Genomic DNA, 50645 nt, shown 5'->3' on the forward strand with positions numbered 1-50645 from the left:
AGACGACTGAACGCCGTGCCACGGGTCAACACGGCCCAGAAGCCCAGTGCAAAAGCCAAGAGATGAATCGCGGCGAGAAACCAGTGAACCAGCATCGACGAACTCCTTTGAGAAAGCCCTGGAAAACGCCAGTCAGTAGTAGTCGAAAAAAACCGGTTTCGCCCGCACACGATCGTGGGGTTGGAAAGCTTCGCACTGGAAGCCGGGAGACAAAAAGCGCAATTCACCAAATCGCAGGCAAAAAAAATCCCAAGCAGCTGATGGAAGCTTGGGATTTAAAAATGCATAAACCGTGGTGGTGAACGCGGGGCAGATGTTACTGAACTTCACGATCAGCAACAACATTTTTTTGATAACCGGTCGGTTAAAAATACCGGTAACCCCTTCAATATCCACACTTTTTCGACGGATCCAAAAAAAGAACAGAACGCAATATCAACAGATCGTGTTATTTCGAAACACGCTAAGCGCTTGGGTAACGGAACAGATGCAGTGTCGAGAGGTGCGCTGAGGTGGGGGTTTTGAAAAAACTTTGCAAAAGTTTTGCAAATCGCAGACAACAAAAAAGGGCCCACCTTTCGGTGAGCCCTTCTAGACCGCCCAGCAGAGCGGATTTTGTTTGGTAGGCGCGATTGGACTCGAACCAACGACCCCCACCATGTCAAGGTGACTTCGGAATTATCGTAAGCTCCTGATTTGCAACGAAAACACTGCCAAAGCATCAGGGTAAAAAACCGCCATTATCCCCTATAAGAATCAACAACTTAGCGCTGTATTTTCCTACAGTATTCCAACCTTCTCCGGCGTTCTGCCACCTGAAAAACCAATCCCCCTGCTACGCTGGTTTCGTCCACGGAGGAAACCAAATGCCAAACTCTGACCTGCTCCCTTCCTTGCTCTTCAAGATCAACGAAAACCAGCTCGCCCTCGAAGCCGCCATCATGGAGCTGTCCAACTGGGTCGAGCAGCGTGGATCGGCAGATGTCGCTGAGAACATCCGCGGCGCACTCTGGACGATCGACAAGAACGAGGAGTTCATCAAAATGACCCTGGCGGTTTTAATGGCGCCCGACTGACAGCTCGTCGCCTTCCCCTCGCCCGCTCGTCACGTCTCGATTACTGTACATGCATACAGCATCTGTACAGCGAATCTCCCTCCATGAATTTCGACCAAGCAAAATCTCTCCGGCTCCAGCAATGGCGCGCGACTCTCGACGACCAAGACTTTCGCATGCAAAACCCGGAGGCACATCGGGAAACGCTTCATCAAATGGCTGGTGCCCTACATACAGAGGGACTGATCGATCAGCTTGAGCAATTCGATATGAACGAGATGGCAGACGCCGCCTACTGGCATTCTGTAGAAGAGCTGCAAAACTCGCCGGGCCAGTACCGCGGAGCGTCGACCTACGATGTCGTGCAGGTCGACACCGGTAGGCTGCTTGGCAATATCAGCCGTTCCATCTTCAACTTCGAAAGCGACGAACCACGCGGCGCCTCGTTTCCCTACGACGGCAAGGTTTACTCTGGCGCGGACGGAGTGCGGCTGACCTTGGGGCTTTCCCGAAAGATCGGGACAATCTCGGGCCTGTTTCTGGAACTGAATGGGCGCCGGTACCAGCTCGTTGAAACCGAGCGGGTTGTTCGCGGGGTTGATTACAAGCCAATGGATGATCCAGACGCTTACCGCGCTCTGGTTGATGCGGCTCAAATCGCCAAAGAAGAGCGAGACCTACGCGCTTTTGAAAAGGTGCGACCTCACATTGAGTCGGCGGCCTTCTGCATGTGCCCTGCCTGCCTCGATCAGTTTGGCGCCCGGGAAGACTGCCCAACCTGCTCCGGAAAAGGTTTTGTGACGAAGCCCGCGCCCGCGGGTCTACGCTGAAGAAACCATGCGAGGATCGGGCAATGTGCGGACGACTATCCCAGTACAGCGGCATTCATGACTTCGTGGCGGCGCTGAGCATGCCGAACGCGCTCATAAACTCAACCGGCGAGCAGCCTTTCGAGCGTTACAACGCCGCGCCGACCGCCCAGCTCGCCCTTTTTCACCAGGAAGGCCAATTCCTGCACGCCGACATGGTTCGGTGGGGATGGCGACCGCACTGGGCAAAAGACCGCGCCGCGCCAATCAATGCTCGCGTTGAGAAAGTCGCCTACGGCCCATTCTTCCGCGCGATCTGGCCGCACCGAGCGATCATCGCGATCAATAACTGGTTCGAGTGGGTCGACGAAGGCGGGCCGAAAAAGCAGCCCTATTTGATCAGGCACCGGGACCAGTCACCAATCCTGTGTGCCGCCATCGGCCAATATCCGAACGAAGAGCACGACCCGGGCGAGCACGACGGCTTTGTGATCATTACAGCCGACAGCGCCGGGGGAATGGTCGATATCCACGACCGGCGGCCGGTGGCGTTATCGCCTGAACTCGCACGGGAATGGTTGGATCCGGCCACGCCGAAAGAACGCGCCGAACAGATGGTGCTGCACCAGGGCGAACCGACAGAGGTTTTCGAGTGGTTCAAGGTTGATCGGGCCGTGGGGAATGTCCGGAATCAGGGCCCGGATCTGATTAAACCCATCGATTGATCAACTGTGCGTCAGCGTTTTCAGGCGCTCCACCAAAGCGGCTTCGAAAATGATGTACAGCCTTTCAGCATCGCCGGCGCGCAAAGCCCCGCCGGTTTCCAGTCCAAGCACGAAGCCATCCGCCCGTGCTCCCGCCTTCACAGCGATGATCATCGAATCGGCCCGGACAATCTGCGCCAGCAGCCGATCGGCCTCTCTTTGCATCTTCTCGCTCAGCACCACGCCTTCCACATCAGCCACCTATTACCTTCACTACGACATCCAATAAATGACAGAAAGAACGACTGAAACCCAGATAATCGTCATCACAATTGAGTAACCAGCCAGTTGCTTGTCCATGTGCCCGCATCATCCAGATCGAACATAAATGATGGTTTACCGGTGTTCACCTCGCAACGATAGCGACGAGCCATCACTCAGCGCACGCACGTAGGCCTGGCAAGCCTGCAGCGCAATCAGCCCCCGGTCGCCTTCGTCGGTGATGGCGATAATTCGTTGAGCATGCGCTGGGTCAAGTCGGGCTCGTACGGCTGCATGATCCAAGCCGCCGGTGCCGGCGGTGCCAGGCACCCCGCAGCCTTTGGCGGCGTCGGTTGCGTCAAGGAGGACTGACAGGCGCAAATCAGAAGTGGCAAGGCGATCGCGCAGGCGATCTTGATCACGTTGAGCATCGGTCATTTTCCTGAAGTGAGTTTGCTCGCTGGTCGCCAGCTGCTGCTCGAGCGCCAAACGCTTGTCCTGCTCGGCCTGCTGCGCGTTCGCCGCGGCCTGAGTCAGTTTATTGAGGGTTTCGGCGTGCTGCTGGGCTTGCTCGGCCAACTGCTTGCCATAGCGCCAGTCCTGAAACTGCCAGGCGCTGCCGGCGCCGACCAGCACCAGCGCCAGCGCGCCCACCGTTTTCCACGGCACGACCATCACGGCACATCCCGGAAGAACACGTGCCCGCCCAACTTGAGCGTCTGCTTGGCCTTCGCCGCCCAGGCCGGCGCTTTGATGCTGGTGGCGTAGTAGTGAGTGGCGCCGCCGGTGGGATCCGACACCTTGCCGTCGATCACCTGATCAGCAGCAATTCGGCACTGAGCCAGCTCACGGAATGGGATCTCTTTCACGCCGATCAGGAATTGATAGTTCGGGTCGGTCTTGTTCCAGCAGCTGAATTGGTACGGCTTCTGGCACACGCCGGCGTAGCCCTCGCCCCACCACGAATTGGTTTTTCCATCGAAAACACGGTTGCGGATTGTCCAGGCCACGGCGATCTGGCCGGCAGTTCCTTCGCCGCGGGCCTCGCCCCACAGCGTGCGGGCGAGTATGTCACGGTCTTTTTCGGTTACAGGCATCACTTTTCTCCAGGCAAAAAAATACCCGCTCGATGGCGGGTTGCGGTCTGACGCGGCGATCAACTCAAGACTGGGTTGCTCGGGCCACGGTGGTTTCTTCGTTGTACGGCTCAGGCTGCTCTGGCCACACCGGTGCCGTCGGCCAGACAGGCAGCCCAGTCACGCGGCCCAACAGAACGCGGTATTTCTTCCAGGCCGCCAGCGACGCTACCCGCAGCGGCTTCTCGTCGACCTCCTCGGGCAGCGCGTAATCACCAGCGATCGCATCATTTATTGCGTCGACCCGGCTTTGCAGCGCAGTGACTTGGGCGGTTGCAAGCCGCGTTCTGGAGTTGAGAATCGCCGTGGTGTCGCGCAGGAGTTCCTGCTCGGCGATGCCATCAATCAGGGACTGTGGAATTTCTTCGACGAAGGTTTCGCCCTCCAGCAGTTCCATTTCTGGGTTGATCGCCCGCCAGCCAGTGGGGGTAATTGCGTAAGGCATATCATCACCTGTCGAAGTAGTAGCCGAGCGAGTAGCAGTTGGCGCTTCCGCCACCGGCTGCGCTGTAAGTAATGGTGCCGTCTGAGGCGATCGGACAGCGACCATTGAAAATGGCACCCGGCGGCACGAATACCATCCATCCGGACGCGATCGGCGTGCCCGCATCAGAGGGGGTAAATTTCACCGAGACGGTTCCGACGTTTTGCCAAGCCGCCTCCAACGTGTGCGCCGTAACCGGTGCGATGGTGCGCGTATTGAATGCCGCGACCGAGGTCCCACCGCTGAGCAGGCGGAATGTGGTGCTTTCCGGATTGGCCACCGTGTACATGATCGAGCTGTCGGCCAGGCGATGGGCAAACTGATAAGCACCCGCTGCGTTGGTGTTGATCAGAATCGAACCGATGTACCGGCGAGAGTTGTCATTTGTTTTCTGATGCGCCTGGTTGTAATACCGCGCCGGCGCGGCGGTGGTGGACTGCTCAATAGCACCAGCATCGGTAAGGTAAAGGTGGATGAAAGTGTTGACCGCCCCCACCGTCATCGGGCTGATCGTTCCGCCAGCGTAGGTAACAACCTTGGCCACTGACGGCACGTACGCGCTACCCGGGCGGATTGCGATACTCGTTCCTGACACCCAGACCAGACTTAGACCTTCGATAAAGCCCAGCGCGCCGCCGATCCCGCCCTGTTCTCGAGAGAGTGACGTAGTGAGCCCGGACAGAGAGGTAATGTCGGAGTTCTGCCCTTTGCCGGCCTTGCTGAATTGCAATTTCGCCAAGGCAGCGAGAACGGTGTCGGTCGCAACAACAGCAGATGCCACGCTCGGCAGCGTGAATCCAGTCAGGGTTGCAGCCCTTACTCGCGCGTCGGTGAAATACTTGTTGATTGAGCCCTCGGGCAGGCCATCGGTGTCGGTCAGAGCGGCGAGCTGCGTACCGAACTGATTGACCAGCGCGCGAAGTGCATCAGCAGAATCCTTTACGTACCCCTGCATTGGCGCCAGCGCGTAAGCCCCAGATGTGTTGGTTGCGCCTTGGTACGGCGGCGCAATCGACATTGCCGTGTCGCTGGCGATGTTGATTACTTCGTACCAGCCGCCGTCAGGGCCGCGGAACGCGTCACCGACTCGGCTGTTGGCAATAAATGCGGTACCGGCGCCGATCACCGCATTGGAATTTTGGACGACAGAAACCGTCCCGGTTTTGTACCAGGGCATCGAAGTTCTCCAGAAGAAGTTGGGCTCAGGCCAGCAATTTGGCGCAGAGAAATGGCCGGTGGCCCTGATCGGTCCAGGCGGTCGTAGCCAGGCTGTACATCATGATTCGACCGCCTGCATAGTCGACGCCCAAAGCGCAGCCTCCACCGGTTGCGTCGTTGTGGCAGTTCATCGCAAATGGGTTCAAGGAAATGTATTCGCCTACCCCCAAGGCCTTATTGATCGACCAGATGTACCGGCGCCCCACTACAAGCACCTCACTCCCGACGTACGTCCAGTTGCCGGCGGCGAACGTCACAACCACGGCCGGTGCGCCGCTGTCATAAATCAGCGTTCCGGCGCCGTCCCATAGCCTCATCCCGTAGGCAGCAGTCCCCATGGAAGCCCACGCGGCGACGAAATACTGCCCGCTAAGCGTCGAGTCCACGTTTGATGCCTTCATGGTGAAACCAGTCCAATTACCTGGCCCGCCTGTGAACCAGACCGATATCGGCACCTGAATGGCGCCAGTCTGATTTGGTCGGATGAAAACAATCGGTGGGTCTTGGCTTGTGACAGCCCTGGCAAAAACGCCGGATGCGTTGGTGGTTCCGGAGTAACTTCCCTTCGTCAAAACGCACAATCGTGGAGATTCGGAATCGATCTGAACGACCGAGTTGTCATTAATGCTCTGGAATCCGTAGTTCATGCTGCATACCTGATTGCGTAACCCTTCGCGACAACCCTGGATCCGATAGTCGAACCTGTAGCCGATGGATTTCTGAATCTAACAACAACCTGCCCCACCGATACCGTCACGTAGGGATAAGATTTGCTGTTACCTGATCCGTCGGTTTCTGAAGATTGCACGTCCTGCACCCTCGTCGGGATGATCATGAACACGCAGTTGGCTGGATTGAATCCCGGGATATTGAGCGTGTAGCTGGGCGTGGTACCGCTGAAATCAATCACGCCCTGCCACAACACCTGGTAGGTGAAGCTGTTGGTGTCCATTCCTAAATTGCCGTTCTCGTCCCAGACTCTCGCTGCATAAGTCATGCGTCCAGATCTCCAAGTTGCACGCGCTTAACCCCGTTCTGGTCAAACACCTTGATTGCGCGATTGGTCATTGTGAGACGGCCTCCACCAGGAGCCGGACCGTTGAACTCTAGATTTCCAGCCTTATCGAGCCTCCAGCCTTGGACCCCAGTGATGTAGTTGTCCGATTGCAGGTATTGGCCGATCTTCAGCATCGTGATGCTGCCGTCCTGAATGAAGGCCGAATTCATGAACACCTGCCCGCCCTGCACCGCAAACGGCACCGAGATCGCACCGCCGGCGATGGTGTTGACGATGGCGAACCGGTCAGCACTGACCAAAAACTGGCTCTGCAGCCCTGCCGGGCCATTTTCAATGCCAAGGCCAATCCCGGCCGCTATGTACTGCCCAGTTCCAGAGTTGTACTGCATCTTCACAGACCAGCTCGCCGATACCCTTCCGTTCACGTCATTTACGATCGACGTGTTCTGCTGGATGGCGGTTTGCTGATCTCCGACGGTGGTACTGAGCTGGCTCAATTGCTGAGCAGTTGCCTGCTGGTTCGTGACCACTACTTCTTCAAGAAGCGTGACGTTTGCCGAGTTTTCGGCCACCGCTGCAGTCAGTTCGGTCTGGCGTCGGGCTGAGGCTTCGTTTTCGGAAGCACGAACCTTTGATTCGGCTGCGATCGCCGCAGTGCTAGACCATCCCTTAAAGGCGTCCGCCAGTTCGCCCTCGCCATTGTCATCTCGCGAAGCCGCGCGAAGCGCCTGAAACGCCGTCGCCTGCGCTGTGACCACGCCGTCGAGTTCGGTAATCTCGGCAGTGTTGGTGGCCACCTGCTGGGCAAGCCCGTTGGCAGTTTCCACGGTCTGGCCCACATCGAGCCAATAGAGCGGATTGGGTGGCGGGGTGTTCGCTGGGACCGGACCGGTGGCTTGATAGATCCGTTTGCCCTGCACCACCAGGTCGTACTCTTCGTAGGTATCGTCCGGGTTGTAACCCTTCAATCCGTCGAGCGCATCGATCTGTTCCTGCAAGCCTGGGATTTTGTCGATTTCGTCGACAATATCCTGTCCCAACTCTGTGCGACCAATCTTCCCAGCCAGAGCTGCGAGGTAAGCCGAAACATCGTTCGAGGTCTGGGCCGGGACATAAAGGAAGGAGCTTTTCCCGTAGGCGTTCGATGAGCGGATGAAGTAGTAGTAGTTGGTCCAGAACCCCAGCCCGTTGTGGGTGAAGGTCAGGCCCTGCCCCAGATACTCGGCATCAGCAGCCGTTGCTGTTGGCGAAGTGCTGAAGAAGTATTCGTAGGTGCCTCCATTTAGGCCGTTTTGCGAGTTGCTCGGTATCAGCACGATGCTGTCGATCGAGGACTGCACCACGCAGCTTTCTGGAATGGGCGGCCCGTTGATGCTGACGGTGATCGTCGCCTCGCCGGAGCGCGCCATCGGCCCAACCGCTGCCACGCTCATTGTGTAGTTGCCTGACGGCAGGCCGTTGATGGCGATTTCCGTCGAGGTGGCCGGAACGTTGTGCGACTGCACCGCGTTCGCGCCCTGACGAACGATGACGATGTATTCCTTGACGATGCCCGTAGGTGGTAGCCACGAAAGCACGCCCTGAGTCACCTCGGCGGTAGTGTCCTGCGTCCAAGTGACCGCACTGGGGGTGCCGAGACCACCGGCCGGCAGATTGATGAAGCCGATCGGGTTGTACGGCTGGCCCACGGCATCATCGAAGATCGCCGCCTCGTACTGTTTGACCTGGACAGTGCAGCCCTCACTGTCGCCCATGGACCAGTCCGAAACGATGAACTCGCCCAGGATGTTCAGCGACGGAAGGTTTACCCGCACCACGCGCCCCGGCCGGCAGTTGTAGCCGGCGAAGTTCATCGGAATGCTGATCGCACCGCCAGCGCGGCGCCGGCGCAACTCCATGTTCGCCAGGCGCTGGGCCTGATACGGATCGGTGACGTAGGAGTAGGTCAGCGTTTCTGCCGCCTCACCGCCGTCCTCAACGATCCACTGAGCAACACTGACCTCCGGGTAGTCGGTTTCCGTCCACGATTGCGACGGATCAATGAACGTACCCCGGACGGTGTTGATAGCCGAGTCGTTGGTCGGCTCGGTGCTGCCGGTGACTGTGCCGATCACCATGTCCTCGGTGATCTCGAAGTCATACGGGCCGTAGTAAGCACCCGCCTGAAGCATCCAGCGACCACCAACACGAATCAGATGGCCACCGCAGGCCGCTTCAAGCTTCTGCAGCACACCCGTGCGCTGCTCGTCCGCACCGATCACGCAACCGCTGCGATAGCGCTGGCTGGTCGAGCCATCGGCATTGGTCAGCGCTTCGTCGCACACGTTAGCGGCACTGGCGAAGGTTTCGAACACGATCTCGTCGTCCGGCACGCCGCAACGCGCGCGCAGGAACCACAGCAAGTGCAGCGCGGTATTGGCGCTATAAACAGCGGTACCGGTGCGCGGGTCGTAAACGTCGTTGCGGCCGCGCACTACGAAACGGGTATCCGGGATGCCTGACGGGAATTTCTCTGCGCTGTACTGCAGCGAAACTCGAACGAATGACAGGCCCCGGCCGATCTGGCTGTCCTTCCAGTCTGGGCAGTTGGCCTTCAGGAAAGCGTTCACCTGAGTCGGGTTGACCACCAGCTCATAAGTCGCCTGCGCGCCGTAGCTGCCAATTTCTTCCTCGCCAAGGTAGATGTTTTCAAGCGCGGTGATCGGGCCCTCGCACAACACGTACACCAGGTGCAGCCACTCGCCCTCACCCTGCGCGCCCGCCTGCTCCTGCGCCCAGACCAGCACGCCGCCGGTGGAAACGCGGCCAAGGATGAAGCGAACCGGTGCCTTCGACGATCGCACGGTTTGCGCCGACGGCTCGTTGTCGCGCAGTGGCGACTTGGTGTTGAGCTTTTCCTGCTGTTCCGATGCGTAGAAGGCCAGCGCCGCGCCAGCTACCGCGCCCCATGGGCCACCTTGGGCAAAACCAACAACCGCACCGACTACAACCGAGGCAAGTTTTCTGACGCCGCCGCTCATTCAACCCTCCACGCGGCCAGTGGCTCGCATACGACACGGGCTGCGCCGTCGTCGGTTGTTGCCCAATAATCGCCAGCCCAGAAAACAGCCATGCTTCGGCCGCCGGGCGCGTCGTACAGCACCACGTCACCGCGCTGGATGAACGTCAGCGGCACCCTTGCAAAATGGGTATCCCACGCCGCCTCAAGGCTGCCGTGCTGCTTTTTCAGCTGCCGCTTGGCGCCGGTTTCCGTGGTGTACTTGCCGCGATAGTTCTCGGCCGGATCGACGCCACAAATCGCCGCCGTGCAGTCAGCAGCGAATAGGCAGCAGTCAAATTCGCCCCATGAAAAAGGCCGCTCTTGGGCGGCCTTGATCACGTCGTTCAGACGGGTTGTCCAGTCTCGGTAGCGCATGGCTAACTTCCATAGGTGAATGTCGGTGCGTCCTTCTTCGAGCCCCAATAAATGGGCCACTCGGACATCTGAGCGATGGCATAGAAGAACCGGTCGCCGTCGTGGCGCGCGCGGTGGTTTTCGTCGGTGAAGCGTTCGGTACCGGTGCGGCTCCACTCGGCCATCCGGTCAACCACGGGCACAGTGATGCTGTTCCCGTCCTGACCGTTGCCGGCGAACGAGAACTTGGCTGCATCCATCCGGCCGGAAAACAGGATGTCCGCCGCGTAGTTGCCAGCCTCGTCGAACACCACGAACAGAACCTTGGCCATCCGGCCGCGGCACCCGCGCACATTCGTCTCGGAGAGGATGTAGGCATCCAGGCCGCTAAGGGTCAGCTCCACCGACATCGGCGAGCCGGAGTTGTCGCTTTCCTGCGACTGGCTGACCTGGCCGAAGTTGCCAACGCCCTGATAGGTGATGCCGTCGACCACCAGGTCACCGGTGCCGGTGTGAGCGAAGACCATGCCGTCGACGAAGTCGAGCTGCACGGCGTACACCGGCATGAACCGTCCGGTGGCAATGATGTTCACCAAGTTCTGGCTGAACGGGAATGCTGAGGGCATCAGAAGGCCTCCCTGAATTGATAGCTGCCGTTCGACACCACAGGGCGCACGGACATGGACCAGGTGTCAGAGGTCATCCGCATTTCCGAGTAGGGGTTGAGGTACTCGACGGCGGTACCGGCCGTGAGCGTCTTGCGGATCCGCTTGTTGAGCAGCACAGTCACTCTGCCCTGCGCATTTGCTGATGCAGGATCTGTGACTTCGAACATCTCGCCGGCGATGGTGATGTAGTCGCCAGCGCTGAAAGCCGGGGCGTTCGCCGTTGCGCCGCCGATGACCATCGACCGCGCCTGAGCGTTACCGGTGACCACCGTCAGTGCGCCGACGCTGTTCGTCCGGCGCCTGGTGAACGCCGGCAGGTTGAAGGTACCCATCATGCCGTCCAGTCGCCCAAGGAACGCCGACAGCTCGCGCTCCTGGCCCCTCGTCAATAACCCGAAGGTCAGCGTGCACTGCCAGTAAGCACCCGGGTAGCCGATGATTTGCTGAGCGTTAGAGAGGGTCGAAGTGAACGCTCTGCTGTTGTTGACGATGCCCCACGTCATTTCTGACGGGCGCAACGAAGCCGGCCACGTGAGAGCCATGCGGTACTCCTTAAAGGCTTATCGCCGCGCGATCAGCTGGCGGATGGTTCCGTTTTGTTTCAGGTCGCGCACGACCAGCTCGTATCCGCCCTTCGCCCCCTGCATTGCAGCCTCCTTGACCATGTTGACGGTGGCGTCATCTGGCGTGCCTTGAAAGCTGAAGATTTGCTGGATGACCGGGGCAGCGGGAGACGCCGAGGAGATCGGCACGACATTGGACTTCGTGGTTACGGCAGCCGATCCGACGTAGCCGCCATCCGCGTACCCTTTGGAGTTCGCGTTCATGCGCTCGAGGAATTCCCGAGCGCCTGGCTGGCTGACCACATCCTTGCGCACCACGAACTCACCGCCGTGTACCACACCCTTCGGCTCAAACTTGCCGCCGTCACCGGTGTAACCACCGTCGGAAAAGCCGTACTTCGAGCTGTACCCGGCCGCCGATGCTCCCAGGCTCGACGATGTCGCCGCAGCAGATCCGGCAGCAAAACCGTTGCCGGCAGCAGATGCACCAGCACCCGCCAGCCCGCTGAACAGCGTGCCGAAGATGCCCACCGCCGCCTGACGCACCTGGATGCGGATCAGGTCGGCGATGATGCCGTCCGCCAGATCCTTGAACGACAGCTTCCCGGTCTTCACGAACTGGATGATGCCGTCTTCCATGTTGCTGAAGGCGTTGGTGAACAGGTTGCGGGTTTGGCCGGCAACGTCGCGGGCCTGCTCGGAGTAGGTTTGAAACGCCGACGAGGCGCCGAGCGACCAGTCCGACTGGGCTTTGTCGACGTCCGAGTAATACTGCTGCTGCATCGCGAGGCGAGTTTGCAGCGCCGAACGCAGGGCTTCAGTTTCCTGGCTGTACAGGCTGTCGCTGATTCGCCCCTCGTTGTGCTGCTGCTCCAGTGCATCCAGTTGAGACTGGTACTGCTGCTGGATATTGAGCTGTTCCTGCAGGCGCTGCCGCTGCTGATCCCCCATTCCCATGCCGGCCAGATTATTGTCCAGCCCGGTCTGGGCCTTCGCCAACTGGCTCGCAAGGTTGGTCTGGAATGCGGCGAGCTTTTGCGTCTCGTCGGTCGCGATCTTGCGCAGCGCGTTTTCCTTTTCGAGCGCTGCGTTCTTCTTCAGTTGAGCGGTGATCAGCTCCTGGTTGGCCAACAACGATTTTTGATCAGCCGTCAGGGTCTGCTTGCCCTTGATGTCAGCGAGTTCCTGCTCCCACTTCACAAGGGCCTGGCCGGCGGCGCCGAGCTTGTCGACCTCACCTTTCTGCACCCCGATCAGCGAGTTCTGCTGTTGCAGCACGGCATATTGCTGGCGGGCTTGGTCGAGCGCCTTCATGCCGGCGTCTTCGGTATAAGCCTTCGGCTTTTTCTCCTCGGACTCCTTGTAGATGGAGTTCTCGCGAATCGCTTTTAGTGCTGCGGCCTCCTGCTCAGCGGTGATGGTATAGCCTGCTGTGCGAGCGGCGTTGATGCGTTTTTCCTCATCCTCAAGCGCCTTGTTCATTTTCTGGCGCTTGGTGAAGTTCTGCTCAAGGCTCTTTTCAAAAGCCTCGTAAGCCACTTGCCCATCACGCTGAACTTGGGCTGTACGGGCGGCATCGTCAGCAGCCTTCTGCTCAGCCTTCGACTTCTTGTCGTAGGCATCGAGCTCGGCCTGCAGCGAAGCGATCCGCTCTCTGGTGTTGTCGTCCTCATAACCAGTATCAAGGGTAGATTTCAGGTAATTGATCTTCTGCTGAATCGCCTTTACGTCCGGACCGCTGTTCGACTCGCGCCCGATACCGAGGATTGCATCCCAGCCACTCTTTGCGGCGCCAGCAAGATCGTTCCATGCCTTTTCGAGAGAGCCCAAGTTTGACTTCATAGTTGCTGCTCGCTCACCCAAAGCCTTGGCGTAAGCTTCCTGAGCGATGGCTGCAGCGGCCTCCTTCTCGCCCATCTCCTGCGCCGCTCGGACCTGCTCATATACCGAAGCGGTCAAGAAGTTGTACTTGTTGTTGAGTTCAGCGACTGCCTTCACCGGGTCGTCCGCCAACCGCACAAACTCTGCGATGGTTTCTGACACTGCCTTCCCGGTCGCCTTCTCGTAGGCGATGGCGGAAGTTGCGATTTGCTCGAAGCTGGAACTGGCGATCTTCCCTGTGCCGGCGAGCTGCGCAAGCGCCGCGGCAGCATCCGCCGTAGTGCCGACGGTTCCACTGACGCGCTTGGCCATTTCAGACAGCGCGAGCGTCGTGGTGCCGGCAGCATTACCGGTTGTTACGAGGGAAAGGCGGTAGGCATCCTGCTCTTTCGAGCCTTGGTAGTAGGCCAGACCGAGCACACCAACCGCTGCCGCAGCCACGGTGAAAGGATTGACCAGGCCGAGGACATAGCCGCCCAGCGCTTTTGCTGCCGGCCCGACACCCCCGAACATATCTTTAAGCTGCCCACCTTGCTGTAGGAAAACGGTGAGTGGCGCCTGACCGCCCTGCAGCGATACGGCGATATCAGTGAACTGCGCAGGAACTCCTCGCAATGCGGCAGCTGTTGCCTTCGCCGTCATGCCGGTTTTGCCAAGATCCGAGTTAAATCGCCCGAGATCTGCTCGCGTGGTATTGATCTTCGTTTGATATTCGGAAAAGGTATCCGCGTCGATCAAGCCAAGCTTCCGGTTTTTGGCCAGTTCCTTCTCTTGCTTGTCCAGTTCGCCCAGCTTTCGGGTGACAGGATCAATACTGCCCAGCAGCTCTTCCAACTGCTCTTTTTGCGTTTTGACCTTCCTGCCTGTTGTTTCGGAGGACTGACCAACGCTGTCGATTCCGTCGGCCAACTTGTCCATCACCGGCTTGGCACGAAGGCCTGCCCCCTCGAGCGCCTCAAGTGCCTTTCGAGTGTCGGCAGCCTTTTGCTCGGCGTCCCGACTATCGATTTCCAGAACGAGGCGGGATGTCTGAGCCATTGTCTTTCTCCAGGCGCAAAAAAACCCGCCGGAGCGGGTTATTCATTGGGTGCTGATTCAGCTGTTCGCATTGAGACAGACTCGATATGCCTCATTGCGGAATTCTTTTACTGCTTCTTCCTTCATGGTGTCTGTGATCATGACTTGCTTTTCGTAAGCCTTGAGAACGACGCCTCTGGCGAATTTGCTGCCATCACCAATTTTGTCGAGCGAGTCCTCGAGCAGCTCACCTTTTTGGCGAGCAGTCATTGCCTCACCGGCCAAGGCAGAAATTTTCTTGCAGGAGCTTTCGGCGGCCTGCGCCGACATTGAAAAAAGCGCAGTTACAGCAATGAATGCGGCGAATATCGTTCTCATAAGTCCTCGCTATTTCGCGTACTTGTAAGGCTCGGGTGCAGTAAGAAGCGGCTCCGCTTTATCCCACATGCCGCGGTACCCGCGAACCGAATACGAGTAGCCTGGCTTCAGATCAAGCAATAGCCCGCGCAGATCACCGCCGGCGCATGCGGCATTGTTCTTGATACTCAGCTGCACAGGGCCAGGCTTGTGGTAAAGCTTCACCGATTTTCCGCTACTTGTTTCAGCAGCAAGCCTTTCGTTCAAGAACACCTGCATGCCGGCACCTAAGCAGCTCAAAGCGCCAGCGTCTTGTGTGAAAACAATACGCGCATCATCTGCTGTGCTTGGCTTACCGAAAGCGAAAACATCCTCTGCTGGGACCTGAGAGGCCTTTTCTGGCGCGACTCTAGTTGTTTCGCAGCCCGCAAGCAGTAGGAATGCAACACCAAATGCTATTTGTCTTTTCAAAGACACCCCCTCCCTGTTTGAAGGAGGAATCTAGCACCAACGGGAGGGCCTCGACAAAATCACTCTTCGTCGCCAGCCAAACACACCGCATCCAGAGCAAACATTACATCGTCAACCTCATCGCGCGGCAGCGGCGACGGATGCGATTCCAGCCAATCGGAAATTTCCCGCGCCGACAGTGGCAAAGGGAACGCCCCGGCCATGCCGGCGATGTACCGGCGACCGCGAGACACGTTCCTGTAGAGGTTGAGCAGGTAGGCCGTGATCGGATCGTTCTCCGGCTCATCCGGTACCGGCAGCTTCAGGCGCGCGTAGACCGCGCGGCGCTTCTCGCTTTCCCCGCCCCACTCCTGCTCCCACTCGAAGCGGCAGACGGCTTTCCCACCGACTCAGCTCGCTCTTCGGCGGAGTCATTGGCTGCAGCAGCACCCTCACGCAGGACGAAGACGAAGAACTCGATGTTGGTCTCCAGCAGCTCGGCGGCGATCGCCGGGCTGTACTTGATCGGATTGCCCTCGGCGTCCAGTACCCCATCCCAGTCCTTCACGATGAAGCTTGCCAGCAGCATCGAGTGGTTCTGGTGCTCGGTCTTCTCGCCGGCGACCACGCCCACCTGGCCCTCTTCAAACCGCGCATCGTTGCGCTGAATGCGGCGGCGCATGCGCTCCAGCGCGACCTGATACTCAGGGTTGTCGATGCCGGCCAGCAGCACCTTGGTGTCCTTGTCGAAGTTCGCCCAGCGCTCGCCGGTGACTGCCGGCTTCTTTTTGCCCAGTTGCAGAGCCATGGTAATTCCTCAACGCCGCGCCAATAAAAGGGCCGCCCCGGCCGGCGTGAATGCCGGGGTAGCCAAAGGTCGAGCAGGTTTATGCAGTGACGGTGATCGCCGCCGCGCTGGTTTTGGAGACATCCGACACGCTGGTGGCGGTGATCGTCGCGGATCCAGCGGAGACGCCGGTGACCAGGCCAGAAGAGCTGACGGTGGCAACGCTCGGCGCCGAACTGGACCAAGTGACGTTTTGCGCGGCTTCGGCCGGCAATGCCGACGCAGTGAGCTGGCGAGTCGCAGCAACCGCAATCGACGCTGTCGTAGGCGCCACCGAGACACTGGCCACCGGCACGAACGGAACGCGGGTGATGGTCGGGCTGACCTTGGCAACGGTGTAGTTCAGCGTCACCTCGATCAGGTCGCGCTTGCCACCATTCGGAAGTTCGCCGTCCACTTCCACTGCCGGGAAGTTGAAGGTGTACTTGTTGCCCAGGCTGTCGGTGATCGGGAATACGACGCCGATTGGCGCGCGGGTGAATGTGTTCTTCCAGATCTCCCACGCCCGCTTCGACCAAGCGAGCGTGATGCTGCCGGTGATCGCCGCCTCGGTAGCAATGTGTGCACCCGGGCCGAGACTGTCAGAGCCGAGGCAGCGCTGCGTTTGCAGGCTGTTGTCGAGGTTGACGGTCATGGCCGAGACGCAGGCCACACCTTCCAGCGACTGACCATTCACCAGGATCGTGCCGACGTTGTTGTTCGACAGGAACGGGGTGGTGGTCGGTGCGTTCGGCGAGACGACGATCGGGGTCTCGCTGTCGGCGTAGTCCAGGCACGCCATGTTGAAAGTGGAGGTAATCTTGCCGTCAGATGGGATGTCGAGCGCGAAGGTCGAGACGTGCGCCCCCTTGAACACTCCGTAGACGCCGACGTCGTCGTAACCCTTGGCGATGCTGAAGGTATGGCGGGTGTCACCGACGCTCAGCACGTTGCTCGTCCAGTTACCGTAGAACGCGGCCTCCAGCAGCTGATCGAACGAGCCAAACGAGAACTCCGCCGTCAGGTCGCCGCCGATATCGATGCTGGTGGCCACCGAGCCTTGGCTTAGACGGGTATCGGTGATCTCGTCACTGACTTGGGTGTTGACGGTCGGGGTCAGCGCATTGCCGGTCAGGCGCAGCGTGTCCCAGGTACCGGTCGGGGTAACGCCGGGCGTCACCTCCGCAATGATGTAGCTTACAACTCTTGCGCCCGAACTCATCGGAGCCTCCTTAGATCAATTGATCCGGGGAGGCGTGATGAGCAGAGAGGCCTTTCGGCGGGTCTGATCAGCGTGCCCGGTGAATTTGGGTAAATTTATGCTGGGTCGAATGTGCGAATAATTGTCGGAACTGGGTCGCCGAGCGCCCATATGGCTTGCTCGCCATCCTCAAGCTCTGGCTCTTCCCGTGGGAGGATGTAACCGAACCCAGATCGATCGCTGGTCTGCTCATGCTCGATGTAGTGCTTGCGCTCTACCAGCTTTCCATCAATTCTGACCTGCATCGCCCTTCTCCTTTGCTGCAAGCCAGCGCTCCCATGCGGCAAGCGCTCCTTTCGCAGCACGGATAAGGCTGCGGTGAAGTTCTTTCGTTACTTCGCTCATGTCGTTCTCTTAACCGGCGCGAAACCGGATGTTGACGTTGATTTGGTAGAAGCCCTCGAACTCGCCGGCGACCACCTGACTGGCTTCCATGCATTCCAGATCGCCGGACTGCCAGTAGGCGAAGTGCGCTTCGAGCGCGTCGGCCAGCTCGTTGATGGCCTTTGTGCCGGTGCGCTCTCGGGCGAAGCACTGGATGCTGATCTGCCCGGGCTTGCGGGTGTGCGGCCGATCGGCCATGCCAGCCATGAAGGCCGAGGCGTACTGGATATTCAGCCGGCACCAGAGGCCGGTCGCCGGCGGCGTGAACACTTCCGGCTGGTTCGGGTAATCAATCCGAGCCTGTTCAATGCCGGTGAAGGCGACCATGCGCGCAGTGATGAGCGCCCTGATTTGCTCGAAGGTCATGTGTATGCCTCGGATACGCCAATGAACGCGAGGTCATAAACCCCGCCGGGCGCCTGCGTGGAATGCCCCAGCTCCAGCATCTCGCCGTAGGGACTGTTGGTCTGGATATAGATCACGGGAAACTTGCCCGAGGCCTTGATGAGCATGCTGCCCTTGCTGATCGTTTCGCGGCCAGACGGGTCGATGTTGTCGGTCACGGTCATGTCCGGCGCGCCGATCGAGACCAGATGACTGCCTCGGAATGTGCCGCCGATGTACCCCTTCCCAGCCGCCTGCGCTTTGACGAAGTAGTTCTCTTCGCGCTCCCGCTTGGTCAGCTTTTTGAAGGCCTTGCCACCGGTGCGCGCAGCGTTGCGGGCGTCGACGTTCGCGTCATAGGCATCTGCCAGCGCTACGTTCTTCGTGCGCAACGCCACATTGGCCTGCCATAGGTCAGGGTTGCCGACCGGCGAACGGTTCACTACCTCGGTGAGCATGGCGGTCGCGATCACGCGCGCCATCTGAGTGATGTCCTCGCCTGCCTGGTCAGCGAACTCCGTGAGGCTATGGCTCCAGCCCGCTTTGTTGGCCATCAGACTTTCCTCAGCTGGATCTCGTAATGGGCGCCGGCCGGGTCGGTCTGGACGTTGACCACGTCGAAATCGTTGATCTTGTGGCCGATGTCCGGTACCCCGCCGACTGTTTCATTGGTCAGCGCGATCAGCAGTTGGTCCGTGGCGCGGATATTCACGCCGTCGACCTGGGCAATCTTGAAGGCGTCGAATACGCCCCGGCCTGTGTAGGCGATGACAACAGGGGCGCCCGCTATCTCATTGACCGGATCCCACGTTCCCGGCAGCGTCACGCCGCCGCTGAAGGGCTGCACAGCGTCCGCCAGGTCGGTGTCGAAGGCCTCGGCCAGATCCGCTTGGATCTCTTCACGTAGGCCCATGGGTCACCTGTACACGTTGAAGCTGAAGCCACTGGCGCGCCAAGGCGCGAGAAGCCCCAGCGCGAACTGAACGCCATCGGGGAGCGCGGTGGATTTGCTGGTGTCGATTGAGGCAAACGTCTTGCTGGTGGTCACCGAACCGGCCTTCACGGTCTTGGCCTCCAGCGATCCCTCGGTCTGCTGCTGGTACAGCTTGCCCTCAGAGGCGACAACAGCCAGCTCGGCGCCGGCCTGCTTCACCTCTTCGGGAATGGCGTCCATGTCGATGCCGACCAGGTTGAGCGAGGTCAAATAGGCATTCGCCTGCAGCACTGCACGAGCTTTCTTGTCGTCTGGCGCCCATGAAGGCCCGAGCTCGGCGTCAACGTCCGCCACGGTGATGTAGGTAGCCATCAGGCCTCCGCTTGAATGAGTGGGGCCGAAGCCCCGGGTGTTACTGGTTTGCCTTCAACAGCGCGAGCAGCTCAGGCTTCGAGTCGTTGACCTTGTAGGTCACGCCCTTGGCGTCGAGCTGTTCCTTGATCTGCACGACAGTCAATTCGTCGATCGGGTCGGCCGAGGCAGACTGGCGAGCTTTCTCGGCTTGAGCAAGCAAGTCATCGACCTGCTTCTGCAGCTCATCCGACTTACTCACGGCGGCATCGCGATCGCTTGCCAAGCGCTGCATCCCCAACTGAATACCGGTCAGGGCTTCATACAGGCGCATCGCTGGGCCTTCGCCTTCAACAGGGTTCAGCACGCCCGCTTCAAGGCCTGCGGCCAGCGAGTTGACGGCGTCGAGTTGGAGGGCCTCGCGGGATGGCTCAGCGCCACCGCCATTGTTACGTCCGCCACCTTCTGCGATGCGCGATCGAGCATGATCGACGCCACCGGTTTCACCCACGGTCTGTGGGCCGACAGTGATCTCTCCCGCATCACCAGAGAAGCCCCAGCGGGCCTTGGTGTTGGGGTCGATATGATTGTCTTTTTGTACGGTCATGGTTTTCTCCTGGATCAGTGCTGCGCGGCGGGCAACTCACCCGCCGCGCGCTCGGTTACGGCGTTGGCGCTGTAACGAGGGAGGTGATGAACGCCATAGGCACCTGCTTGCGAGCGAACTTGCGCTCCCAGTTGGTGGCCAGCGCCAGGTCCGCCCAGTTCGCCGAGATAGGGCGAGTGGTGGTCGGGGTGCCGGTGATGGTGGCGCTGGTGAAGGAGAAGCCCAGCGGATGCACAACGAAGTTGCGACGAGTCCACAGGGTTTCCGCACCACCACCGTTGCCGCGATCCGGAGTGCGCTCGTATTCCAGGCCGTCTTCACCTTCGGGCTGCTGCTCGGCATAACCGATGGCGCCCGGGCCGAAGATGATCGACAAGTACTTGGCGGTTGGGCCGGTGCCGATCACAGGCATACCGTCGTCCAGAACTACCGGCATACCTTGGAAGCGACCGAACTCAGGGGTTTGGTCTGCCATCGGCGTGAAGTCGATCTGATTCTGAATCGACAGCTCGGTGTGAACTGCCGAGTGCATCGCAATGACGCTCAGGCCGCCCAGCTGGCCGGTGTAGTCGCCCATGGTGCCCTTGGCGCGAATCACTGCGGCCGGATTGATGATGCCGCCGGCGTCTACAACCATGTCGCCGCCATTGGAGGCGATGTTGTCGTTGTAGATGCCCACCGCGGTAGCGATGGTGCGGCGCTGGGCAACGCGCTGCCAGTAGGAGATCAGGCGGCCTGCCACGAACTCCAGCGGGTCTTGCTTGGTGATGTTCTTCACCAGGTTCATGCAGTTCCAGCCTTCGTTGAGGTACGCGGCGCGCGCCTGCATGGAATCACTGGTGACCGACAGCGGTACCGCGATGTCGGTGTACACGTCGTTCGAGTAGTTCGACTCGATGGAAGCGTCCAGGTCTACCCACCAAGGAATGGTAAAGGTGTTCGACGGGCTGGCCAGCAGAGTGGTCATGTCCGAGTTGGTGGTCAGGATGCCCGACTGGAAGAACGCAGTGCGCTCAACGGTGTTGACGGTGATGTAGTCGCGCAGCTCATCGCGAAACACGACGTCCGAGAGAATGGTTGGCATTGCAGAATTTCCTTTTACTTGGCCTCAGCAGCGGCTTTCATGCGCGCGTGCTCGGCGGGGTTGGTTCGGCGAAGCTCTACTCGCTCCATGCCGGTCATTTGGTCCCACGTTTTGGTGGCCCCGCCACCCTTACCCCCGGCAGCCCCGCCGCCGTTCGCTTGCGTGCCGCGCACTAATGCTGCGTAGCGCGGCGCTTGCTGGAATTCTTTTGCCAGGTCTTCGAGACTGGCGATGGTCAGGTTGCCGGCGGCATCCGTGACCTTGACCTGACCGTCTACGATCTTCAGGCGGCGCTGGACGAACTCGGCCAGGATCTCGGCGTTCTCGCCGTCGGCGATGCTGCTGGAAACCTTCGAGGCTGCCGACGTCAGGTCGCGACGCTCGATTCTGGCGGTCAACTCAGCCAAGCGAGTGCGTTCAGCCGCAAGGGCCTGCTCGCTGCTGGCATACAGCTGCTCGAAGTCGCCTTTCGCCTTGGCTGCATCGAGCTTTTCGCGCTCGAGCTTCTCGTCCGCCTCACGCTTTAGGCGTTTGGCCTCCTTGGCCTCGTCCAGCAGCGTCTGGTTCTGGCGCTTCAGGCCCTCCAGATCCTCGCCGCCGGCGGGCAAGCCCTCAACGGTCAGGACGAAGTCATCGCCCATCGCCTTGTAGAGCGCCTGCATTGACGCATCGAGCGCTTCGTATTCCGCCTTGCTGATCTTGTACTTCATGTCATCCCCCGGATGATTTGCCGTTGGCTCAGCCGCAGGCATAAAAAAACCGGCTCAAGGCCGGTCGTTTGTGTGGTTCGTTGTCAGAGTCCCGCTCGCTCGAAGGCCAGCGGCTCAAGGTCTTTCAGTTGCTTGAGGGTCAGCGTCTTGCCGTTGTCATCGACGAACTTCTCCAGCGTCAGCTCACCCTTGGTGAAGAGCGCGTACCGGTTCGGGCCGAGGATATCGCGCTGGAACGCGGCAGGCTGACGCGAGAGCCACTCCTGATAGCTTGTCTTGCTGGATACCAGCGTGACACCATCAGGGCCGATTGAGGGCCTGGTAGAACCCGGGATCTCGCGGGCAAACTCACCCTTCAGAACCGGCAGCGCGCTCGATCTGCAATTCCAGTGGCCGGGCGGCTTTGGGTCGTCCCATCCGTAGATGTGCTGATCCCTCGCCTGACACATGGCGCTGGTCTTGCTGTCGAGCGTGGAAATCCAGCGCCAGCCCTGCAGGATGTCGTCGTTAGCTTTGAGCGTCTCCATGCGCGCCGTACTGGCGACATGGTTGGTCACGGTGCGAACGAGCGACGAGGCCTGATCCTGATGCAACTGGTGGATGCTGGTCAGGCGCCGGCCGATCTGCTGGCTGGTCTCGCCCAGGCTGGAACCGATCTGAATCTCGCCGATGATCTCGGCGGCCTTCTTGGTGCCGAACTGGTCGAGCGCACCACTGATGCTGATGCGCTGGGCACCCTTGCGAGCCTCCAGCAGCATCGGATCAGCCAGTGCAGCCGCGCTCACCATCTCAGCCGATGGCACGTTGAACTGCACAACGGCCTTGATGACTTTGCCCAGCATCTTGCCGTTGAACTCGGCCTCATAGACCGCGAACTCGCCCAGGTCGAGCTGCGCCCTGCCCTTCATGTCGTCGTAGATGCCCCGCAGATCGCCCTGGAGCGTTTCTATCTGCGAGGTGTACCGACGCGTGCCGTAGGCGCTGAGGCCTGCCGAAACGCGAGCCTTTGCCGTGTTGATGGCCTTGCTGATGAATGACGCCACCCGCTTCAGGTTGCCGCCGGCGTATCGCTGGACGTAGACCTGGTGCCGAGTGGTGGCATCCGTCAGATAGCCCTCGCTACTCATCATTCACCCCGGGTGGCTGGTTGGCTGGTGGCGAATCTGGTTCGCTGCCCACCACAGGCGCTTCCTCTTCACGATCCGCATCGATGTCCTCATCTGCGCGGTCAGATTCCAGCACCCCAGCCTGACGCAGGTTGGTGCGCAAGTCCTTCTTGGCGATGATGCCCTGTTGCCAGAGCTGCATCTGAGCAAGGATCGCTTGAGCATCCATAGCCTCATCGAAGAACTCCTGGTTGAGCCAGAAGACTGTGCCAGCTTCGTCGACCGCCTCCATCATGAACCGCTGCGCGTCGAACAGAGACAGCCGCACCGCCTCGGAGACGTTGCCAGCGATCGTGCCCAGCACCGAGTTATCCGAGCTGTAGCGGATGCGAACAGCCTCTGCTGTCTCGGCGCCACCGCCCTGCTGGACGATGCGCGCGCCGATCATCAGCATCTGATCTTCCTTGTCCTTCATCAGCTCGCGGGCCAGCTGCGTTTCCTTGGCCTGCAGCATGACGGCAGAGCCTTGCTTGCCGAGGTTGTGCCCACGACGCGAACCAATGTGCATCCCGTTCGGGTTCAGCTTGATGAATTCGTCGGGCTGAATGTCCGTGGTGATGAACAGCGTCGGCTGTGAACTGATGAAGCCCGCCTCTTCCACCGTGGCGCTGTTGCCGTAGTGAAGGATGTTCACCTCGGCCAGGTCTTCCAGCGGCGCCTTGTCAATGCTGGCGTCGTTGTTCTGGGAGCCGAAGAAGTGGAACGGGATGTGATCGAAGGCCTTGCCCGTCTTGTCGGTCGGGGTCGTCTCAGCGCCGTCCGGCGTATCTTCCGAGTACACGCGCTGCACGTACTTCCCGTTGATCAGCATCAGCGCACGGTATTGATCCTTGGCGGTGAACTCGAACCCGTCATCCGTGGTTTCGTTGATCTTTTCGTGCAGCACCACCAGCGTCAGCCGGCGCACGCCGTCGATCACGTCTTCCCGCCAATTGACGATGCTCTCGGCCGGGTAAAAGTGGACGTAGGCACGCGCTTTCGCCGCCTGCGCGACAGTGAGCGAAGTCTGTCCCTCTGGCAGTTCGACCTTCGGGAAGTCAGTCAGTAGACCGCCGCGGCCGGTGTCGAGGCACTCGCCAGTAGCTTCCTTGCACAACTGCTCAAGACTTGAGCCGTCACCGCTGACGTTCTCCAGCAGGTACTCGACTGCCGAGGGCAGCTTGATCTCTGCCGTCTTGCGGAACACCGCGCCAAGTAGCCCGGTGCGCGTGCGGCCGGTGACGTTGAGGAACATTGCCCGCTTCTTGAGCTGCTGATACCGCGCGATGTTCTCGGGCGACTGATTCAGGGGGTCAGGCATGGGCAGATATTCGTCGTACTTGCGAACCTCTCGCGGCCCGGCTACGCAACGCTTGACCAGCTGCCAGCCGGGCAAGGCATCGCTGTACTCCTGCCTGATGGCGCTGTAGTTGGGCATATGGGCCTCAGAAAGTGAATGTGACAGGAATGTGGGTCATGGTTGCGCGCTTCGTCTTGGCTACAGCGAAGTAGCGCCATGCGTCGGCAGGGTGAGACGCCCAGTCGTGAAGCGGCCGGTCTTTCCAGCAGCCCTTCTTGTCATCCCACTCTTTGCGGTAGTTCTCGAGCGCGGTGATGCCCTCCTCGCACTTGGCCTCGTCAAAGGCACAGTGGGCGAGAATCTCGCGAGCCTGGTCGATACCGTCATCAACGCCAATCTTCGGCACGACCTGGAACGTCATGCGGTAATGCTGGCCGTCGATCTCATAGCCTTCTCGCGCCATTTCCCGGCGCGTCTTGGCATCGCTGCCGAACTCGCGGTTGTCGATGTCATGCGGCCCCCAGTGCTCGGAGTAGGTGTAACCCTTGTCCTTGAGCACCTTCATGTAGTGCCGCAGGCCTTCCCCGCTGTTCTGGTAGAAGTCGATGACGTGGTACTCGCTGCCGACCTGCCGCACGAACCAGATGGCCGTGGAGTCGCCGACGCCGATGTCCCAGAAGGTCATCACCGGCAGGTGGCTGTTGTCTGGCAGCGTGCCGATGCGCTGAGCGGCATACAGCTTTGTGAACTGCTGGGCGTAGTAGGCGCCTTCGATTGACTGCTGGAAGGCTTCGGCCGGGATCGACGGGTATTCCCGCTTCATGTCGTCGCCGAGGGTTTTCTCCTTGGCGGCGTACCAGGCGCGCTGGCCCGGGTTGGTGTCGATACCGTGCTTGGCGAACAGCTCGTTGAAGTAGTCGGTCAGGCGCTGCGGAATAACCGCCTCGGCCGGGTCGAGCCAGTAGGCCTTGTTCTTCCACCAGCTGAAGAAGAAGAACTTCCAGTCCAGCTTGCCGAGTGGCGTGCCGGACAGAAGCTGCTTCTCGGCGCTCTGTGAGTAGTCGAAGAAGTAGCCCGCACGCCCCTCCGCCGTCGATTCAATCGTGACAAAGCAGTCTGTGGCCACCGCCTCGAAGGCGCCGGTGACGATCTCACGCGCCTTGTGCGGAAACTTGGCGCAGATCTTCCCGAACTCGGAGACGTGCAGGTAACGCAGCGTGCCGCCCCGGAACGAGGTACTGACGTAGAGCGAACCGCCCTTGCTGAATACCAGCTCGCCGGCGGCGTCGTTGCTCGCAGGGTTGGCGGCGCGGATCTCTTTCGGCAGGTTGTCGTAGGCGTACTTCACCTTTTCCCGAAACAGGCGCTTGGCGTCGTTCAGGGTGTGAGCGATCAGCGCGCACTTGGCCGACTCGAACAGAGCGGCGTCCAGCTGGATGATGCAGCACTCGGTTGTAAAGCCGAGTTGCCGAGCCTTCAGGATGATGTTGCGGGTATGCATCCCGTCGAAGTATTCAATCTGCTCGTCCGTCATCCGGAAGCGGACTTTCTTGCCCTGCTTGTCGGTGATGAAGTAGAGATTGTTCAACCGCCAACGCTTATCCCGGAGCAGCTTCATGTGCTCGGGCTTCATGTCAGGCGTCCTTCGATAGTTCGTCCATCATCGCGGCCAGGGTGTCGACTGTCTTGTCACCCTCTTCCGTATCGAGATTGAATGCTTGGCGCTCGCCCTTGATCACCTTGAGCTGAGCGTCTACGCCCGCGTTGAGTGACCGAGCGAAGTCGCCGTGGTTTTCTTCAGTGACCGTGACGCTGGAGAGGAAGGCGCTGAGCTTGCTCGCAATGCCACGCCACTGCGCCAAGACGGATCGGTGAGCAAGCACGACAGCCGCAGCCTGATCGGATGCTTCCTCGATAATTTCGGCATCAGTGACCAGTCTCTTCTGGTCACCATCCGTGGTCACCGCTCTGGTCACCTTGTCCTTTACGGCGGATCTGACCTTGCTCGTCAGGTCACGCTGCCAGCCTTCCTTCTCCGCGCGCTTCATGATCGTGTTGTGCGCCACTCCATGCTCTGACGCTATGGCGCGCAGGGAAAGCAGACCAGCCCGGTAGGCTCGTTCGATCGCCTCCCAGTCGGGTTGCTTGGTTGTCATGGGGAATCCTATTCGGTGACCTTCTGAAGCCACTCTTCAATGATGCGCTGCACTACCGGCTCAGTGAGGATGGAGGATGGCTGCTTGCCGTCGATCACTGACTGGACCAGTGCACGCGGAATGACATGGGCGCCGTCACTGGCCACCACCATCAGGTGCGGGCGCTGGTCGGCGATGTCATGGATTTCTGCCGTCATACTCACTCCGTGTCGCGACACAATTTGATGATTCGCGAAACGTTTCGCGACTTACTGGCTCACTCGATCAACCGCTTCAAGCGCCTTGTCCGCCGCCTGCGTGGCAGTGGTTGCAGCCTTCGACGCCTTCTCGGCAGCCGTTCCAGTCTTGCGGGTCAATTCGTCCAGGCGCTGATCCCGCTCATTCATGGCGGTGGCGTACGCGCTGCGGATCTCCTCGACCTGCTTCGCCTGCTTCTCGGCAAGCGACCAGTAACAGGCCTGATAACCCAGCACCGTGCCGCCGGCGACCAGCACAATGGCGATCGCCCAAACTTCTGCCCGACGCCACCAGCGGCGAGCAATGAATTCCATTGCGCATCTGTCCATCACACAGCACCTCCGAGCTTGTTCCGCAGGCGGGTGATCTCGTCGCTCTGCAGGGTCACTCGCTCCGTGAGCTGGGCGACCTGACTGGTCAGCGCTTCAATCTTCCCTTCCATGCGGCCAACCGAGGCGGCCAGGTCGTTGCGCTCTTTCGCGAACTGATCGGCGCGGACCTCCGCTTCCTTCCGGGCGGTGCGTTCCGAATCGAGCAGTTCATTGAGGCGGCGGACGGTGCCGATATCGGCGTTGTCCATTGCCCGGTCAGCGGCATCCTTCGAGAGGAATTTCCGCAACCACAGCAGCCCGCCGAGTATCACCGTGGCACTACCGCCCAGCCAGGTAGCTGTGCCTGGGCCGAGGTCAGTAGGATCCATCGTCGCTCCATGAATAATTGGCCCGCTACACTCCCAGCTCGGAGCTATGGGTGTGGGAGCCGAAAACGAAAAAGCCCCTGCAAGTGCAGAGGCCCTGAATAGGTGCGCTCGTCTTTCCGAGCTGTCTGCCAAAGGCCTTCTCAACGTCGACGCCCCTATGCATCGATCTCGCTGATCAAGTCTCGCGCCACCCCGAAGCAAGTTTGAGGTCAGGGTGCACGGGCTGCCGGCGTTGATTCCGTACGTCGCACTATCCGGCTATCGACGTCCAGGCCTTCCCGAGGGCTGTCCTGGCTACAGTGTTGCTGGCTGGCATGGGAGGACTCGAACCTCCGACCGGGCGGTTAACAGCCGCCTGCTCTACCGACTGAGCTACATGCCAATGCGGTGCCGCCACGAGGATTCGAACCCCGGGCCATTCGCTTACAAGGCGACTGCTCTACCACTGGAGCTATGGCGGCGAATTTCAGGCAATAAAAAACCCGGCACGGTGGCCGGGTTTCGGTTTTCACTCCTCGATACGCGCAGGAATGACAGGATGGGATTAATTTCGCTCATCCGCTCACTGATGTCAACAGGCAATCACGCAGCCTGTTCAATCAGCAAACCTTCCGCCTCCAGAATGTCGGCAGCGTGCGCCAGAGCCTCGTCGACCAAGACGTCAGCAGCCTTGCCGATATCCTGCCGCCAACGGCGTCGAGTCGATTCCGGCGTCCCGTCGTTGTCCCAGGTGTTCATGTCGTAGAAGCTGTCCTTCAGCACGATCATGTCGGCCGATCGCGATTCGTCCCTCTTCGCCTTGGCTTGGCCTGCTGCCAGCGCAGCCTTCACCACTGCTTCGCGGCGCCATTCCGGCGCATCGAGCGGGATCTCGACGGATACGGACGTGGCCACCTTCGGCCGCGCACCCTTCAACTGCGGGATAGCCCAGGCAGTGGTCGCCTTGAACAGGAACAGCTTCGGGGCCGGGGTGTTGATGAGGGTCTGCAACGCTGAGATCGCTTGCACCTTGCGTCCCTTGTGGGTGCTGTACTTCGCCACAAGCGCATCCCAGTGCTTCGGTTCGAGCGCACTGTGCAGCCGGGCAGACACCCAGCAGTCCACCTGCGTGCGGTCGATGGTGTCGGCGCCACGGGAACGGACCAGTGTTGCCAGATCGCCGCCCTCCTCTTCGTCGGCAGAGTTGTACAGCTTCTGCCATGCCTGTTTGCTGGTGTTGTCGATGGCCTCAGCCGCGAGGGCGGAGACAACTGCGTTCAGAACGCCTGGATAGATCATGCTACAGCCCTCTTCAGTTCGCGGGTCTTGGCTCGGTATTCGGCCTTGATGGTTTTGATTTCTTCGACAGTAAGCTTCTGGGGCTGATGAGGCCCTTCGATCCAGGCCACCTTGTCGGCGCCGATGCGCTGCACCAACCGGATGCGGTACTCGACCGCGTTGCCGGACAGGTTGCGGTTGCACTTCACGCACTGGCGGTGGATGTTCATCGGCTCGAAGCGAAGCTCCGGACAGGCACCGACGGATCGGTAATGGCCGGCGTCCCATCGGCTGCCGGTCATGAGGTCGTTGTCGTTCGGCATTGAGTCGCAGCTGATGCACGGCAGGTGCGCATCGCGTAGGCGGACGTACTCGTTCACCGCCGCCTGGGCTTCGCGCAGGTGGTCAGCCCTAGTCTTCAGTTTCTCTTTGCGGACCTTGATCTCGCGGCGATCGCGCTGAGCAATTGCCTTCTTCGCCTTCTGCTCGTTCCGTGGCGCGTCCTTCAGCGCGCAGGCTGGACTGCACACTGCCTGACCCAAACGCTGAGGGACGAATGAGGCCCCGCAGGAGGCAACGCGGCATTTCTTCGGCTTGGGCGCCTTCTTTTCCTTGATGGCAGTCCGCATCAGTAGCGCCCTCCCCACTTGTCTTGCTCAGTCCAGCGCACGCCATGCTCGGCGCCGAAGGCATGCATCAGCTCGAACAGATCGCTGAACCACTTCTGCGACTGCTTGCGGGTCGATACAGCCATCACGACGAAGCCGCCGTCGAGACCTGGCTCCGCGCGCTGCTTCTCCAGCGAGGCACTGAAAAGGCACTTCCAGTCTTCACTGGTCAGCTTCTTGCCGTGCCAGATCACTTGCTCGGATACGTCCTTGAGCATTGCCCACATTTTCCGATTGCAGACGTCAGGGCGCTTCTCGTCCTTGATGACCACGATCTTGGGTTTGGTGAAGTCGGTGGCGTGCAGAACACCCATGAGGCGGCTGATATCGCGCTGGCTACGGATTGCGAACTCGGTCATGCCGCAACCTCCGTCGCCATAGCTTTCGTGTATTTCTCCACCAGGTGGGAGCGTGAGACGAACGCATCGACGACGAACCCTCCGAGATCGATGGCGAGCGGATCACCGCTGCCCTGGCCGCGCGGCACGTAATATTTGCGATCCTCGCGGCCTTGAACCGGGTCAATTACGAAGTACCCCTCGTCGGTCACCTCGATCAAGATCTGGTGATTGCCAGCCTCGATATTGAGCGACGGCGCCGTGCATAGATAAACGCCCTCGTCCGCCAGTGGCGGGTTGTCAACACTGAAAAACGCCGTGTATTTGATCCCGAGGTATTCGAGCATTTCGCGCATAGTCAAGTCGCCCTCACGGTAGGACTTGTGCAGCTCATTGATGACCTCAGCAGCAGGTCGACCGGCAAGCATCGCGAGGCACGTTGAAACGCAACTCACCGGGCAAGGTTGCATTTGGCGAACAATCAACGGGTTCATGGCCGCTTTCTCCTTGAGTCTTCACGCATAGGCTCGGTTACAGCTTTCTCGACGGTCCAGCCATACCGAGCGATTCGGCTTTGCGCGACCTTGGGCGGAATCCCGAAGTGCTTAGCCAGCTCAAAGACGGTTCCTCGAACACCTCGGACGATGTGACACTGCTCGCGCATGCTCCACAGTTTTACGGCCATGTCAGAAGCCCTCCTTGCCGCGCTGAGACTCCCACTCGAACGGGAGAACGATCACGCCGCCCTCACGCAAGCGATCCACGCAGCGATCACCGATGGCTTCCGGGAGCGCCTTGGCGCTTAAGTTTGAAACGATGATCGTCGGTCGCATCTCCTCGTAACGACCGTTGATGATTGCGAACAGGGTCGTCAGCTCAAAGTCGCTCGGCTTCTCCTTGCTCACGCCAATCTCGTCCAGGATGAGCAGCGAGGGGCTGATCAGGCTCGACAGGATCTGACTTTCAGTCTGTTCGGTGGCGCGGTCGTACGAAGCACGGATCGACTGCAGCACGGCGCCGATGGTGCGGTACACCGCCGTGGCAGATGACTTGGCCATGATCTCGTTGGCGATCGCCACGGAAAGGTGCGTTTTGCCAGTGCCAGGCTTGCCAAGCAGCAACAGGCAGCGCCCCGTGGCTGCGATCTGCGGAAACTCGGCGGCGTACCGGCGGCACGTGTTGAGCGCCTTGCGCTGCTCCGTGGTGGTCGCGATGTATCCGTCGAGCGTCTTGCTGGCGAAGCGCTTTGGGATCAGCGCGGCGCCGAGCTTCCGCTCCATGGCCATGCGCAGCTCCATCGCCTTGTTCGCCAGCTCAGCGGCCTCGGTCTTCTCGCGAGCGAGACGCCCACACTCAGGGCAACCACTCTTCAGCTCCTTGCCCAACAGTGCAAATACCTTCTGGTCGTAGGCGCCGTGGGTTTCGCAGTCGGCCGGCTGGATGCGGGTTCCTGGTGGGAGTTCTGGTGTCGATTGGACTGGCTCAGAGAGCATAGCTGCCGTCCTCCCGCTGGATCAGTCCGGCCTGGTAATCGCGTTCAGCGAAGCCGGTGTGACGGGATTGCGGGAACGGATGCACGTTGCTGGCACGCTTGTCCGGGAAGATCCCGGTCCAGCCGTTGGAGATCGAAGTGGCGAGCACCTGATCCGGCGCGGCGTGACCCAGCAAAGCTTTGGCCTGCTGCTCGCAGCTTTTGGCGGTCAGCGGCTTGCGGATTTCCTTGCGGTGCTGGCACCAATCGGCCCAAGCCTTTTCCGAGACGTTCTCGGGCTTGGCAGTGAGCGGATCGAACTTGCCAGTCTTCGCCGGTGCGCCAGCACCTTGCTTTTGATCTTGCTCTTTCTTCTCTTCTCTTCTCTTCTCTTCTCTGGTCCGCATTTTGTCCGCATCGCTTGCGGACACATTGCGGACAGAGTTGTTTTTGCGGTCGTTACGCTTGCGCTCGCTGTCGTTGGCGCGGCGCTTTGCACTGGCGCCGTTGTGCTCGTCAAAGCGAGGCATTACAAGGCTTCCGTCGTCCTGCACGGACGCCCACTCCACCTCAATCATGGCTTCGGTAAAGCCGGGCCAGCCCACTACAGCGTCCATCGCGTCGACGCTGTAACCGTGCAGTACACCGTCATCGGAGTGGGTGTCGAAGATGCTCCAAGCGATGTGCAGTCCGCCGATGATCCGCAGTCTGTCCGCTTTCAATGCGGACACCATGCGGAAAACTTTCGGATGTGTCTGAAGGTCGATTCGCATTTTGATCCAGTCCCCGGCCATTACACGGCCTCCCTCAGTTGGTATTGCGCCCACAGACCGGCAATCCAGTTGACGCCCTTGGGAGTGAATTTGGATTGGTTGTAGGCGTGACCGCTGTCAGTGGTGCCTGCCTTTACCTCAAAGCGGCCAGCGTCGATGTGAGGCTGGTAGGCCTGCCACTCGCCGCCCATGCGGTACATGATCTTTTTGTCGAGCAGGAACTCGCGGAATCGCGACTCGTTGGCCTTGAGCAGCTTCGCCACCTGGCGAAAGCCCTTGAGGCCGGTTGATTCGACGTAGCGCTCGACGAAGGCAATCTTCGGCGCGGCCTCAATCAGGGCCTGATTGGCCGCTTGCTGAAGTTCGAACTGCTCAGCCCACGCTCGGGCAGCCGCTGCAGGATTGGAAAAGTCTGGAAGTGTGGCGATAACCCGAGGACCTTCCAGCTCCTTGAGTTTCTGGAGAACGGAACGGCGCACGGCTTTCGATTCGCGCATCCCTACCAGCATGCATTGGTCGAGAGTCAGCCCGTAAGTCGCCACCTGGTTACCGTGCAGAGGGGTGTAATATTTTTGCACCCCCTCCAGATCGTCGCCCAACTCGTCCTCAACCCGGGAAAGGAAATGGTCATTGCGGACCCTTGGCTCGCCTGCCTGCTGTCGCGCTTCGTTGATCATGTCGCGGAGGGCGATGGTTGAAACAATGCGCGACACGTTTTCACCGTTGCCAAATTGTGTCGCGACACTGGCCGGGGTATTGATCGTTTGAATGGATTGGTGCATGATTTGCTCCAGTTGTTACTGCTGTTGAAAAAGCCACCCTCGTCCGGTGGTTTTTTTATGCCTGTCGAAAAGCGGGCCCTTGTTCAGGCCATCTGTGAGGCCCTCACCTATGCGGTAGAGGACCTCTTGAGTCCCACCAGTGTCAGGACTGGTGCTTTGTGCCTGCCAACGAAGACCGTTGCTCCCGAGGTGATCGCCTCGAGAAGGATCTCGTTTACCGCCTCTTCAAACGTCCACCCTCTTGCCTCCATGAGTTGGTGAACTTTGGCGCGGGTCTCTGGCGGCACGTTTTCTTCTGTGAACTGCATTCGTGCCCTCCTGAGGGCCTCTAGCCCGCGATATTCTTGAGGTCCTTGAGGTCCTCGGGCATGAGCGCTTCGATTGCGCCATTGACTGCGGCCCACTCCAACATCTCGAACAGATACGTCGCGTACTCCCGGCGGCTTTTGTCGGCGGCGCGCTGCAGCTGTCGATCGAGCAATGGATACAGACGGATCTTCCTGGCGATGTCTCGGCGCTGGTTGAGGGGGTCTTTGAAGCCCATACGGGGATTGCTCCTTGGTGGTTGAAAATGGTTATGCGGCTTTACTGGATTCGTCGGGGTACAGGTCGGGGCGCAAGTCATGGCGGGATACGCCGGTTGCCTGCTCGACGGGAATTACACGCTCGGCCGGAACCCGGCCGGTGGCGCACCAGCGCTGTACGTTTTGTGGCGTACAGCCAAGGACGCGAGCGAGGGCCGACTGGCCGCCTGCTGCCTTAGCTGCACGCTCTGCTGCGTTCTGTTCCATAGCGTCCTCGTTAAACTGGTAGTTACAACGCAAAGTTACAGCTTTTAAATCATGACTACAAGTGAGAATTGCAATGCTGGCTACAAGTTCGAGTTGTATTCTCGCGACCATGACTACTACCTCTTCCCGAATCGCTGCGGCCCGCGAGGCTGCTGGGCTGAATCAGTCCGAGCTGGCGCGCAAGCTCGATGTGAGCCCGCAATCCGTCCAAGCCTGGGAGTCCGGGCGAACGGTCCCGAGAAATCCAAAGATCAAAATGCTGAGCGACGTGCTTGGGGTTTCGGTTGCATACCTAATGGGCGAGGCCGGGCCGCTCGAAAGCCAGAGCCGGACTGCCGACACTTCATTGAGCTCAATCGAAACTTGGGATGACGAAACGCCTCTCGGTGACGATGAGGTCTACGTCCCCTTCCTCAAAGAAGTCGAGCTGGCTGCGGGCACTGGGCGATTCGCGATAGAAGAAAGCGATAGCGCAAGACTTCGCTTCTTCAAGAAGGATCTACGCAATAACGGCGTCCAGTTCAGCAACGCCAAGTGCGTGATGGTGAGCGGCAACAGCATGATGCCGGTGTTGCGTGATGGCGCCACAGTTGGTGTCAATATGGGCAAAAACTCGCTTGGCGATATCGTCGACGGTGAGATGTACGCGGTGAACCATAACGGTCAGCTTCGTGTGAAGCAGGTTTACCGTACTCCCACGGGCATCAAGTTGCGCAGCTTCAACCACGACGAACACCCGGACGAGAACTACACCTTCCAGCAGATCCAGGAGCAACAGATATCGATTCTTGGACATGTTTTTTGGTGGGCGATGTACTCTCGCGCGAATTGAATTCAGAGGCTTCAACATGGACGAAGCGGTAAAGGCATGCCCCTATTGTGCAGAAACGATCAAAGCCGAGGCGATCAAGTGCAAGCACTGCGGCACCAGTTTGCTCACTGGAACGGTTAGCGGTGAACCGGTAAAGCCGGCCCGCAAGCCGATCTGGCCGTGGCTCATCTTGGTGCCGCTAGTTTTGTTCGGATTACTTCTTGTGATTGGTGCCCTCTCTGGACCAGCCACCGATAAAGACCGAGACCGCTTGGCAATCGACCTGTGCTGGAAAGACTACGACGATCCCCTGGCATCCGTGCAAACGAAGACTTTCGTGCGCGGCGCATGCAGAGGCATGGTCGACAAATTTGAAGCGAAGCACGGCAGATCCGCAACGCTGCGCAGAGACTAAACGCCGCACATATCAAATGAGCCCGCCAAGCGCGGGCTTTTTTACGCCTGCAGAAAATTCACCCCATGCACAACTGCAAAAATAATTACAACTCTTGCTTGCACATTACAATTTTCAGTTGTAGATTTGCCTCAACGCCAAAGCAAGAAGGCGCCAGGGCCTCAAGAGACCCGCCGCTCTTTAACAGTCAGGAATCTTCGCGGATCGATCCCCGGAAACGGGCATAGCGCGAAACACAAACTTCGATCCCCATGCAGGCTCTGGAACCTGCCGGACTCCCCATATGGGAGGACGCCAAACCATGCAAGCCAGCCGGCGAAGAACACCGAACACGAAATGTGTGACGCCGGCCAGGTGGGGAAACCGCGGCGCCGCGCATGGGGCGGACAGCAACACGGAATTTTTCACTGATGCACCTGGTGACGGGTGCATTGGGAAAACAACCGGAGCAATCGAAATGCCGAAATTCATCCTCGACTACATCCGGCTTTGCCGGGAATGCAGCCTTGATCGCCGCACCGTCGGCAACATGCGCTCCATCGTGATTCCTGCGCTGCAGAGTCGCGCCGCCGAGCTTCGCTGTGCGGTCGGCCTTATTCCAGAGGGTTGCGTAGAGCTGGAGCATGACGCCGAACTGCTGGAGTCGGCGATCCGTGCAGGCCTTCAGCGCTGCGCACCACAACCAGCACAGCGAGAACTTTTCGCCGCATGACGATTTCACTGGCTGGCCTTGGCGACAGGGCCAGACGGGAAATCAACCGACAAGTCAGACTTGACTGTTCGAGGTGAGTAGATGGAAAGCAACAGCGAATTGAGCGCAGCCGACAGGATACTGGCGAGAGTCGGAAAAGGGCCGAGTCTTGAAGAGGCCCTGAAGGAAAGCGCAGCGGCAGCCAAGGCGCCTTCTCAGATCAGTCAGATGCTCGGCAAGGGTGCGCCAGTACAGCAGCGCTACACGAAAGCGCGTCGCCGCAAGGAGCGTCGGGAAATCTCGGAAAAGGCTCTGCGTGAAGGCATAAAGCGCATCAAGGAGGTACGCCGTACCGCGCCAAAGGAATGGGAGCGTGCCTACAACAGCGCTATCAGCCAGATCGAAATTCTTCTGGATGAAATCCTCGCCAAACAATGGGCGCCGGCTGAGTTGTAAACCCAAAGTTTACAACTGCCCGATCCTCTCTATGAGAGCGCATCGGATGTAGCTCGGCCTTCTGTTGTGATAGCAGGGTGGCCACCTTGTCCCGAGCCAGAGGGGTTTTCATTCCCCGGCGTAGACGGACAACATTCGGAAGGATTCGAGCTACATCCGATGCGGACGAAACTGCGGCCTATAACCGCCCACCTGCATCAACGCGCAGAGCCGATCTGCGAAGCCAGTTTGGTAGCGCTGGCCGGTATCTCCACACCTGCCTTGCCGGGTATCGGCAGCAAGGAAAGGCATCCCTGCTGTAACAGGGCTCTCAATCACCCGCTTGCAGTGAGCCAAAGCAAGCCGACTTGCCGCCGTAAGCGGCTTCCACTTTCACCCGACACCACCCGAATGCACTCCCCTCCGCGCCCAACGGCAACCAGCGGAGCGGATGAGTGCATCCGAGTTTTGTTGGATCAACACCCCGCCACCACGGAGGCGACCATGGCAACCAGCTATGCAGACAGTGCGCAGGCCCGAGAGTGGGACAGGCGCTACGACGATTGGGGGCGCCCGAAAGCGCCAAGGCCTGAAGACTTCCACGACTATGAGGCCGCGGCGCTGAAGCGCACTCAGTTGCAGCAGCAGGCCGCGGCGCAAGAGCTGATCGGCCGCAAGGCCCGAGCCAAGCGCGTCGCAGCAGCTGTCGTCGCCTACGGAGAATTCTGGGGGTTGAAATGAACATCCAGCAGCGTGACCACCAGACAGCGATCACCTGGATCGAGGGCGAGATCAACAACATGATTCGCGACCTCGGCCAACCCAACGCCAGCGCTGCGGCGACTTCCTGCATCACGTTGGCGTTCATGCTTCGAGCCATCGACGACGCAGAGCATCGCCACTACCGCGCTCGCATCGACCAGATTTACGCCTCCTACAACGCTTCAGTCACGCAAGGAGCTGCAGCATGACCACGCCAATCGTGACAACGCTTGTTGATGAACAACTGGCCGATATCGAACGCAAGATCGCGATCCTCGGTTTCGGCCTCCCCTTCAATGAAGTCATCGGCCGCAAGCGCGAGGACTTGGTCGACAACCTCCCGCAGCGTCTGTCGGTGACCATGAAAGGCGGACGCATCGCCGTGAGGGCCAGGCCATGAAAATCATGTTTTGGGTTCTCGCCGGCGGCTTGCTGATCGTGATGGCCAGCTACAACGTGGCGCGCGATTCCTCCAGCACCTGCCAGCCGCCGCAATCGACCACCTACAAGGTGTTCCAGTGACCAGCCGCCAATGGGCGCGCCGCGTACTGATTTGGCGCGGCTCGTTCTCCTCCCTCGGCGTTTTCACCTTTCTGATGCTGCTCAGCGCCCTCGCCGATCGCATCACTCAATAAACAAAGCATTCAATCGCTGCGCATGTCGCGGCAAGGATTTCCCGTGAGCGCAGTAATGAAGCAGGAAGACCAATTGCCTGCGATGTCTGAGGCGGCACTTGTTGAGGTGCTGAGCAACAGCCTCTACCCAGGCGCAGAAAAGAACTCGGTGGTGATGGTGCTGGCTTACTGCCAGGCCGCGCATCTGGACCCAATGCTGAAGCCTGTGCACATCGTGCCGATCTGGAACACCAAAGCGAAAAAGATGCAGGACACGGTAATGCCCGGCATTGGTCTTTATCGCATCCAGGCCGCGCGCACTGGCCAGTACGCAGGTATCAGCGATCCTGAATACGGACCACCAATTACTGCAAAGCTGGGCGGCGTGGACGTCACCTATCCAGAGTGGTGCCGGGTGACCGTCAAACGCCAAATGTCGAACGGCCTCGTTGCCGAGTTCACAGCGAACGAACGCTGGCTTGAAAACTACGCCACGGCCAGCAAGGACACCGCGGCCCCGAACTCGATGTGGAAGCGACGAGCGTTTGCACAGCTCGCCAAGTGCGCCGAGGCTCAAGCCTTGCGCAAGGCCTTCCCCGAGGTTGGATCGGCGCCGACTGCTGACGAGATGGAAGGAAAAATCTTCGATGAGGCGCCGCGTGATGTGAGTCCGCAACGGCAGCCAGAACCTGAGCCAGAAGCCCTTCCACCCTACCCCGATGATCTTCTTACGGAAAACATCGAAAAGTGGCGGCCGCTCATCGACGCAGGCAGAACCAATCCGGAACACATCATCCTCAACGTCAGCAGCAAATATTCACTGCGCGACGACCAAATCGAAACCATCCATAACCTCAAAGCCATCGACGGAGACACAGCATGAAAATTCACAACATAGCTCAAGGCTCCGCCGAGTGGCACGCACTCCGCGCCCAGCACTTCACCGCCTCGGAGGCGCCCGCGATGATGGGCGCTTCAAAGTACCAGACCCGCACCGACCTGCTGACCATGAAGAAAACCGGCATTGCGCCGGAGGTCACCCAGGCTCAGCAGTACATCTTCGACAAAGGTCATGCCACTGAGGCGCTGGCTCGGCCACTGGTTGAAGTGATGATCGGCGAAGAGCTGTACCCGGTTGTAGGTACAGACGGAAACCTGCTCGCTTCCATGGACGGCGCGACGATGCTCGGCGAGACGCTGTTCGAACACAAGCTCTGGAACGAATCGCTGGCTGCCCAGGTGCGGGCCGAAGATCTTGATCCGCACTATTACTGGCAGCTCGAGCAGCAGCTGCTGGTGAGCGGCGCCGAGCGCGTGATTTTCGTTTGTTCCGACGGCACCGCCGAAAACTTCGTGCACATGGAGTACCGTCCTGTTGCCGGCCGCGCCGCGCAGCTGGTCGAAGGCTGGAAACAGTTCGAGGCCGATTTGGCCACCTTCGAAATGGCCGAGGCGCCGTCAATTGTCGTCGGCAAGGCCCCGGACGAGCTGCCAGCGCTGCGGATCGAGCTGACCGGCATGGTTACCGCGAGCAACCTCAAGGTGTTTGAGGAATCGGCGCTAGCGGTCATCGACTCGGTGAAGACCACGCTCGTTACAGACCAGGACTTTGCCGACGCCAAGAAGGCCGTGAAATGGTGCGGCGATGTCGAGCAGGCAGTCGACACTGCGAAGAAGCAGGCGCTATCGCAGACCCAGAGCATCGACGAGCTATTCTCTGCACTGACCCGGATCAGCGCTCACGCCCGGGACACTCGCCTGAAGGTCAACAAACTGGTGCAGGCTCAAGAACTGCTGGTGAAAACCAACATCAAGCAGAAAGCAGAGCAGTCGCTGGCAGAGCACGTCGCTGCGATCAACAAGACGCTGGGCCGGGTCACCCTGCCGGTAGTCGCCGCAGACTTCGCCGGCGTCATGAAGAACAAGCGAACGATCGCCAGCTTGCAGGACGCTGTCGATACTGAGCTGGCCCGCGCGAAAATCGCCGCGAGCCAAGCCGCCGACGCAATTCGCCTGAACCTGGCCAGCTTGGCCGAGCTGGCGGCCGATTACGCTTTCCTGTTCAACGATATTCAGCAACTGGTGATGAAGGCGAACGACGATCTGGTCACGCTGATCAAATTGCGGATATCGGAACACCAGAAGGCGGAGGAGCAGAAAGCCGAAGCGCAGCGCGAGCAGATCCGTCAGCAGGAGTTGAAGCGCATCGAGTATGAAGCGAAAGCCAAGGCGCCGGTCGAACAGGCTCCAATTGCCAGCCCGGCACCGGTTAAAGCCGCCGCGCCGGTTCAGTCTGCGTTGAAGCCAGCGACCACAACCGCGGCGCCGGTGAACCTGCAGGCTGAAGTGTTCGATCTGGAATCGCTGATCAAAGCTGTCGCCTACGGCCAAGCCCCTATTTCGGTGCTGACCGTAGACTGGGAAGCGCTCGACGCGATGGTCGCAGCCCAGGGCGCCAAGTTCAGCATGGCCGGCGTCAAGCTGGTCAAGGTGGCGGCATGATCAGCAACCACCTCAATCTGGTTGAGCAGCACCGGCCGGACGCTGAGGCGATCTCTGAACGAATCGCCCAGTACCTGGCCGCTGGCGGGCGGATCGATCAACTGAAAAGCCCGCCACGCAACCCGCTGCCACCGCCCCGCTCCAACAAAATAGACCCTGAAACGGTCCTCAAGCGGCGACCGAAGCCGATATCGGCTGCCGACCGCAAAGCGCTGCGCAAAATGGCGGACTCGCCATGAAGTCGAAACGCAAACCCAACAACGGTTTCGCCCGGGCCGAACGCAGTTGCCGGGCGCTGCTGCGCACCAACCACGTCGCGGTGGTGAACATCGACCCCAGCGGAAGCCAGATCATGGCGAACTGGAAGAGTTGCCGGCAGATCCGCAGTCTGGCGATCGCCAACGCGATATTCGACTTCTCCTACCGCTGGACGATCTACATCGGTGCCATGTGTCGTGACGAGCGCGGCGCCGAGTACATCAAGTCGGTGGAGATCTCGCCGGAAGGCATCTACAAGGTCGAGCGCCTGACCGATTCCATCGAGCATTACTACCTGGAGCTGCGCAACAGCGCGAACCCAAACCATCTGGTGGCGTCAGGCTGGATCGCGATTCCGGACGAGGTTTCGATGGATGAAGCCCAAGCCGCGAAGCTGTTCTACGCCGCCGGCGCTTGGCATCAGGTGAAGGTCGCAGCGTGAAACGAACCATCAACCGGGCGGCCACGCGCCGCCGACAGACCTGGCTGGACTTGCCGGCCAGCGGAATTGAAGAGGTAGGCCATGGCCGAAGAACAGGAACTGACGGTGGAAGAGCCGCAGCTGACAGCGGAAGCCATCAAGCAGCGCAGGAAGCGCGAGAAGGCAGCAGCGAAGGACGCTGCATTGGGCGTCGAGAAGTTTACTGTTGAGGTCGCCGGGGTGTTCAAGCCTGACCTCAAGCGGGTCATGGCCGCCCATGGCTTCAACAACCAGCAGGAGGTGTATCAGAACCTGCTGCGCAACCTGATCGCCGCCGACTTCGAAACACAGGCGTGGATGCTTCGGAGTGTCACGACACCTTACGAACCTAGCGAAAAGGTGTCGCGAGCATTTTACGACAAGAGCATGGCCGAACTAAAAGCCGACCCAGGCGACGAGGTAGTGCCCCCTACGCCTTAACGCTTCACTTTGTGGCGGTTATTCGCTTGGAAGTCTTGAACGTCACCTATCGCTTTGGTTGCTTCGTTCTGTAGATCCCAAAACTTTTCGTAGACAGCATCGTCACCTAGTTCGGGGTTGTCAGCTACAAAATCGTCGACAGCTTTGTTACGCGCATCCACTTCATCCCAAAGCTTTCGGTTTTGCTCGTAATACTCACGCAGATTCATTCAATTCTCCTTGATCCGGCTCCATGCCGGGCCGAACACAAATACCCCACTTCTACGAATCACGCCAGCCGGCGAGGCAATCGGCTGTCTGGAGCAATTATGAATCCCTACCTGATCACCGGCCCGGCCCAGATCGGCATCAGCGGTGGTCGCACCAGCGGGCACATGGTCCACAAGATCCTCGAAGCACACGGCGGCACTCTCCCGCCTGATGTGCACCTGTTCTTCCAAAACACCGGCAAGGAGCGCGAGGAAACACTGGTCTTCATCGATCAGATCGCCAGGCGCTGGAACGTGAACATCGTCTGGATGGAGTGGTGCCGCGTGTACGGCCAACCCGACGACGCGCCCTGGTACAAGCTGGTGGACTTCGAGACGGCCAGCCGCAACGGCGAGCCGTTCACCATGATGCTCGAGTACTACGCCGCTTACCGGAAAGCAGAAAAGAACCTACCACCGGTGCTGCCGAATTTCTCGAACAACATGTGCACAGCGTACTTGAAGATAAAAATCGGCGAAAAACACATGCGGGCTCTGGGTTACGACGAGTGGGACTGTGTGATCGGCATCCGCAAGGACGAAGCAGGACGCTACCACCGAATGATGGCCGCAAATGCAAAAGGCGGCACGCGATGGGACAACGTCTGCCCTTCCTACACCGCGGGCATCACAAAGGAAGACGTCGCCGAATTCTGGCAGAAACAAGACTTTGATCTGGGCATGGACTCTGACCTCGGCAACTGCGACCTGTGCTGGAAGAAAGGTGAAGACAAGCTCTTTAAGGCAATCCAGGCGGAGCCCGAGCGCGTGATCTTCTGGTCGGGGGCCGAAGAAAAGTTTAACCAGGTTTTCCGGATGGACCGTCCGAATTACGCCCACCTGGCCTGGTACGCGGAAAACTACAAAGGCCAGATGGATGCGTTTGGCTACTCCGAAGACATCGATTGCTTCTGTGGCGATTGAGCAGCTGTTTGAGGATTCACGCGTAAATCGCTGTTGATGTCGTGATTTTTGGAACTGGCTCAGCAACTCGATTAACAGCCAGCCACTGCCGCGTTTTCTGCACATCAAACTTCTGACCTTTGTTTTTCATGGTCACGAACAAAGTGTCAGCAACGCGATAACGCCCACAGCCATCCGCACAGTTTCTCTCGTGGAAGTCGCCGATAGGTTGAACAGTTTCGGCATCCGCACCGCAAATTAAGCAGGTCATTTTGCATCCTCCTTGTGAATGACCATTCAACTGTAGCTGATCCATTCCCACCCTCCACCGCCCGGGCATGCCCCGGCATAGGACGCCCCATGCTCACAGAAAACAAACCGGCCGAACTGCAGATTGAGCGCTCGACTGTGACGAAGCTGGTGATCACCGGTGCGCCGAACCTCGACCCGATCACAGTGTTCCTCGAAGACCTGGCGCCACGGAAAGGCAAGATCACGATCAGCTGCTACGACAAGAGCTGGCACGCCTACTGGGGTGGGATGTGGGACGGTCTCACCATCGCTCAGTTCTTCTGCCGACTCGATGAGCACTACATCATCGGCTATTTTTCGCCAAGCCTCGGTTCCATGAGGTTCTCCAATGACGCTCTGCTTACTCTGGCAAAGAAGTCGGTCATTGACCGGCGCCGGATGCGAAAAGGGTATTGGGAGTTTGGTGACAGCCTAGATCAGGAAGATGCCCGCGACCTCTTCGACCAGATCGACGACCTTCGCGGAGTTGAGTCAATTTCGGTAGGGCACCGGCAGGATGAACTTCTTACCGACTTGTTCGGCCCTGAGTGGTGGCATCTGGTTGACGCGAAAGCCGTCGAGCCCAATCCCGATTGGCACTACCTGTGCCGCATCATCGCAGCGGCTCAACAGGCTCTGGGCCAGGAACAGCAGCAGGAGGCCGCATGAAGCGTATCTACCTCAGCGGTCCCATGACCAACATGCTGAACCTGAATTTCCCGCTGTTCCATTCCACGGCTGCCACCCTGCGCGCCGCTGGGTACAGCGTCATCAACCCCGCCGAGCTCAACCCAGACCCGGGCACCTGGAGCGAATGCATGCGCCGTGACATCGCAGCGCTGATGGAATGCGACACCGTAGCCACCCTGCCCGGCTGGCAGGATTCCCGCGGCGCCAGTCTCGAAGTTCATATCGGCAAGGAGCTCGGCATGAAGGTCGTGAATGCCCATGATTTGGTATCGATGGAGATTGCAGGATGAGCGAAGTAAAACGGTACTCGGCAGCCCTGACGCATGCCGAAACGTCGCCGATGTACGAAGCACCGGACGGCGAATGGGTTGTGGCTATGGACTTCGACAGAGTCACCGCAGAGCGTGACGCCCTGCAGCAGCGTCTGACCGCAGCGGATCAGCGGATTGATGAGCTGGAACGAGGTGTGGAAGCGCCGCTCGATCCACCTCAGCCCTTCACCGAGCAGTTCCTCGAAGACCACCTCGGCAAACTCCCGCAGTAACCACTGACTCCCTCCCCCTTAAAAGTCAGCCGCTATAGCGGCAAGGACGAGCTCGCCCATGGAAACGTTAAAACTGATTCAGCCGGTGCCGGTTGTGCGCGATGAAAACGGCATGTTCTGGCACCCGCAAATGCCGCAATTTGATGAAGGTGATGGCGAGAAGTGCAAGAAGTGGCTCGCCGAGCAGCACTTGGTCGTGAAGATGACAAGTATTGAGGATGCGCCTGACGAGATATCGGAGCGCTACTTCGACTCCCACGATCCGGATTGCAGCTATTGGGAGCCGGATCGTCCAGATGGTGAAGGCTGGTTCTGCCTGTCGATCCACGACACCGACGATGGCCCGGTCTGCTGGTGGGCACGCCGCGAGGTGACGCCATGAAAGTCACCGACGAAGAAATCCTGCAAGCCATCTGGCGCGCTCAGGTGAAGAAAACTGCAAATGGCGTCATCACCAATTACGTCGGCGGCGGCAAAGCACTAAGCGGTAGCGGTAGCGGTAGCGGTAGCGGTAGCGGTAGCCAACGGTACGCCCAAGGACTGCACATGATCAGCCGTCGAGCGTGGGGCGTGCCGCTGAGCTATGCGCAGTTGCGGCGCCGCACGCTCGCGCTGATCAAAGGCAGCTCGATTCCTTGGCGCACCGACTTCAACGGCTCGATCATCTGGATCGACGACCAGCGCGCGAAGGATGTGTTCGAGTTTGCTCGCCAGTGGTGGCGCGATAAGGGCGTACCTGAAGGCTTTGACGAACAGCGCAAGCGCATGCGCACCGTTCAAGTAGATGAATTCGGAGAGAAGGTCGAAGAGCTCGAGGCTGAACTCTTGAAGCGATTCGGCAACCTGGAGGTGACGCCATGACCAAGCGCGCGATTCACCTTTACCCGTGGGACGGCGGCACCGAGGCTGATCAGGATCCGCCAGAGCACGTCTATTGCGGCACCGACGGCGACATGGCCGACGAGCAGCTCACCAATGACTGGCGGTATGTCACCTGCAAGCGCTGCCTCAAGATCCACGAAAAAGAACTGGCCGCACGAGCAGCGGACGACCGAGACCAGAAGGTCAAGCTGTTCGACGAGGCCCAGGCCATCACCATCACGCTGGGTCACCGCAACATCTCGACAGCCATCAAGGCTTTGATCAGGGAGCGCGACCAGCTAAAGGCCGAGCGCGACAACCTGCGCGAAGACCGCGACGGCCTACTCGAAGCAGGAGCGCACCTACTATGATCTTGATACCAATAGCCGCCCCGCTCTACATGGCCTACCTGATCTACAGGGGGCCGTGGCGATGACTGATGCGACCAAATACGGGAAGGAGCTGTGGCTGCTTCTCGCTCCAACATTCAATCAAGCGACAGCGCTCGATGGCTTTGGCAATCATCCGGAAAAAGCGCAGGCCTTCGCAGGATTCATCGCAGCCGCGTGCGGCGGAATGATGGCCGAGACTGGCTATGAATCCACCATGGCTGTACTCGCGGCGATCGCGCAGCAAGTCGAGAGCATCAAGGCTGACTCAGAAGTAAAGCACTGACCTGCAGCCTCACTCCCTCCCCCAACTCAACAGCCTGCCGGTGTACGGCGGGCGAGGTATTCGTATGTCCGCACTGAACCGCTTCCACGAAACTGCGAGCGATGCGTTGGAGAAGATCAGCGCCAGCCTTCCTGAAGGCGCAAAGCTCTGCCTGACCATCTACACCCCAGAGAAACCAGAACTCGACATCGTGCTGCAGGACAAAGGGCTCGACTTGAACGAGGTGGTTTCCACCCTGCGCCGGCGTGGCCTGAGCATCGACGGCGACAACGCCTACAAGCGCGACCTGCTGGACTCTGTAGTCGGTGCACTGGCGTTCGGCGCGCAGAATAACAACCCGCCGCCGGCCGGGCACTGGGGCCAGCGCTTCTGGGATATCGGCCGCGAGGAGCGCGGACTTCACGAAGAGCTCGTCGCCGCGCTGAAGCTCACCCGCGAGAACCTGCGTGCCTGTCAGGCGACCATCCACTTGGCCGGCTACTTCGATCCCGCATACGTGAACGATGCCCAAGCCGCAATGGCAGTTGCCGACGCAGCTCTGGCCAAGGCCGGCGCATAACTCATCACCACCTTCTGCCGCCACGCGCGGCATGGAGCATCATCATGGCAAAGGTCATTGCCCAAATTACGGCCAGGCTGCCGCGCCTCATGGAGGCGGGCGAATACAGGAAGCTGCGGTACGCCGGCGGGAAGCCGAGTCTGCAGCAGTTGAAAAAATGGATTGAGGAAGGCGAAGTTGTGGGAGAGGTAAAAGGCGGGATGTATTTCGTGGATCTGCAGGCAGTCGTGCTGGGGTCGAATGATCCCCTGCTCGCCAAGATGATGGAGGTGGGCTGATGGCTCCGCCGCGCGCCAGGACAATCAAGAACCGGGATCTGCCGGCCAACCTTTACCCGAACGGGAAATATTGGCAGTACAAGAACCCGATCACCGGCAAGAAGACCAGCATCAACAAGCCGATGGCGGAGGCCATCAAGCTGGCCAACGCCGCCAACGCGAAGTTGCTGCCCCTGCTGGCTGACGACGGCGCGCTGCTGGCAATGCTCACCGGCGAGGCGGCGCCGAAGTTCAGCCGCTGCCTGGAGCGCTTCGAGGATGAATGGCTGGGCACGCGGAATTATGCCGAGCGGACGCTGAAGGAAATCAAATTCAAGTTGGCACGGTACCGCGAAGACCTGGGCGATTTGATGATGGGGCAGCTCGACGTGCTGACCGTGGCCGAATACCTCGACGGATTCGAGAACAACGCCTACACCAAGCACCGCGGCCTGCTCGTTCAGATATTCGCTTTCGCCGTGGCCAAAGGCTTGTGCGAACGCAACTCGGCCGAGCTTACGCTGGTGAAGAAGGAAGCCGAGAAGAAGCGTCAGCGCCACACGGTTGAGGGGTTGAACACGATTTTGAATTACGTGGGGACGCCGATCTGGTTGAAGCGCGCGATCCGTTTGGGTTTGCTGAGTCTTCAGCGGCGGGAAGATATCGTGATGTGGCCAAAGTCGGCCGTTGACCTCGAGCAGAACACTATCAAGGTGTCGCCCGGGAAGACGCAGAACTACGGGAAGCCGGTGCACTTGGAGATTGCCATGGGCCCGGCGCTGCGCGAGGTAGTCGCGGAGTGCATGCGGTCACCCGTCGTGTGCCCTTACCTGATCCACTACTCGCCGAAGGCCCGGAAACGGTCGCAGCTCGACGCCAAGCTTCACTGGAACGCCGTGACACCCGATTACCTGACAAAGTCATTCGCCCAGGCCCGGGATGACTCCGAGGCATACAAGGACATGCCCGCCGGCGAGCGACCCACTTTTCACGAGATCCGTGCACTGGGTGCGTGGCTGTACGAGCAGCAGGGTTTCCCGCAGGAGTACATTCAAGGGCTGATGGGTCACGCGGACGTCAAGATGACTGAACACTACCAGGCGGGCCATGGCGATGACGCCGTGGTGTACATGAAGGTGAGCGCCGACCTGAAGGTGTAATCGGTGGTCGTTTGCCCAAAATATTCCCAAAGTTTGCCCAAACACCAGACAACAAAAAAGGGCCCACCTTTCGGTGAGCCCTTCTAGACCGCCCAGCAGAGCGGATTTTGTTTGGTAGGCGCGATTGGACTCGAACCAACGACCCCCACCATGTCAAGGTGGTGCTCTAACCAACTGAGCTACGTGCCTGCTGTGAGGCGGCATTCTACGGAATTCCGGAGGGGTGTCAACACCTTTTTTTCACCTAACCCTATGAATATGCAAAATATTTAATTTCGGGCCAGCAGATAAGATTTTTCCGGTGGCTGGCGGAGGCTTTTCAACTCGGGTAGGATCGACGCACTCGTAAAATATATTAAACAGAGGCTGCAGGATGGCGAACACCCCTTACCCAGAGTCTTATTACGCTGCGTCGGCCAATGCCGTACCGCCACGTCCGGCCTTGCAGGATGATGTGGAGACGGATGTCTGTGTGATCGGCGCCGGGTATACCGGGCTGTCGTCGGCGTTGTTTCTGTTGGAGAACGGTTTTCGCGTGACAGTCCTGGAAGCTGCCAAGGTCGGCTTCGGTGCGTCGGGGCGTAATGGCGGGCAGATCGTCAACAGCTATAGCCGTGACATCGACGTCATCGAGCGCACGGTTGGCCCAAAGCAGGCGCAACTGCTCGGGCAGATGGCCTTCGAAGGCGGCCGGATCATTCGGGAGCGCGTGGCCAAGTACGACATCCAGTGCGACCTGAAGGACGGCGGCGTGTTCGCCGCGCTCTCCGCCAAGCAGATGGGACACCTGGAATCGCAGAAGCGCCTGTGGGAGCGCTTCGGCCATACCCAACTGGAACTGCTCGACCAGCGCCGCATTCGCGAAGTGGTGGCGTGCGATCAATACGTCGGCGGCATGCTCGACATGAGCGGCGGCCACATTCATCCGCTGAACCTGGCGCTCGGTGAAGCTGCTGCGGTCGAGTCCCTCGGCGGCACCCTCTATGAGCAATCGCCAGCCGTGCGCATCGAGCGTGGTGCCAACCCGGTGGTGCACACGCCGCAAGGCAAGGTCAGGGCCAAGTTCATCATCGTTGCCGGCAACGCCTACCTCGGTAATCTGGTGCCGGAACTGGCGGCCAAATCGATGCCGTGCGGCACCCAGGTGATCACCACCGAACCGCTGGGCGATGAATTGGCGAAAACTCTGTTGCCGCAGGATTACTGCGTCGAAGACTGCAACTACCTGCTCGACTACTACCGACTGACCGGCGACAAGCGTCTGATCTTCGGCGGCGGCGTGGTTTACGGTGCGCGGGATCCGGCGAACATCGAAGCGATCATCCGCCCGAAAATGCTCAAGGCGTTCCCGCAACTGAAGGACGTGAAGATCGACTACGCATGGACGGGCAACTTCCTGCTGACCCTGTCGCGCCTGCCGCAGGTTGGGCGTCTGGGCGATAACATCTACTATTCGCAAGGCTGCAGCGGCCATGGTGTGACGTACACACATCTGGCCGGCAAGGTACTGGCCGAAGCGTTGCGCGGTCAGGCCGAGCGTTTTGATGCGTTTGCCGATCTGCCGCATTACCCGTTCCCCGGCGGGCAGTTGCTGCGCACGCCGTTTGCGGCATTGGGTGCGTGGTATTACGGGTTGCGTGACAAGCTGGGGTTCTGATCAGTTTTCTTGACTGGCAAACAACTGTGGCGAGGGAGCTTGCTCCCGCCAGGTCGCGCAGCGGCCCCTCTTTTATCTAGAAAGAAGGCCTGCTGCGCAGTCCAGCGGGAGCAAGCTCCCTCGCCACAAATTTGCAAAATCCAGATCAGAGCTGATCCCGGGCAATCCCGCTACGAATCCGCAAGATATCCGCCAGCACCGCCAAAGCGATCTCCGCCGGTGTCTTGCTGCCGAGGTTAAGCCCGATCGGCGCATGAATCCGCGCCAGCTCGACCTCCCCCAGCCCACCAATCCTGCGCAGGCGCTCGAAACGTTTCTGCGAAGTCTGCTGCGAGCCCATGACGCCGATGTAAAACGCCTCGGTGCGCACCGCTTCCATCATCGCCAGATCGTCGATGCGCGGATCATGGGTCAGCGCCACCACCGCGGTATCGCGATGACAGCCGCCATCGGCGATGAACACTGACGGCAACTGTCGACGAATCTCCACGCCGTTGAGCACCACGCCTTCGAGCACTTCATCGCGCGGATCGCAGAGAATCACTTCGAAACCCAGACCCACCGCGAACTCGGCACAGGCCTGCGCCACGCTGGAGTATCCCGCCAGCAACAGACGCTGAGCAGCACCGACGCGAATCCGCACCCGATCAATCTCGCGCTCGATGCGCGCACCCTGCTCGCGATCAGTGAACAGACTGCGCGCACCGCTGGCCAGATCGACCTCGCGAATCAAACGGCGCTGGCCGAGCAATGCCGATTCAAGCTCACGCAGATGCGCCTGCACCTCGCAGTCGGCGTCAAACTTCTCTACCAGTACGTCGAGAATGCCGCCACAGGGCAGGCTGACCCGCGAGCGCGGATCATCACCTTCGCCGTAACGCACCACGTTGACCGCATCGAGAAACGCACCTTCAGCGACGCGCTCGAGAAAGTCTTCCTCAACACAGCCACCGGACAGCGACCCGATCCACTGGCCTCTATCGTTCACCGCCAGCAGCGAACCCGGCGCACGCGGCGCCGAGCCGTAAGTGGTCAGCACGGTGCAGAGCCAAATGCGCTGCCCCGCTACCGACCACTCCAGTGCCCGCCGCACAACCTGTAGATCGAGATGCTGCATGTCAGTGCGCCTTGTGCTCGACGGCCGGAGCGTCAGCCTGCAATTTCTGCACGTCGCTCACCGCCAGTTCAGCCGATTGACCGCCCCAGCCTTGACGCAGGTAGTTCAGTAGATCAGTCAGTTGCTCAGGTTTGAGCTTGTCGGCGAAACCCGGCATTGGCTGCATATGTTCGAACCCGGCGAATTTCTGCTCACCGATACCGTCCTCGATCACCCGCACCAGGTTGCGCGGATCTTCCAGGCGCAGCGTGGTATTGCCACGCATGGCCACGGCGATGTGCGGTTTGCCTTCACCACCGGCGGCATGACAACCGGCGCAGACGTTCAAATATTCCTGACGGCCGCGCTGGGCGCTCGTGCTGAGCTTGTCCAGCGACACTTCAGTCAGCTCTTTTGCCGCTGGCGGTTTGTCGCCAAGCAGGAACGTCGCCATCGCCGCCAGATCCTGATCGTTCAGGCCCTGAGTGCTGTTGTGGAACACCGGGAACATCTCGTTGAACATCGTGCCTTGGGCGCTCATGCCGTGCTTGAGGAACGTGCTCAGGTCCTGCTGATTCCAGCCGCGCGCCGCCAGATCGGTGGCGAGCAGGCTCGGTGCCAGATAACCGTTGAGGATGCCGCCGGTCAGGCGCTTGTCCAATTGCATCGCGCCCGGCAGGCCGCGTGGCGTGTGGCATTCGCCGCAGTGACCGAGCACTTCGACCATGTACTGGCCGCGCTTCCAGGCTTCGCTTTTGCCTTCGGCAGATTCCAGCTTCAAGGCCTTGCCGTACAGCATGTTCCAGCCGATCAGGCCCGGACGCACGTTGAACGGAAAGCTCAGACTGGTGACCGGCGCGGCGCGCTCGATCGGCTCGATGGTTTTCAGATACGCGTGAATCGCATCCGAGTCTTCCCGCGGCATCAGGTGATACGAGGTGTACGGCATCGCCGGATACAGATTGGCGCCGTCGCGACGCTTGCCTTCGGTCAGTGCAGCGAAGAATGCGTCATCGCTGTACAGGCCGATGCCGTGCTCTTTGCTCGGGGTGATGTTGGTGCCGTAGATCGTGCCGAATGGCGAAACGATCGGCAGCCCGCCGGCAAATGGCGCGCCGCCCGGCGCGGTGTGGCACGCCAT

At 59.7% G+C, this 50645-nt stretch carries 76 protein-coding genes and 3 tRNA genes (2 of these 79 only partly in view); 28 read left to right on the plus strand and 51 right to left on the minus strand.

Annotated features, from left to right (window positions below):
• Both LVD08_RS25350 and LVD08_RS25355 read right to left on the minus strand, forming a co-directional pair.
• A protein-coding gene (locus LVD08_RS25350; protein ID WP_183781335.1) for a DUF2214 family protein crosses the window boundary here: on the minus strand, nt 1-95 show its beginning. It extends 361 nt beyond the left edge of the window; only the first 95 of its 456 coding nucleotides appear in the window; its start codon is at nt 93-95; its stop codon lies off the left edge, out of view.
• A gap of 37 nt (nt 96-132) precedes the next feature.
• A complete protein-coding gene (locus LVD08_RS25355; protein WP_143503098.1) occupies nt 133-396 on the minus strand; it encodes a hypothetical protein in 264 nt (87 codons plus the stop codon).
• A gap of 470 nt (nt 397-866) precedes the next feature.
• Between LVD08_RS25355 and LVD08_RS25360 the strand changes: the two genes are divergently transcribed.
• The 3 genes from LVD08_RS25360 to LVD08_RS25370 all read left to right on the plus strand — a co-directional run bounded on the left by LVD08_RS25360 (nt 867) and on the right by LVD08_RS25370 (nt 2589).
• Nucleotides 867-1076 carry a hypothetical protein gene (locus tag LVD08_RS25360; RefSeq protein WP_103519845.1) on the plus strand — a complete coding sequence of 70 codons (210 nt, stop codon included), beginning with the start codon at nt 867-869 and terminating at the stop codon, nt 1074-1076.
• A gap of 83 nt (nt 1077-1159) precedes the next feature.
• A complete protein-coding gene (locus LVD08_RS25365) occupies nt 1160-1885 on the plus strand; it encodes a hypothetical protein (protein WP_247269526.1) in 726 nt (241 codons plus the stop codon).
• A gap of 23 nt (nt 1886-1908) precedes the next feature.
• The gene (locus LVD08_RS25370) at nt 1909-2589 is read left to right on the plus strand and encodes an SOS response-associated peptidase family protein (protein WP_247269527.1); all 681 of its coding nucleotides are present in this window, start codon (nt 1909-1911) and stop codon (nt 2587-2589) included.
• Here LVD08_RS25370 and LVD08_RS25375 read toward each other — a convergent pair whose 3' ends face one another.
• The 44 genes from LVD08_RS25375 to LVD08_RS25590 all read right to left on the minus strand — a co-directional run bounded on the left by LVD08_RS25375 (nt 2590) and on the right by LVD08_RS25590 (nt 33285).
• Entirely contained in the window at nt 2590-2820 is a 231-nt protein-coding gene (locus LVD08_RS25375) for a hypothetical protein (protein WP_098968401.1), read from the minus strand.
• A 144-nt stretch (nt 2821-2964) separates the two neighbouring features.
• The gene (locus tag LVD08_RS25380; protein WP_247269528.1) at nt 2965-3504 is read right to left on the minus strand and encodes a lysis system i-spanin subunit Rz; all 540 of its coding nucleotides are present in this window, start codon (nt 3502-3504) and stop codon (nt 2965-2967) included.
• Nucleotides 3504-3926: a cell wall hydrolase gene (locus LVD08_RS25385; protein ID WP_247269529.1), complete on the minus strand. Its 423-nt coding sequence runs from the start codon at nt 3924-3926 to the stop codon at nt 3504-3506. Before LVD08_RS25385 ends, LVD08_RS25380 begins: the two co-directional genes overlap by 1 nt.
• A 64-nt stretch (nt 3927-3990) precedes the next feature.
• Nucleotides 3991-4410 carry a tail fiber assembly protein gene (locus LVD08_RS25390; RefSeq protein ID WP_247269530.1) on the minus strand — a complete coding sequence of 140 codons (420 nt, stop codon included), beginning with the start codon at nt 4408-4410 and terminating at the stop codon, nt 3991-3993.
• 4 nt (nt 4411-4414) lie between these two features.
• Nucleotides 4415-5626 (minus strand): hypothetical protein, encoded by a 1212-nt coding sequence (locus LVD08_RS25395; protein WP_247269531.1) that lies wholly within the window; start codon nt 5624-5626, stop codon nt 4415-4417.
• Nucleotides 5627-5651: 25 nt separating this feature from the next.
• The gene (locus LVD08_RS25400; protein WP_247269532.1) at nt 5652-6314 is read right to left on the minus strand and encodes a hypothetical protein; all 663 of its coding nucleotides are present in this window, start codon (nt 6312-6314) and stop codon (nt 5652-5654) included.
• Entirely contained in the window at nt 6311-6664 is a 354-nt protein-coding gene (locus tag LVD08_RS25405; protein WP_247269533.1) for a hypothetical protein, read from the minus strand. The genes LVD08_RS25400 and LVD08_RS25405 overlap by 4 nt, the downstream gene beginning before the upstream one ends.
• The gene (locus tag LVD08_RS25410; RefSeq protein WP_247269534.1) at nt 6661-9705 is read right to left on the minus strand and encodes a phage tail protein; all 3045 of its coding nucleotides are present in this window, start codon (nt 9703-9705) and stop codon (nt 6661-6663) included. Before LVD08_RS25410 ends, LVD08_RS25405 begins: the two co-directional genes overlap by 4 nt.
• Nucleotides 9702-10100 carry a DUF6950 family protein gene (locus LVD08_RS25415; RefSeq protein WP_247269535.1) on the minus strand — a complete coding sequence of 133 codons (399 nt, stop codon included), beginning with the start codon at nt 10098-10100 and terminating at the stop codon, nt 9702-9704. Before LVD08_RS25415 ends, LVD08_RS25410 begins: the two co-directional genes overlap by 4 nt.
• Nucleotides 10101-10102: 2 nt before the next feature.
• Complete coding sequence (locus LVD08_RS25420) at nt 10103-10705, minus strand: DUF2163 domain-containing protein (protein ID WP_247269536.1); 603 nt, start codon at nt 10703-10705, stop codon at nt 10103-10105.
• Nucleotides 10705-11289 carry a hypothetical protein gene (locus LVD08_RS25425; RefSeq protein WP_247269537.1) on the minus strand — a complete coding sequence of 195 codons (585 nt, stop codon included), beginning with the start codon at nt 11287-11289 and terminating at the stop codon, nt 10705-10707. Before LVD08_RS25425 ends, LVD08_RS25420 begins: the two co-directional genes overlap by 1 nt.
• An 18-nt stretch (nt 11290-11307) precedes the next feature.
• The gene (locus tag LVD08_RS25430) at nt 11308-14229 is read right to left on the minus strand and encodes a phage tail tape measure protein (RefSeq protein WP_247269538.1); all 2922 of its coding nucleotides are present in this window, start codon (nt 14227-14229) and stop codon (nt 11308-11310) included.
• 57 nt (nt 14230-14286) lie between these two features.
• Entirely contained in the window at nt 14287-14586 is a 300-nt protein-coding gene (locus tag LVD08_RS25435; RefSeq protein WP_247269539.1) for a hypothetical protein, read from the minus strand.
• A gap of 9 nt (nt 14587-14595) precedes the next feature.
• Nucleotides 14596-15036 (minus strand): hypothetical protein, encoded by a 441-nt coding sequence (locus tag LVD08_RS25440; RefSeq protein WP_247269540.1) that lies wholly within the window; start codon nt 15034-15036, stop codon nt 14596-14598.
• A gap of 59 nt (nt 15037-15095) precedes the next feature.
• A complete protein-coding gene (locus LVD08_RS25445) occupies nt 15096-15335 on the minus strand; it encodes a hypothetical protein (protein ID WP_247269588.1) in 240 nt (79 codons plus the stop codon).
• Between the two features lie 2 nt (nt 15336-15337).
• On the minus strand, nt 15338-15823 hold the full coding sequence (locus LVD08_RS25450; protein WP_247269541.1) for a hypothetical protein: 486 nt from the start codon (nt 15821-15823) through the stop codon (nt 15338-15340).
• 79 nt (nt 15824-15902) lie between these two features.
• Nucleotides 15903-17063, minus strand: a complete 1161-nt coding sequence (locus LVD08_RS25455; RefSeq protein ID WP_274621289.1) for a phage tail tube protein — start codon at nt 17061-17063, stop codon at nt 15903-15905.
• A gap of 95 nt (nt 17064-17158) precedes the next feature.
• On the minus strand, nt 17159-17347 hold the full coding sequence (locus LVD08_RS25460; RefSeq protein WP_247269543.1) for a hypothetical protein: 189 nt from the start codon (nt 17345-17347) through the stop codon (nt 17159-17161).
• 109 nt (nt 17348-17456) lie between these two features.
• A complete protein-coding gene (locus LVD08_RS25465) occupies nt 17457-17852 on the minus strand; it encodes a phage tail terminator-like protein (RefSeq protein ID WP_247269544.1) in 396 nt (131 codons plus the stop codon).
• Nucleotides 17849-18424: an HK97 gp10 family phage protein gene (locus tag LVD08_RS25470; protein ID WP_247269545.1), complete on the minus strand. Its 576-nt coding sequence runs from the start codon at nt 18422-18424 to the stop codon at nt 17849-17851. Before LVD08_RS25470 ends, LVD08_RS25465 begins: the two co-directional genes overlap by 4 nt.
• The gene (locus tag LVD08_RS25475; protein WP_247269546.1) at nt 18424-18783 is read right to left on the minus strand and encodes a hypothetical protein; all 360 of its coding nucleotides are present in this window, start codon (nt 18781-18783) and stop codon (nt 18424-18426) included. Before LVD08_RS25475 ends, LVD08_RS25470 begins: the two co-directional genes overlap by 1 nt.
• Nucleotides 18784-18786: 3 nt before the next feature.
• Entirely contained in the window at nt 18787-19176 is a 390-nt protein-coding gene (locus tag LVD08_RS25480) for a DnaT-like ssDNA-binding protein (RefSeq protein ID WP_103484250.1), read from the minus strand.
• Between the two features lie 40 nt (nt 19177-19216).
• On the minus strand, nt 19217-19762 hold the full coding sequence (locus LVD08_RS25485) for a hypothetical protein (RefSeq protein WP_247269547.1): 546 nt from the start codon (nt 19760-19762) through the stop codon (nt 19217-19219).
• A gap of 55 nt (nt 19763-19817) precedes the next feature.
• Entirely contained in the window at nt 19818-20846 is a 1029-nt protein-coding gene (locus tag LVD08_RS25490; protein ID WP_247269548.1) for a hypothetical protein, read from the minus strand.
• 14 nt (nt 20847-20860) lie between these two features.
• Nucleotides 20861-21556, minus strand: a complete 696-nt coding sequence (locus LVD08_RS25495; RefSeq protein WP_247269549.1) for a hypothetical protein — start codon at nt 21554-21556, stop codon at nt 20861-20863.
• Between the two features lie 83 nt (nt 21557-21639).
• Nucleotides 21640-22683, minus strand: a complete 1044-nt coding sequence (locus tag LVD08_RS25500) for a minor capsid protein (RefSeq protein ID WP_247269550.1) — start codon at nt 22681-22683, stop codon at nt 21640-21642.
• Entirely contained in the window at nt 22676-24139 is a 1464-nt protein-coding gene (locus tag LVD08_RS25505) for a DUF4055 domain-containing protein (protein WP_247269551.1), read from the minus strand. The genes LVD08_RS25500 and LVD08_RS25505 overlap by 8 nt, the downstream gene beginning before the upstream one ends.
• 7 nt (nt 24140-24146) lie before the next feature.
• Entirely contained in the window at nt 24147-25634 is a 1488-nt protein-coding gene (locus tag LVD08_RS25510; RefSeq protein WP_247269552.1) for a terminase, read from the minus strand.
• 1 nt (nt 25635) lies between these two features.
• Entirely contained in the window at nt 25636-26157 is a 522-nt protein-coding gene (locus LVD08_RS25515; RefSeq protein ID WP_247269553.1) for a hypothetical protein, read from the minus strand.
• A gap of 8 nt (nt 26158-26165) precedes the next feature.
• The gene (locus LVD08_RS25520; protein WP_247269554.1) at nt 26166-26354 is read right to left on the minus strand and encodes a hypothetical protein; all 189 of its coding nucleotides are present in this window, start codon (nt 26352-26354) and stop codon (nt 26166-26168) included.
• A 51-nt stretch (nt 26355-26405) separates the two neighbouring features.
• Nucleotides 26406-26723, minus strand: coding sequence for a hypothetical protein (locus tag LVD08_RS25525; RefSeq protein WP_121183970.1), 318 nt, complete (start codon nt 26721-26723; stop codon nt 26406-26408).
• On the minus strand, nt 26723-27094 hold the full coding sequence (locus tag LVD08_RS25530) for a chemotaxis protein (RefSeq protein ID WP_247269555.1): 372 nt from the start codon (nt 27092-27094) through the stop codon (nt 26723-26725). Before LVD08_RS25530 ends, LVD08_RS25525 begins: the two co-directional genes overlap by 1 nt.
• A gap of 306 nt (nt 27095-27400) precedes the next feature.
• Nucleotides 27401-27476, minus strand: a tRNA-Asn gene (locus tag LVD08_RS25535).
• A 6-nt stretch (nt 27477-27482) separates the two neighbouring features.
• Nucleotides 27483-27555: transfer RNA gene (locus LVD08_RS25540), tRNA-Thr, on the minus strand.
• Between the two features lie 121 nt (nt 27556-27676).
• Entirely contained in the window at nt 27677-28372 is a 696-nt protein-coding gene (locus LVD08_RS25545) for a hypothetical protein (protein ID WP_247269556.1), read from the minus strand.
• Nucleotides 28369-28980, minus strand: a complete 612-nt coding sequence (locus LVD08_RS25550) for a recombination protein NinG (RefSeq protein WP_247269557.1) — start codon at nt 28978-28980, stop codon at nt 28369-28371. The genes LVD08_RS25545 and LVD08_RS25550 overlap by 4 nt, the downstream gene beginning before the upstream one ends.
• Nucleotides 28980-29378 (minus strand): recombination protein NinB, encoded by a 399-nt coding sequence (locus LVD08_RS25555; protein WP_121183962.1) that lies wholly within the window; start codon nt 29376-29378, stop codon nt 28980-28982. Before LVD08_RS25555 ends, LVD08_RS25550 begins: the two co-directional genes overlap by 1 nt.
• Nucleotides 29375-29851, minus strand: coding sequence for a hypothetical protein (locus tag LVD08_RS25560; RefSeq protein WP_247269558.1), 477 nt, complete (start codon nt 29849-29851; stop codon nt 29375-29377). The genes LVD08_RS25555 and LVD08_RS25560 overlap by 4 nt, the downstream gene beginning before the upstream one ends.
• Nucleotides 29852-30043: 192 nt before the next feature.
• On the minus strand, nt 30044-30850 hold the full coding sequence (locus tag LVD08_RS25565; protein WP_247269559.1) for an ATP-binding protein: 807 nt from the start codon (nt 30848-30850) through the stop codon (nt 30044-30046).
• Nucleotides 30840-31622 carry a Pyocin large subunit-like protein gene (locus LVD08_RS25570; protein WP_247269560.1) on the minus strand — a complete coding sequence of 261 codons (783 nt, stop codon included), beginning with the start codon at nt 31620-31622 and terminating at the stop codon, nt 30840-30842. The genes LVD08_RS25565 and LVD08_RS25570 overlap by 11 nt, the downstream gene beginning before the upstream one ends.
• Nucleotides 31622-32383: a phage antirepressor KilAC domain-containing protein gene (locus LVD08_RS25575; protein ID WP_247269561.1), complete on the minus strand. Its 762-nt coding sequence runs from the start codon at nt 32381-32383 to the stop codon at nt 31622-31624. Before LVD08_RS25575 ends, LVD08_RS25570 begins: the two co-directional genes overlap by 1 nt.
• A 107-nt stretch (nt 32384-32490) precedes the next feature.
• The gene (locus tag LVD08_RS25580) at nt 32491-32691 is read right to left on the minus strand and encodes a hypothetical protein (protein WP_247269562.1); all 201 of its coding nucleotides are present in this window, start codon (nt 32689-32691) and stop codon (nt 32491-32493) included.
• A gap of 20 nt (nt 32692-32711) precedes the next feature.
• A complete protein-coding gene (locus tag LVD08_RS25585; protein WP_064588254.1) occupies nt 32712-32927 on the minus strand; it encodes a hypothetical protein in 216 nt (71 codons plus the stop codon).
• Nucleotides 32928-32958: 31 nt separating this feature from the next.
• A complete protein-coding gene (locus LVD08_RS25590; RefSeq protein ID WP_446739759.1) occupies nt 32959-33285 on the minus strand; it encodes a YdaS family helix-turn-helix protein in 327 nt (108 codons plus the stop codon).
• On the opposite strand from LVD08_RS25590, the gene LVD08_RS25595 reads away from it, so the two are divergent.
• The 13 genes from LVD08_RS25595 (at nt 33248) to LVD08_RS25650 (ending at nt 40563) form a co-directional block, all read left to right on the plus strand.
• The gene (locus tag LVD08_RS25595; protein ID WP_446739760.1) at nt 33248-34006 is read left to right on the plus strand and encodes an XRE family transcriptional regulator; all 759 of its coding nucleotides are present in this window, start codon (nt 33248-33250) and stop codon (nt 34004-34006) included. The genes LVD08_RS25590 and LVD08_RS25595 overlap by 38 nt on opposite strands.
• Before the next feature lie 16 nt (nt 34007-34022).
• Nucleotides 34023-34400, plus strand: a complete 378-nt coding sequence (locus tag LVD08_RS25600) for a zinc ribbon domain-containing protein (protein ID WP_247269564.1) — start codon at nt 34023-34025, stop codon at nt 34398-34400.
• Between the two features lie 457 nt (nt 34401-34857).
• Entirely contained in the window at nt 34858-35112 is a 255-nt protein-coding gene (locus tag LVD08_RS25605) for a hypothetical protein (RefSeq protein WP_247269565.1), read from the plus strand.
• Between the two features lie 81 nt (nt 35113-35193).
• Nucleotides 35194-35547, plus strand: coding sequence for a hypothetical protein (locus LVD08_RS25610; RefSeq protein ID WP_247269566.1), 354 nt, complete (start codon nt 35194-35196; stop codon nt 35545-35547).
• Between the two features lie 483 nt (nt 35548-36030).
• Entirely contained in the window at nt 36031-36267 is a 237-nt protein-coding gene (locus LVD08_RS25615) for a hypothetical protein (RefSeq protein WP_247269567.1), read from the plus strand.
• Nucleotides 36264-36497, plus strand: a complete 234-nt coding sequence (locus LVD08_RS25620) for a hypothetical protein (protein WP_097090013.1) — start codon at nt 36264-36266, stop codon at nt 36495-36497. Before LVD08_RS25615 ends, LVD08_RS25620 begins: the two co-directional genes overlap by 4 nt.
• Nucleotides 36494-36688, plus strand: coding sequence for a hypothetical protein (locus LVD08_RS25625; protein ID WP_103486236.1), 195 nt, complete (start codon nt 36494-36496; stop codon nt 36686-36688). The genes LVD08_RS25620 and LVD08_RS25625 overlap by 4 nt, the downstream gene beginning before the upstream one ends.
• A complete protein-coding gene (locus tag LVD08_RS28080) occupies nt 36685-36810 on the plus strand; it encodes a hypothetical protein (RefSeq protein ID WP_256616944.1) in 126 nt (41 codons plus the stop codon). Before LVD08_RS25625 ends, LVD08_RS28080 begins: the two co-directional genes overlap by 4 nt.
• Before the next feature lie 168 nt (nt 36811-36978).
• Complete coding sequence (gene bet, locus LVD08_RS25630) at nt 36979-37785, plus strand: phage recombination protein Bet (RefSeq protein WP_247269568.1); 807 nt, start codon at nt 36979-36981, stop codon at nt 37783-37785.
• Nucleotides 37782-39404: a YqaJ viral recombinase family protein gene (locus LVD08_RS25635; RefSeq protein WP_247269569.1), complete on the plus strand. Its 1623-nt coding sequence runs from the start codon at nt 37782-37784 to the stop codon at nt 39402-39404. Before bet ends, LVD08_RS25635 begins: the two co-directional genes overlap by 4 nt.
• Nucleotides 39401-39643: a hypothetical protein gene (locus tag LVD08_RS25640; RefSeq protein WP_247269570.1), complete on the plus strand. Its 243-nt coding sequence runs from the start codon at nt 39401-39403 to the stop codon at nt 39641-39643. The genes LVD08_RS25635 and LVD08_RS25640 overlap by 4 nt, the downstream gene beginning before the upstream one ends.
• A complete protein-coding gene (locus tag LVD08_RS25645) occupies nt 39640-40104 on the plus strand; it encodes a hypothetical protein (RefSeq protein ID WP_247269571.1) in 465 nt (154 codons plus the stop codon). Before LVD08_RS25640 ends, LVD08_RS25645 begins: the two co-directional genes overlap by 4 nt.
• Nucleotides 40105-40185: 81 nt before the next feature.
• Entirely contained in the window at nt 40186-40563 is a 378-nt protein-coding gene (locus LVD08_RS25650) for a hypothetical protein (protein ID WP_247269572.1), read from the plus strand.
• On the opposite strand, the gene LVD08_RS25655 is transcribed toward LVD08_RS25650, so the two are convergent.
• Nucleotides 40560-40772 carry a hypothetical protein gene (locus tag LVD08_RS25655; RefSeq protein ID WP_247269573.1) on the minus strand — a complete coding sequence of 71 codons (213 nt, stop codon included), beginning with the start codon at nt 40770-40772 and terminating at the stop codon, nt 40560-40562. The genes LVD08_RS25650 and LVD08_RS25655 overlap by 4 nt on opposite strands.
• A 99-nt stretch (nt 40773-40871) precedes the next feature.
• Between LVD08_RS25655 and LVD08_RS25660 the strand changes: the two genes are divergently transcribed.
• The gene (locus tag LVD08_RS25660; protein WP_247269574.1) at nt 40872-41735 is read left to right on the plus strand and encodes a hypothetical protein; all 864 of its coding nucleotides are present in this window, start codon (nt 40872-40874) and stop codon (nt 41733-41735) included.
• Nucleotides 41736-41751: 16 nt separating this feature from the next.
• Here LVD08_RS25660 and LVD08_RS25665 read toward each other — a convergent pair whose 3' ends face one another.
• The gene (locus tag LVD08_RS25665) at nt 41752-42030 is read right to left on the minus strand and encodes a hypothetical protein (protein WP_247269575.1); all 279 of its coding nucleotides are present in this window, start codon (nt 42028-42030) and stop codon (nt 41752-41754) included.
• A gap of 44 nt (nt 42031-42074) precedes the next feature.
• On the opposite strand from LVD08_RS25665, the gene LVD08_RS25670 reads away from it, so the two are divergent.
• The 10 genes from LVD08_RS25670 to LVD08_RS25715 all read left to right on the plus strand — a co-directional run bounded on the left by LVD08_RS25670 (nt 42075) and on the right by LVD08_RS25715 (nt 46751).
• Nucleotides 42075-42674, plus strand: coding sequence for a hypothetical protein (locus tag LVD08_RS25670; RefSeq protein ID WP_247269576.1), 600 nt, complete (start codon nt 42075-42077; stop codon nt 42672-42674).
• Nucleotides 42671-42985, plus strand: a complete 315-nt coding sequence (locus LVD08_RS25675) for a DUF4406 domain-containing protein (protein ID WP_247269577.1) — start codon at nt 42671-42673, stop codon at nt 42983-42985. Before LVD08_RS25670 ends, LVD08_RS25675 begins: the two co-directional genes overlap by 4 nt.
• Nucleotides 42982-43239, plus strand: a complete 258-nt coding sequence (locus tag LVD08_RS25680; protein WP_247269578.1) for a hypothetical protein — start codon at nt 42982-42984, stop codon at nt 43237-43239. Before LVD08_RS25675 ends, LVD08_RS25680 begins: the two co-directional genes overlap by 4 nt.
• Before the next feature lie 58 nt (nt 43240-43297).
• Entirely contained in the window at nt 43298-43621 is a 324-nt protein-coding gene (locus LVD08_RS25685) for a hypothetical protein (RefSeq protein ID WP_247269579.1), read from the plus strand.
• Complete coding sequence (locus LVD08_RS25690) at nt 43618-44100, plus strand: hypothetical protein (protein WP_247269580.1); 483 nt, start codon at nt 43618-43620, stop codon at nt 44098-44100. The genes LVD08_RS25685 and LVD08_RS25690 overlap by 4 nt, the downstream gene beginning before the upstream one ends.
• A complete protein-coding gene (locus LVD08_RS25695) occupies nt 44097-44471 on the plus strand; it encodes a hypothetical protein (RefSeq protein WP_247269581.1) in 375 nt (124 codons plus the stop codon). The genes LVD08_RS25690 and LVD08_RS25695 overlap by 4 nt, the downstream gene beginning before the upstream one ends.
• Before the next feature lie 61 nt (nt 44472-44532).
• Nucleotides 44533-44775, plus strand: a complete 243-nt coding sequence (locus LVD08_RS25700; protein WP_247269582.1) for a hypothetical protein — start codon at nt 44533-44535, stop codon at nt 44773-44775.
• Between the two features lie 64 nt (nt 44776-44839).
• Nucleotides 44840-45334 (plus strand): hypothetical protein, encoded by a 495-nt coding sequence (locus LVD08_RS25705; protein ID WP_247269583.1) that lies wholly within the window; start codon nt 44840-44842, stop codon nt 45332-45334.
• Nucleotides 45335-45378: 44 nt separating this feature from the next.
• Nucleotides 45379-45612, plus strand: coding sequence for a hypothetical protein (locus LVD08_RS25710; protein ID WP_039593925.1), 234 nt, complete (start codon nt 45379-45381; stop codon nt 45610-45612).
• The gene (locus LVD08_RS25715) at nt 45612-46751 is read left to right on the plus strand and encodes a tyrosine-type recombinase/integrase (protein ID WP_247269584.1); all 1140 of its coding nucleotides are present in this window, start codon (nt 45612-45614) and stop codon (nt 46749-46751) included. Before LVD08_RS25710 ends, LVD08_RS25715 begins: the two co-directional genes overlap by 1 nt.
• A gap of 112 nt (nt 46752-46863) precedes the next feature.
• Here LVD08_RS25715 and LVD08_RS25720 read toward each other — a convergent pair.
• Nucleotides 46864-46940 (minus strand) — tRNA-Val (locus LVD08_RS25720).
• 184 nt (nt 46941-47124) lie between these two features.
• On the opposite strand from LVD08_RS25720, the gene LVD08_RS25725 reads away from it, so the two are divergent.
• Nucleotides 47125-48408, plus strand: coding sequence for an NAD(P)/FAD-dependent oxidoreductase (locus LVD08_RS25725; RefSeq protein ID WP_247269585.1), 1284 nt, complete (start codon nt 47125-47127; stop codon nt 48406-48408).
• A 145-nt stretch (nt 48409-48553) separates the two neighbouring features.
• On the opposite strand, the gene LVD08_RS25730 is transcribed toward LVD08_RS25725, so the two are convergent.
• Together LVD08_RS25730 and LVD08_RS25735 are read right to left on the minus strand one after the other, a co-directional pair.
• Nucleotides 48554-49525, minus strand: coding sequence for an XdhC family protein (locus LVD08_RS25730; RefSeq protein WP_134786866.1), 972 nt, complete (start codon nt 49523-49525; stop codon nt 48554-48556).
• Between the two features lies 1 nt (nt 49526).
• On the minus strand, nt 49527-50645 hold the 3' portion of the coding sequence (locus LVD08_RS25735; RefSeq protein ID WP_247269586.1) for a c-type cytochrome. The gene runs 117 nt beyond the window's last position; the window shows 1119 of its 1236 coding nt (coding positions 118-1236); its start codon lies off the right edge, out of view — the gene reads right to left on this strand; the stop codon is at nt 49527-49529.

This window comes from Pseudomonas sp. YL2, from assembly GCF_023063025.1.
GTDB lineage: Bacteria > Pseudomonadota > Gammaproteobacteria > Pseudomonadales > Pseudomonadaceae > Aquipseudomonas > Aquipseudomonas putida_A.

What these genes read in the sequence shown, in the direction of transcription:
- LVD08_RS25360 (WP_103519845.1), top strand. Translation starts at nt 867, where the DNA reads ATGCCAAACTCTGACCTGCTCCCTTCCTTGCTCTTCAAGATCAACGAA.
- LVD08_RS25365 (WP_247269526.1), top strand. Translation starts at nt 1,160, where the DNA reads ATGAATTTCGACCAAGCAAAATCTCTCCGGCTCCAGCAATGGCGCGCG.
- LVD08_RS25370 (WP_247269527.1), top strand. Translation starts at nt 1,909, where the DNA reads ATGTGCGGACGACTATCCCAGTACAGCGGCATTCATGACTTCGTGGCG.
- LVD08_RS25380 (WP_247269528.1), bottom strand. Translation starts at nt 3,504, where the DNA reads ATGGTCGTGCCGTGGAAAACGGTGGGCGCGCTGGCGCTGGTGCTGGTC.
- LVD08_RS25385 (WP_247269529.1), bottom strand. Translation starts at nt 3,926, where the DNA reads ATGCCTGTAACCGAAAAAGACCGTGACATACTCGCCCGCACGCTGTGG.
- LVD08_RS25390 (WP_247269530.1), bottom strand. Translation starts at nt 4,410, where the DNA reads ATGCCTTACGCAATTACCCCCACTGGCTGGCGGGCGATCAACCCAGAA.
- LVD08_RS25395 (WP_247269531.1), bottom strand. Translation starts at nt 5,626, where the DNA reads ATGCCCTGGTACAAAACCGGGACGGTTTCTGTCGTCCAAAATTCCAAT.
- LVD08_RS25400 (WP_247269532.1), bottom strand. Translation starts at nt 6,314, where the DNA reads ATGAACTACGGATTCCAGAGCATTAATGACAACTCGGTCGTTCAGATC.
- LVD08_RS25405 (WP_247269533.1), bottom strand. Translation starts at nt 6,664, where the DNA reads ATGACTTATGCAGCGAGAGTCTGGGACGAGAACGGCAATTTAGGAATG.
- LVD08_RS25410 (WP_247269534.1), bottom strand. Translation starts at nt 9,705, where the DNA reads ATGAGCGGCGGCGTCAGAAAACTTGCCTCGGTTGTAGTCGGTGCGGTT.
- LVD08_RS25415 (WP_247269535.1), bottom strand. Translation starts at nt 10,100, where the DNA reads ATGCGCTACCGAGACTGGACAACCCGTCTGAACGACGTGATCAAGGCC.
- LVD08_RS25420 (WP_247269536.1), bottom strand. Translation starts at nt 10,705, where the DNA reads ATGCCCTCAGCATTCCCGTTCAGCCAGAACTTGGTGAACATCATTGCC.
- LVD08_RS25425 (WP_247269537.1), bottom strand. Translation starts at nt 11,289, where the DNA reads ATGGCTCTCACGTGGCCGGCTTCGTTGCGCCCGTCAGAAATGACGTGG.
- LVD08_RS25430 (WP_247269538.1), bottom strand. Translation starts at nt 14,229, where the DNA reads ATGGCTCAGACATCCCGCCTCGTTCTGGAAATCGATAGTCGGGACGCC.
- LVD08_RS25435 (WP_247269539.1), bottom strand. Translation starts at nt 14,586, where the DNA reads ATGAGAACGATATTCGCCGCATTCATTGCTGTAACTGCGCTTTTTTCA.
- LVD08_RS25450 (WP_247269541.1), bottom strand. Translation starts at nt 15,823, where the DNA reads ATGGCTCTGCAACTGGGCAAAAAGAAGCCGGCAGTCACCGGCGAGCGC.
- LVD08_RS25455 (WP_274621289.1), bottom strand. Translation starts at nt 17,063, where the DNA reads ATGAGTTCGGGCGCAAGAGTTGTAAGCTACATCATTGCGGAGGTGACG.
- LVD08_RS25460 (WP_247269543.1), bottom strand. Translation starts at nt 17,347, where the DNA reads ATGCAGGTCAGAATTGATGGAAAGCTGGTAGAGCGCAAGCACTACATC.
- LVD08_RS25465 (WP_247269544.1), bottom strand. Translation starts at nt 17,852, where the DNA reads ATGACCTTCGAGCAAATCAGGGCGCTCATCACTGCGCGCATGGTCGCC.
- LVD08_RS25470 (WP_247269545.1), bottom strand. Translation starts at nt 18,424, where the DNA reads ATGGCCAACAAAGCGGGCTGGAGCCATAGCCTCACGGAGTTCGCTGAC.
- LVD08_RS25475 (WP_247269546.1), bottom strand. Translation starts at nt 18,783, where the DNA reads ATGGGCCTACGTGAAGAGATCCAAGCGGATCTGGCCGAGGCCTTCGAC.
- LVD08_RS25480 (WP_103484250.1), bottom strand. Translation starts at nt 19,176, where the DNA reads ATGGCTACCTACATCACCGTGGCGGACGTTGACGCCGAGCTCGGGCCT.
- LVD08_RS25485 (WP_247269547.1), bottom strand. Translation starts at nt 19,762, where the DNA reads ATGACCGTACAAAAAGACAATCATATCGACCCCAACACCAAGGCCCGC.
- LVD08_RS25490 (WP_247269548.1), bottom strand. Translation starts at nt 20,846, where the DNA reads ATGCCAACCATTCTCTCGGACGTCGTGTTTCGCGATGAGCTGCGCGAC.
- LVD08_RS25495 (WP_247269549.1), bottom strand. Translation starts at nt 21,556, where the DNA reads ATGAAGTACAAGATCAGCAAGGCGGAATACGAAGCGCTCGATGCGTCA.
- LVD08_RS25500 (WP_247269550.1), bottom strand. Translation starts at nt 22,683, where the DNA reads ATGAGTAGCGAGGGCTATCTGACGGATGCCACCACTCGGCACCAGGTC.
- LVD08_RS25505 (WP_247269551.1), bottom strand. Translation starts at nt 24,139, where the DNA reads ATGCCCAACTACAGCGCCATCAGGCAGGAGTACAGCGATGCCTTGCCC.
- LVD08_RS25510 (WP_247269552.1), bottom strand. Translation starts at nt 25,634, where the DNA reads ATGAAGCCCGAGCACATGAAGCTGCTCCGGGATAAGCGTTGGCGGTTG.
- LVD08_RS25515 (WP_247269553.1), bottom strand. Translation starts at nt 26,157, where the DNA reads ATGACAACCAAGCAACCCGACTGGGAGGCGATCGAACGAGCCTACCGG.
- LVD08_RS25520 (WP_247269554.1), bottom strand. Translation starts at nt 26,354, where the DNA reads ATGACGGCAGAAATCCATGACATCGCCGACCAGCGCCCGCACCTGATG.
- LVD08_RS25525 (WP_121183970.1), bottom strand. Translation starts at nt 26,723, where the DNA reads ATGGACAGATGCGCAATGGAATTCATTGCTCGCCGCTGGTGGCGTCGG.
- LVD08_RS25530 (WP_247269555.1), bottom strand. Translation starts at nt 27,094, where the DNA reads ATGGATCCTACTGACCTCGGCCCAGGCACAGCTACCTGGCTGGGCGGT.
- LVD08_RS25545 (WP_247269556.1), bottom strand. Translation starts at nt 28,372, where the DNA reads ATGATCTATCCAGGCGTTCTGAACGCAGTTGTCTCCGCCCTCGCGGCT.
- LVD08_RS25550 (WP_247269557.1), bottom strand. Translation starts at nt 28,980, where the DNA reads ATGCGGACTGCCATCAAGGAAAAGAAGGCGCCCAAGCCGAAGAAATGC.
- LVD08_RS25555 (WP_121183962.1), bottom strand. Translation starts at nt 29,378, where the DNA reads ATGACCGAGTTCGCAATCCGTAGCCAGCGCGATATCAGCCGCCTCATG.
- LVD08_RS25560 (WP_247269558.1), bottom strand. Translation starts at nt 29,851, where the DNA reads ATGAACCCGTTGATTGTTCGCCAAATGCAACCTTGCCCGGTGAGTTGC.
- LVD08_RS25565 (WP_247269559.1), bottom strand. Translation starts at nt 30,850, where the DNA reads ATGCTCTCTGAGCCAGTCCAATCGACACCAGAACTCCCACCAGGAACC.
- LVD08_RS25570 (WP_247269560.1), bottom strand. Translation starts at nt 31,622, where the DNA reads ATGGCCGGGGACTGGATCAAAATGCGAATCGACCTTCAGACACATCCG.
- LVD08_RS25575 (WP_247269561.1), bottom strand. Translation starts at nt 32,383, where the DNA reads ATGCACCAATCCATTCAAACGATCAATACCCCGGCCAGTGTCGCGACA.
- LVD08_RS25580 (WP_247269562.1), bottom strand. Translation starts at nt 32,691, where the DNA reads ATGCAGTTCACAGAAGAAAACGTGCCGCCAGAGACCCGCGCCAAAGTT.
- LVD08_RS25585 (WP_064588254.1), bottom strand. Translation starts at nt 32,927, where the DNA reads ATGGGCTTCAAAGACCCCCTCAACCAGCGCCGAGACATCGCCAGGAAG.
- LVD08_RS25595 (WP_446739760.1), top strand. Translation starts at nt 33,248, where the DNA reads ATGCTGGCTACAAGTTCGAGTTGTATTCTCGCGACCATGACTACTACC.
- LVD08_RS25590 (WP_446739759.1), bottom strand. Translation starts at nt 33,285, where the DNA reads ATGGTCGCGAGAATACAACTCGAACTTGTAGCCAGCATTGCAATTCTC.
- LVD08_RS25600 (WP_247269564.1), top strand. Translation starts at nt 34,023, where the DNA reads ATGGACGAAGCGGTAAAGGCATGCCCCTATTGTGCAGAAACGATCAAA.
- LVD08_RS25605 (WP_247269565.1), top strand. Translation starts at nt 34,858, where the DNA reads ATGCCGAAATTCATCCTCGACTACATCCGGCTTTGCCGGGAATGCAGC.
- LVD08_RS25610 (WP_247269566.1), top strand. Translation starts at nt 35,194, where the DNA reads ATGGAAAGCAACAGCGAATTGAGCGCAGCCGACAGGATACTGGCGAGA.
- LVD08_RS25615 (WP_247269567.1), top strand. Translation starts at nt 36,031, where the DNA reads ATGGCAACCAGCTATGCAGACAGTGCGCAGGCCCGAGAGTGGGACAGG.
- LVD08_RS25620 (WP_097090013.1), top strand. Translation starts at nt 36,264, where the DNA reads ATGAACATCCAGCAGCGTGACCACCAGACAGCGATCACCTGGATCGAG.
- LVD08_RS25625 (WP_103486236.1), top strand. Translation starts at nt 36,494, where the DNA reads ATGACCACGCCAATCGTGACAACGCTTGTTGATGAACAACTGGCCGAT.
- LVD08_RS28080 (WP_256616944.1), top strand. Translation starts at nt 36,685, where the DNA reads ATGAAAATCATGTTTTGGGTTCTCGCCGGCGGCTTGCTGATCGTGATG.
- bet (WP_247269568.1), top strand. Translation starts at nt 36,979, where the DNA reads ATGAAGCAGGAAGACCAATTGCCTGCGATGTCTGAGGCGGCACTTGTT.
- LVD08_RS25635 (WP_247269569.1), top strand. Translation starts at nt 37,782, where the DNA reads ATGAAAATTCACAACATAGCTCAAGGCTCCGCCGAGTGGCACGCACTC.
- LVD08_RS25640 (WP_247269570.1), top strand. Translation starts at nt 39,401, where the DNA reads ATGATCAGCAACCACCTCAATCTGGTTGAGCAGCACCGGCCGGACGCT.
- LVD08_RS25645 (WP_247269571.1), top strand. Translation starts at nt 39,640, where the DNA reads ATGAAGTCGAAACGCAAACCCAACAACGGTTTCGCCCGGGCCGAACGC.
- LVD08_RS25650 (WP_247269572.1), top strand. Translation starts at nt 40,186, where the DNA reads ATGGCCGAAGAACAGGAACTGACGGTGGAAGAGCCGCAGCTGACAGCG.
- LVD08_RS25655 (WP_247269573.1), bottom strand. Translation starts at nt 40,772, where the DNA reads ATGAATCTGCGTGAGTATTACGAGCAAAACCGAAAGCTTTGGGATGAA.
- LVD08_RS25660 (WP_247269574.1), top strand. Translation starts at nt 40,872, where the DNA reads ATGAATCCCTACCTGATCACCGGCCCGGCCCAGATCGGCATCAGCGGT.
- LVD08_RS25665 (WP_247269575.1), bottom strand. Translation starts at nt 42,030, where the DNA reads ATGGATCAGCTACAGTTGAATGGTCATTCACAAGGAGGATGCAAAATG.
- LVD08_RS25670 (WP_247269576.1), top strand. Translation starts at nt 42,075, where the DNA reads ATGCTCACAGAAAACAAACCGGCCGAACTGCAGATTGAGCGCTCGACT.
- LVD08_RS25675 (WP_247269577.1), top strand. Translation starts at nt 42,671, where the DNA reads ATGAAGCGTATCTACCTCAGCGGTCCCATGACCAACATGCTGAACCTG.
- LVD08_RS25680 (WP_247269578.1), top strand. Translation starts at nt 42,982, where the DNA reads ATGAGCGAAGTAAAACGGTACTCGGCAGCCCTGACGCATGCCGAAACG.
- LVD08_RS25685 (WP_247269579.1), top strand. Translation starts at nt 43,298, where the DNA reads ATGGAAACGTTAAAACTGATTCAGCCGGTGCCGGTTGTGCGCGATGAA.
- LVD08_RS25690 (WP_247269580.1), top strand. Translation starts at nt 43,618, where the DNA reads ATGAAAGTCACCGACGAAGAAATCCTGCAAGCCATCTGGCGCGCTCAG.
- LVD08_RS25695 (WP_247269581.1), top strand. Translation starts at nt 44,097, where the DNA reads ATGACCAAGCGCGCGATTCACCTTTACCCGTGGGACGGCGGCACCGAG.
- LVD08_RS25700 (WP_247269582.1), top strand. Translation starts at nt 44,533, where the DNA reads ATGACTGATGCGACCAAATACGGGAAGGAGCTGTGGCTGCTTCTCGCT.
- LVD08_RS25705 (WP_247269583.1), top strand. Translation starts at nt 44,840, where the DNA reads ATGTCCGCACTGAACCGCTTCCACGAAACTGCGAGCGATGCGTTGGAG.
- LVD08_RS25710 (WP_039593925.1), top strand. Translation starts at nt 45,379, where the DNA reads ATGGCAAAGGTCATTGCCCAAATTACGGCCAGGCTGCCGCGCCTCATG.
- LVD08_RS25715 (WP_247269584.1), top strand. Translation starts at nt 45,612, where the DNA reads ATGGCTCCGCCGCGCGCCAGGACAATCAAGAACCGGGATCTGCCGGCC.
- LVD08_RS25725 (WP_247269585.1), top strand. Translation starts at nt 47,125, where the DNA reads ATGGCGAACACCCCTTACCCAGAGTCTTATTACGCTGCGTCGGCCAAT.
- LVD08_RS25730 (WP_134786866.1), bottom strand. Translation starts at nt 49,525, where the DNA reads ATGCAGCATCTCGATCTACAGGTTGTGCGGCGGGCACTGGAGTGGTCG.